We start from the raw sequence: 40,660 nt of genomic DNA on the forward strand, positions 1-40,660 counted from the left end.
ATGGTCGACCTGCCCGAGGTCGACGCGGCCTGGATCGGTCCGTACCGCTTGGACCGGCTTCCGGACAACCCCGTGGCCAACCGCATGATCCAGGTGTTCGACCGGGGAGAAGTTCCTGGAGAGTGCCGCGGGAACGTGGTGTTCACTCCCGCCTTCTACCGCTCCGAGCGCCAGGAACCGCTGGAGGGCCACCGCCTGGCCCTGCTGCTCAAAATCCGCGCCGAGATCCGCGACGACCTGGCGGCCGGACGCGAACCTCGCCAGCGGCTGTGGCCCTCGGAGATGATCACGGCCTCCCGAGGGTGCACCCTCAGCAGGCGTGGGAGGAGTTCCAGCGAGTCCGTGCACGGCTAGCCCCGGACGAGAAGATCACCGACGTCATCCGCCGCAGGGAGGAGCTGCTGCGCGCTGGCCGTGATCCCGACGACCAGTACGCCTGAGCACAGCGTCGGCCTCGCACCAGAACCTCGGTGCGGGGCCGTTGACGTGTCCGGCTGGCTCTCCTGGGAGTTCGGCGGAATCCCTGCCGTTTCAGGTGCGTGCGTGCTTGGGTGGCCTCGAACAGTGCCTTGACGGGCACGGGCAAGGAGCCGAAGGACCCCCTGACGAACGGAGTAACTGTGCCCCTCTTCCGTCGAGACCCGACACCAGAGGAACTCCAAGCTCAGCAGTACCAATATGAGCTGGAAAAGGCTCGCCGTGAACAGCAACTGCAGCAGCAACGAGAGCGGGAAGAGCAAGCCCAAGCTCGTAGGGAACGACAGGTGCGTATCACTGCGGCCGACACCGCAGAAGCCAAGAGCATCTGCCAGTCGGCACTGGAAGCCATCAACACCAGGTACCAGGGTTACATCGGCCAGGTGAAGGTCGCTGTGCGGGAAACCAAGCTCACCCGGGCGGCCTGATCGTGCGCGGCTCCATCCGAGACGACTACGAGGACTACAGCGACAGGGCCTCGAATCCGATGAAGACGGCTCTGACCAACCTCGGATTCGTGGTCAGCGACCACTTCGGTCGGGACGGTGTGATCGTCACCGGGTGGGATCCCCAGCACTACGAGGGGGACCAGCTCACCTCACAGCGAGTCCGCGTTCGCGTCCGCGAGCTCCAAGAGGTCGAACAGGAGTTGCTGGAGTTGGAAGCCTCCGACGTTCAGGTCCGCAACTCCCTAAACCTTGCCTACACGGCCCCGTACCGAGGATTGGTACGGGGCCGCCGTGTTGCGCACAGGAGCGTCGCCGATCGCCTCAGGTATCCAGTGAAAGAACCTCCGATCAGCACCTTCATCGGTTAGCAAGTTATAGACAAGAGTTCCTTTTCGAGGTCTTTCGTTCTTTTTCGCGTGTGGTTGCGGTGTTTGTGCTGGTGGCGAGGCGCGGGTGGCCTGGGTCGGGGCTTCTTGCGGGCGGGGCGCGGCTCCGGCGGGGGCTGGTGTGCGCGCAGGGATCTGGCGATCCGCAGAAAAAGTTCGGACGGGCGGTTTGGCCGCCCCCACAGAAGGGTAAAACATACAGTGAGCGTCAAGGTTCGCCGCATGATCGAGAACATCGCGACCGTGAGCGGCAAGATCGGCGACATCGTCAAGGTCAAGTGCCAGCAGTGCGGCCAGAGCATCAGCGAGTGCCGCTGCCAGACCAAGAAGTAGCCCGCGAGGGCCAGCGCGACCGGGGCACCCGCTACGGCGGGTGCCCCACCCCCCAGCACCGCCAAGGGCCACCGTTCCTTGAGAACTCCACAGAGAGCCCAGGAGGCAGCGCATGAACCCCGTGGTCATCGTCCTTAGCCCCGGGAACGGCCAGCCGGACCCGGTCGGCACGGCCGCTCCCCAGTCGCCGAACCCCTTCCCGTTCGGCTTCACGTCGGGCCGCAAGGTCCCGCTCAAGACGCCGACGTACTGAGCAGGACCGGGCCCACCGGTCGCCGGCGGGCGGCCCCCGCCGGAGCCGCGCCCCGCCCGCAAGAAGGGTGAGTGCGCAGGTATCACAGAGAAGACTCCATGGGCGTGGCGGCCTGGGTGCGGCGAGCCCGGGCCGGGGCGGGTCCTGCCCCGGCTGCGGCCGCAGATCCGGTTCGGGGAGAAGTGCGCCGGTGCTTCCGGCGTGGAGCCACTTCTGGTGGGGAAGGTGGAGAGCAAGTTATAGCTGAGGGTGACCTTTTTGGATCGTCCTCGGTTTTTTGTGTGTGGTTGCGGTGTTTGTGCTGGTGGCGGGGCGCGGGTGGCCTGGGTCGGGGCTTCTTGGGGGGCGGGGGCGCGGGTCCGGCGGTGGGCGGGGTGCGCGCAGGGATCTGGCGATCCGCAGAAAAAGTTCGGACGGGCGGTTTGGCCGCCCCCATAGAAGGGTAAAACATACAGTGAGCGTCAAGGTTCGCCGCATGATCGAGAACATCGCGACCGTGAGCGGCAAGATCGGCGACATCGTCAAGGTCAAGTGCCAGCAGTGCGGCCAGAGCATCAGCGAGTGCCGCTGCCAGACCAAGAAGTAAAGCCCCCGCACCACCGGGGCACCCGCTACGGCGGGTGCCCCACCCCCCAGCACCGCCAAGGACCACCGTTCCTTGACAACTCCACAGAGAGCCGAGAGGAGGTGAGACCCATGGTGACGGACCCGCCCAAGAACCCCCCGAAGCCCCAGGGCCCGCAGGGCCCCCGCCCCGCCGACCGGAGCTAGAGCAGCACCGGCAGGAACCACACGAGGAGGAACCCGCCATGGCCGACAAGGACGCCAAGAAGCTCCGCCGGGAGATCCAGAAGGACACCCAGAAGCTCCGCCGGGGCATCCAGGAGAACTCGCGCAACTTCCGCGAGGACAAGCCGCTGCGCCGCCGCAAGAGCGGGAGCAACTGAGCCCCACCCACCGCCGGACCCGCGCCCCCGCCCCCCAAGAGGGTGAGTGCGCAGGTATCACACGAAATCGGCATCGGTGTGTCGTAGTTGGATGTGCGGCCCCGACGGGCCGGTCGACAGACGAGGAGACAGGTGTAGTGGTCGAGCAGGAGAGTCCCGCGGAGGCGTGGGTGACGCTGAAGGAGTGGGCGGCGCTGGTGGGGTACAGCCACGGCTACGCGGTGCACGTGATGCCGCGGGCCTATGCGGACTTCCCGGTGCCGGAGCAGCCGCGGCGGGGTGTGAGCGCCAAGGGCGGGGGCGGGGGCAGCGCCCTGTACGACCCGGTCAAGCTGGAGCCGTTCCGGCCGCGTCGGCCCGAGCCGGTGGAGCTGGCCGAGGAGGACCTGGACCGCGAGGTGACGCTGGGCGGGTTCGCGAAGCTGATCGGGGTGGACGGGCGCAGCGTGTCGCAGATCAAGGACGACCGGCCGGACACGCTGCCCGACACGGTGGACGGCCGGCGGTGGTATCCGCGGGCGCGGTTCTTCGCGCGGGACCTGCTGTTGATGTGGAACAGCCGCCCCGGGCGGGGGGCGGGCTCGGACAAGCGGCGTCCGCCGCTGCCGTGGAAGCAGGAGGGGCCGGGCTCCTGAGGGCCTGTTGGTTTCTCGCCCGCGCACCCTTGCCTTCGGCTCCTTGCCCCTGCGGGGCCGTCCTGCCCTGCTGTGCTCCTGGCGGGGGTCTTCGCCCAGGCGGGGCGGCCCCGATCTGCGGGGCGCCCCGCCTGGTCCCGAAAAGGCGGGTGTGCGGGCTGTTTTGTGGGTGATTGGTGCGAACCAGGGGGCTTTGGTGTGCGTCCTAGTCGCCGTAGGCGCGCTCCCGCCCCCTCTGGTGATTTGCGGGCGGGTTGAGCGCGCGGAGAACTTGCTGGACCACCAGGGGGTTGCGCGTGGCGTGGGTGACGACGCTGGGCCCGGATGCTTCCCAGGTCGACTACCGGCTGCAGAGCCAGTGCGGTTGCGACCAGGCCGCCCACACCCACGCCGAGGACTCCCCGGAGCACGCCCACGGTGAGGACGCCGCCCGGGCGGCCGAGGACTACCGGCTGTACGGGGCCGCGCGCGCGGTGGAGCGGGTCGGGTCGGGGTGGGCGGCGTTCGGTGAGAGGGCCGGCACCCCCCTGGGCGATGAGGCCGCGCTGGAGTCGATGCGCCAGGTGATGGCCGGGCGCGATCCGCGCACCGGCGAGCAGCTGGTCGCTCCGAAGATGGCGGTGGATGCGCGGGCCAAGCTCGAGGCCGCCCCGTTGGTGGAAGCGGTGCGTGCGGTGGCCGAGGCCGCGCACATAGCGCCGGAGGCGCTGTTGGAGTCCCCGCGCCTGGCCGCCCGGTTCGCCCGCCTGGAGAAGGGGCTGGTGCGTGACGGGCAGGGGCACCGGGCGCCGGTGGTGGAGCTGGAGGCGATCGCCGAGGCCGCGGGTGTGGACCCGGGCCGGGTGTGGGACGCGGCGGAGCTGGAGCGGGCCCGCGCCCATGGCGATGATCGTGTGCGGGTGGGCAACCGGGGCTATGACCTGGTGCTGAACATGCCCAAGAGCGTGTCGTTGGCCTTCGGCCTGGCCGATGAGAAGACGGCTGCGCAGATCGAGGAGATCTACCTGGAGTCGGTGCGCGAGACCGTGGCCGACGTGGAGGGGTGGGTCGCCTACGGGTTGAGCGGGCATCACGGTGACGGCGAGCGGGCCCAGCGGGTTCAGGCCAGCGGGTTCGCGGCCTCGATTACGCTGCACCGCTCGGCCCGGCCGGTACAGGGGCAGATGGGTGATCCGCACATCCACGCGCACGTGATGATCCCGAACATGGTCCAGTGCGCGGACGGCAAGTGGCGGACCTTGGCTGCGGGCGGGCGTGACCTGCACCGGCATGTGGCGGTCGCGGGGGAGCTGGCCAAAGCGCGGATGCGCGAGAAGCTCACTCGCCGCCTGGGGGCGGTGTGGGAGCAGGACGAGCGCACGGGCGAGTGGGAGATCGCCGGGTTCGATGCGGCGCTGCGCGGGGTGTTCAGCTCCCGGTCCCGGCAGATCAACGCGCTGGTGGGCGAGGACGCCTCCCGGGAGCACAAGCAGGCCGCAGGGCGGGTGCTGGCCGAGGCCAAGAACCCGTTGAGCGAGACCGGCACGGCCCGCCAGGCCTGGCGGGCGCGGGCCGAGGCCGCCCGCTTCGACGTGGACGCGGTGGTGGCGGGCGCCCTGCCCGGGGCGGGCACTGGGGTGCCTGAGGCCTCCCGGCCCTCGTTGGAGGAGCTGATCGCCAGGGTCTGGGATCCGCAGACGGGGGTGACCTCCCAGCGCAAGGTGGCCAGCCGGGCGCAGGTGATGGCCGCGGTGGCGGCCGCGCTGCCGAGCGGTGTGGGCCGGCTCTCGGAGCTGGAGGTGCTCACCGACGCGGTGATGGCCTCGGAGGAGGCGGTGGCGATGCCCACCAGCGAGGGGGCGCACCTGTCCAACGCCGACCGAGTGAGCTCGAGGCGGATCGTGGAGGCCGAGCGCACGATCACCGGGTCCGCGGAGCGGCGCCTGGGCCAGGGCGTGGCGGTGGTGGAGCGCAAGCGGGCGGTGGCGGTGCTGCGCGCGTTCGAGGCCGAGCGCGGGTTCTCTTTGTCGGCGGAGCAGCGGCGGGTGGCCGGGCGGCTGATGGGGGCGGGCCACGGCCTGGACATGGTGCGGGGTGTGGCCGGAGCTGGCAAGACGACGCTGATGAGCGCGGTCAACGCCGGTTGGCAGGAGGCTGGGTACCGGGTCGAGGGTGCTGCGGTGGCGGCGGTGGCAGCCTCCAACCTGCAGGCGGAGTCGGGGATCGCCTCGAGCACAGTGGCGACCTGGCTGCAGCGCATCGGGTCCGGTTCGGGCCTTGCGGGTGTGGACGTGCTGGTGGTGGACGAGGCCGCGATGGTCAACGACCTGGACATGGCGGTGCTGGTGGCCGAGGCCGAGCGTACCGGCACCAAGATCGTGGGTATCGGCGACCCCAAGCAGCTTCGGGCGATCGGGGTGGGGGGCACGTTCGCGGCGGTGCACACCCTGGTCAAGGGCGACACGTTGACGCGCAACCGCAGGCAGAGCGACGCGGTGGACCAGCAGGCGCTGGCGGCGTGGCTGGAGGAGGGGCGCGAGGTCGCCCTGTCGGTGTGGGGGCGTGCGGGGCGCGTGCACGCCGCCGAGCGCGCCCACCAGGCGCACGAGGCCATCGCCCAAGCCTGGTGGGGCGACCGCCAGGGGATCGAGGACCGGTTCCAGGGCGTGGAGGACGTGTTGGTGCTGGCGGCCCGCAACGGGGACGTGGACGAGCTCAACCACCGCCTGCGGTCGCTGGCCCGGGCCGGGGGGCACCTGCAAGGCGAGGAGGTCGGTTTCGCGCTGCGGGGTGGGGAGCGGCTGGCCTTGGCGGCCGGGGACGTGGTGCGGGTGCGTCGCAACGACTACCGGTCCCGGCGCGGTGAGGGCGAGGACGTGCTCAACGGGTTCCGCGGGGTGGTGGCCGAGGTGGACGCCCGGCGCGGGGCGCGGGTGGAGTGGCGCCGCCGGGGGCGTGTGCACAGCGCCTGGATCAGTCCTGAGGCGATCGGGCGGGGTGACCTGAGCCATGGGTATGCGATGACGATCGCGGCCGCTCAGGGGCTGACGTGCACGCGCGCGCACGTGTACGGGATCGGGGCGGACGCCCATTCGCTGTATCCGGCGATGACGCGCTCGCGCAAGCGCGCGGATCTGTACCTGGCCTCGGAGGCGTTGCAGGATCCCAGGCTGCGGGAGCGGCTGGCGGGTGCGCGCAACGACAAGGACGTGGTGGAGGCGTGCGTCAGCGCGTACGCGCGCACGCTGGAGGTGCGCGGTGAGGGGCTGGTCATCGACGAGCTGGACGGTGCCCGGCCTGGGTCGGCGCAGAGTGAGCCCCCTCGGCGCCCGAATGTGGGTCCGGGGCGCGGGGGGATCGACGCGCCGGTGGGTGTGGACAAGGCGCTGGGCAAGTTCGCCGCCCGCAAGGGTGCGGTGGGGCCGGTGAACCGGCGCAGGAGCGGTCCGGGGCGCAGGGGCGGACGGGCCACGTAGGGTCCGGCGGCCGGGGTCGGTCGGCTCTTGTGGTTGTCCCGCCAGCTGGCGTACTCGGGTCTTTTTGGGTGTTCATGTGCTTGGACAGGCGGGGCTCGGCCGAGTTTGGGTGTGGGGATCCGAGCTTGAGCTTTACACCGTCAAGGTAAAGGTGTTGTCTTCACCCGCGCCCTCACCCGCTACCTCCACCAGGTGTTTCACGGCCAGTTCAGCGGCCCTTTCCTGGGGGGCCCAGCCCCGGTCCCGATACCAGTGGGCGGCCCGGGCGGCCATCACCGTGATCTGCCGGACCGCTTCCAGACAGGCGTCCTGGTCCTGTAGGTCCTGCGGCTGTGCGGCGGCCAGGGCGCGGCCCGCCTCGCGCAGCCGGGCGGCCGCGACGGTGGCCGAGGCGCGCACCGGCGGGCGTCCCGCGTGATTCCAGTCCCGCTCGGCCGCCTCCAAAGCCCCCACTGCCGGGGCCGGTGCGGCGGCCGAGGCAAGGGTGAGCGCATCGGACAGGGCCGCGACCCCGGCCGCGCGCGCCCCGGCCCCCCAGGGCCCCCACAGCTCCACCTGGGCGCGCACCGCGTGGGCGATGCCTGCCCAGGGCCCGCCCTGGTGCACCGGAGCCGGGGCGGGGGGCGCGTCGGCGAAGCGGGCCCGCACCCGGGGCAGGGACAGGTCCGGGGCCAGGGAGGCACCGGAGAACCACACCGGCTGGCCGTCGGGGGCCACGTCCCCGGGCAGGGCCAGGGCGTAGCCCGACACCTCCCCGGCCGCCGTGGTGCGCTGGCGCAGCAGCCCACCACCCGCGCGTAGGGAGGCGAAGAACTCCTCCTCGGTGCGCGCGGCGGCCGCGGCACGGCGTGCCAGGCGCTCCAACACAGCGCGTGAGGGCTGGGGGCGGCCCTGGCGCCGGGCCTTCTCGGTCTCGCCCCGGGTGGGGGAGGGGGCGGAGGTGTGGTCGGCGGCGCTGGTGGGGCGCAGCCCCAGCTCGGCCTCCAGCAGGCGGCACTCCTCGCGCAGGCGCAAGGCGTCGTTGTGGATGTTGGGGTTGGTGTCGTCCTGGCGGGCCAGGGTCGCGAGCAGGTGGATGTGATGGCTCTCAGTGCCGTCGTGGCGTACGGCCACCCACCGGCAGGCCCGGTCGTCGCCCAGAGGAGCCACACCGCCGGCCGCGGCGATGCGCTGGGCCACCCGCTCCCATTCGGCGTCGGTCAGGGGGCGGTCGGTGGGAGCTACGCGAATCGCGCAGTGCCACACGTGGCGGCGCACCTGGGGGCGCACGAACCGGTCCAGGCGCCGGGCCAGCACGCGCAGGTCGACGTCGGGGTCGGGGGAGCGGCCGGGGTCAGGCACACTCAGGGTGCGCCAGGCGCCCACCTGGTGGGGGTCGGTGTGCTCGTTGGCGCTTCCGGGCCCGTACAGGTACTGGAGCAGGCCGAGGGTGTCCTGGCCGCGCATCACCTTGGCGATCATCGCTGCGCGCCCGCGACGGCGTCCCCGGCGTTCTCGAGGGTGTCCACGGCGGCCGCGGTGCGCTCAAGGAGCCAATGGAGCTGGTCGGAATCGGTGTGGGCCAGCGCGCGCAGGTCGGCGCCCAGGTGTTCCAGGGCGATGACGGCATCGTTGAGGGCCACCAGCGTTTGGCGGGCGTCGGGTGAGGTGGCCAGGGTTTCGCGGGCCACGCCCAGGGCGGCGTGGGCGGCGAAACCGCTCAGGGTCATCTCCTGGTCCTTGGCGGCCTGGAGCAGTAGGGCGTGCTCGTCGTCGCTGAGGCTGAGCTTGACGTAGTTGTCGCGGCGGATGCCGATCCTGCGGTTGCCGCGCCGGTGCTGGGGTGTGTCCTCCATGGCCGGCTCCTTGCTGGGTGGTGTGGCGTTGCCTGGTGATGATGGCCGATGTGGGCGGCGGAGGCGAACGCGGGGCGGAAACTAGGGGCGGGTCGGCGGCTTCTGACACACTCGTCCGGGTTCTTGGTGATTTGGGAGAGACCGATGTCCGATTTGCTGTCCGCCTCGACCTGGTGGTTAGTGTGCGCCGCGGCGCTGGTGGTGACGGGGGTGGCGGTGTGGGCCATGCGCCGTGCGATCTCGCGCAGGCCGGCCCCTCGTGCGGGCCGTGCGGGGGCGGTGCCTTTGCACGGCGGCTACCTGGTGGCCACCGTGGTCATCGCGGTGGTGGCGCTGGCGCTGATCCTGGTGGCGTTCACCATGAGCTATGCGGCCCTGTATGAGTCGGCCACGTGGCTCGAGGACACCCAGCTGCACGCGATCAATGACGGTGACCTGCGGTTTTTGTTCCCCGTGGGGATCGACGCGGTCATCGTCTACTTCCTGGCCATGGATCTGCTCATGGAGTGGCAGGGGCGGCGCCACGCCCTGAACCGGTGGGCGGCCTATGCGCTCTCGGCCATCACGATCATCCTCAACGTCTCCCAAGGGGACGGATCCACAGCCTCCTACCTGGGCCACGCCGGCCCGCCGATCGTGATCATCTTGATCGCCGAGGGGGTGGCGGCGTGGATCCGACACCTGGCGGGGCTCGCGCACGGCCAGGCCGCCGACCGCATCCCCGTGGGGCGGTGGATCGCCCACCCGGTCTCGACGCTGAAGGTGGCCCGGTTGATGTTGGGGTGGGGTATCACCTCCTACCCGCGGGCGCTGGAGCACGAGCAGCGCCGGCAGTTGGCCTATGCGATGCTGCGCGAGCAGCACGGGCTCTCCTGGCGCCGACACACTCCGCGGCACCTGCGGTGGATGCTGGACAACGGCTACGAACTCGACACCGCCTTCGAGCTGACGCGGGCCATGACCGCTGCCACGGTGGCCATGACCGCCGCTGAGGCCACGGCCCTGGCCAGCCCCGATGGCCAGGTTGGCCACAGTGGCCAGCGTGGCCACGACGGTGTCCACCAGGAACCGGCCGCCGCCCTGGAGGAGGGCCTGGATCGGCCCGATCCCGACCCTGCCGAGGGCCGTGGCCAGGACGCGGCGGACACGGTGGCCACTGCCCCAGAGGCGCCCGTGGTCGAGGCGGCCACCGGCACCGAAGAGGACTCCGGACAGGAGGCGCCCGCCCCGGTTCCCGAGAGCGTGCCCGCCCCCTACTGGACCCGGGAAGGACCCGTGGTGCAGAGCCCTATGCCCCAGGAAGAGCTCGCGGCCCCGGCGAGCTCTGAGCCCTTGGCGGCCGCTGAATCCGAGCCCGTGGTGCGGGAGAAGGCCGTGCCGGAGCCGCTCTCACCTGAGCAAAAGCGCGAACGTGTGCGGGAGTTGCTGCGGAGCCGTCCCGAGATCACCGACGCCGAGATCGCCGAGCACATCCACGCATCCCCGCGTACCGCGCGCCGCTACCGCAGCGAGTTGACCCAGCAGAGCTCGCTGGTGGACACCTCGCGCTAGCGGCCCCGGACAGGGTCGGGCGCCCCTCGCCTGGGACAGGCCCGAAGCCGAGGTCGGCAACGTCCCGGGCGGGGTGGTATGGCATGTGTCCACAAGACGCCGGCCACGCCGCGGACACGATGTCCACGGCCCTGGCCACCATGGCCACATGCTCGGGGGCGCGCCGGGTTTTACCGCGTAAAACCCTCCGGTGCCGGTCGGTGTAGCGCGCCCCCGGGAGCGGGCGCGGTCCGTGCCGAAGGCGTTGTCCACCACCCTGGCCACCGTGGCCACCCGATCTGGCCACGGTGGCCAGGGCCCGCAGAGCGCGAAGCGCACCCCACCGGTGGAGGACACAGCGTTTTACGCGGTAAAACCCCGAGCCCTGCACGCCCTAGACGCTGACCTGGGAAACCGAGTCCGGGCGCGCGCCGCGAGGCCTCCCCGAGGACGAGGGACCCCGCGCCCGGGCTCCGGTTTCGGCAGCGGCAGCGCACCGCCGCTGCCCTGTCCACGCGTCCTGGACCGGGACACGGTCACTGAAGAGCACCCGCGAGCACTGGCGCATGTGGTGGGTCCAACGCCTCCGTGGCCACGCCCCCGGACAGGCTGCCCTGGGGCGTGGCCACGCGTGGACAGCTCTGGCCATGCGTGGCCACGGGGGGCGTGCACGCCGGGGGGCGCAGCAACGAGGCGGGCGCCCGCGCCCATGATGGCCAGGGTCCGGAGAACGTGCCCGGGGCGGCGGCCAAGGAAGACGGCCGCCCATGGCCAGGGGGCGCGCAGCGGTTCACAAAACCTCAGGTTCAGGCTGCGGTCGGTCTCCAGGTCCATGGCGGGGACGGAGTCATCGAGATCGCGCCGAGCACAGCCCGGCTTGGCTGGCGCTAGAACTGGTCTCCCGGGGCCGGTCGGTGTTCGCGGTGCTGGGAGGGGTACCGCGCCCTGCCACCCCGGCGTGGCCACTCAGGAATAGGCGCGTGAGCTGCCGGTTCTTAGTCAAAGGGTCCTAGATGAAGAGCGCCTGCGCCTGTGGTCGCTCAAAGGACGGAGCTAGCAGGTCCCCTTACCCCTGAGGGTCTACGGGCCGGGGGCGGCCACGACGCAGGACCCGTCGTAGGCCCACCCCGGGTGAAGGAACTCACGGGTTTTACCGCGTAAAACCCTGCGGTCTCAACTCGTGCCCCCGCATCTGGGGACACGGCTCCGGCCACCGCTGGCCATCGTGTCCCGGGCCTTGGCCAAGCCTGGGCAACGGTGGCCACGCTTGGCCAAGACCGGGACACGGTGATCGCGAGGATCGGACAACGGTGGCCATCAGAACGTGCGAGGCGAAGAGCCGCGCCCGGAGCGCGGCCATCCCTGGCCACGATGGCCAGACCCCGCCAGCGGCGCCGACCATGGTGGCCACACCCCTTGGCCACTGTGGCCGGGCGACCGGTTCATGGCACGCGCTGGCCCCTTGAAGGCGGGCTCGGCGGTCACCGGGAGGCGTCCGCAGGTTTTACGCGGTAAACCCCGAGCCCTTGCCCGGCCCGCGAAAGTGCGTGTGGGCGCGCCCGTAGCTCGGCGGGTTTTACCGCGTAAAACGAGGGCGGCAAGAGAACGCTTTGGGGGTGGGCGGTCCGTGAGGCGCTGCGCCGCCCCTACCGTCCCTGCGACAACGAAACATCGCAGGTGACATGGGAGGCGCCAGCGCGCGTGCTAGGTCTCTCGTGTGGCCTCGTGCAGGCGCACCCGCAGCCGGTCCGCCAGGGTTGAGATCCGCTCTGCGGTGGGTGTGTGGGGGGCGGCGGCCGCTGCGGCCTCCAGGACCACCAGCACATCGTGGGCCTCTTCCAGGGTCAGCAGCGGCGGCACCGAGCCCGGTGCGAGCAGGTCGTCAACCAGATCCACCTTGGTGGGTAGGCTCTGCCGGATCCGGGTGCGTGCCGCCCCCAGCCCGCTTGGTCCCAGGCCTGCGCGCCGCTGCCCCATCGTGTCGCCCCTCGTGCTGGTGGTTCCTTGTCCGAACCTAGCGCGACCATCCTCCCCCGGAGGGTTCTCCGGTCTCACGCGGTTCGGGTCCGCAGGAGTCCGGTGGGTTAGAGCCGGTCCAGGAACGCCTGCGCGAACCGCTGGAGTTCGTCGGGCCCCAGCCCCGAGGCCAGCTCCTTGTAGACCTGTTCGGCCAGGGCCTCGGGCTCGTCCCAGGACAGGTCCAGCGTCAGTTGCTCACCGGTACGCGGTGTGCCCTGGGGCTGGGTGGCGCCTCGCGGGGGGCTCTTGGCCACCGCCGCGGCTTTGGTTGATGCGGAGGAGGTCGGCGCTGGGACGGTGGGGTCGGCGGTTTTTACCGCGTAAAACTCCTCCTGTTGTCGGTGGGCGGCCAGCTGCTCCTGGGGTGGGAGTTTGCCCAGTTCCCGGGCCTGGGCCAGCTTCAGTTCCCCCTCTTTGAGGGCCTGCTGCAGATCCGGGTGCAGGTTGAGGAGGATGAGGCGTTGGGTGATCCACCCGTTGGACTTGCCCAGCAGCGTGGCCGCCTGGGACCGGTTCAATCCGTGGTCGAGGAGCTTGCCGATCTCGCGGGCCTCCTCCAGGGGATGCAGGTCCTGGCGGTGGATGTTCTCGGCCAGCACTGCGGCCCGCAGGGTGACTTGGTCATCGTCCTGTGGGCCGCGGGGGGTGCGCACGTGCACCGCCACGGTTTCCAGGCCGGCCTGGCGTGCGGCGGCCAGGCGGCGGTTGCCGTTGATGACGACGAAGGCGGCCTCGGACACCGCCGCCTCGTGCTCGGGGTGGGCCTGTACGTAGGCGCGCCGGGGCATGACGTGCAGCGGCTGCAGCAGCCCGTGCTCTTTCAGGCTGCCCGCGAGTTCGGACAGCTCACCCAGGCTCTCGCGTGGGTTCTCGGGGTTGCCGACCAGGTGTGCCAGGGGCACCCGGGCCGGGTCGGTGGGGGCCTCGCCCGCGGCCTGGGAGATGAGCTGGCGGCGGGCGCTGGTGGCGCGGCCCGCGGCGCCGAAGGAGGCCGAGCGGCCCAGTTTGTCGGCCTTGCTCATGAGAGGATCCCCGCGATCTTGCGCATGGCGGCGGCCTGGTCGGACTTGGGGTCGTAGACGAGTAGGCCCTGCTTGCTGCGCACCGCCTCGCGCTGCTCCTTGCGGTCGGGCACCACGGCGATCACCGCCGGGTCGCCGATCTCCTCCCATGCCTGCAGGGAGGAGGTGGCGATGTATCCGCGGCGGCTGTCGTACATGTTGACCACCAGCCCCAGGTAGTCCACGTCCAGGCGCATGTCTTGGCGCAGGTCCTCGATCTGGCCGGTCAGCAGGGTGTAGGCGTCGGCGCTGGAGTCCTCGGCCTGGACCGGGATCACCACCCCCGAAGCGCCGGGTTTCTCCTCGGGGCGGCGGCGACCGTAGTAGATGGCGCTGTCCATGGCCAGGCCGAGGCTGGGCGGGCAGTCGACCACGATGACGTCGAAGTGGGTCTCGAGCGGCTCCAGGGCCCGCTCCAGTGCGGCCTCGCGGGCGCGGATGGTGGACAGCTTCACGTCCAGGACGAACCCGTCGGCGCACGCTGGCAGCAGGTGGAGGCGGTCCCCGAAGCGCTCGTCCTCGATGGGTACGACGAGGTCGGCCAGGTCCCCTTGGGCCTCGCCGGTCATGTGCTTGACCAGACTGTCGCTGCCCAGCGCCAGGTTGGCCACCCCGAACTGGGCGGTCAGGTGGCCTTGGGGATCGAAGTCCACCAGGAGCACGCGTTGGGCGGGGCCGCCGTATTCGGTGCCTTCGGCGTAGGCCTGGCCCACCCCAGCGGACAGGGCGGTCTTGCCCACACCGCCCTTCTGGTTGGCCATGATCCTGCGGCGGGGATGCGGTGTTGCCACGTGCTCCTCCTGTGGGGAAGGGTGGTCGGCGAGCCAGAGCTCCAGGGCCTGCGCCAAGCCCTGGATGTAGGAGACCCCGCGGTCGGTGCAGCGGGCCTTGAAGTCGTCGTAGGCACCGGGCGGAAGCCAAGTGCTGAACGGTGGGGCCCCGGAGGTGTCCACCACAGGCTGAGGCCCGACTTGCTGCCAGGCCTGGAGCGCTTGGGTGACCACGTCCTGCATGTCGAGTCGGCGCTCCGCAGCGCGGACCTTGACTCGTGCCCGGAGCTGTCCGGGCAGCTTGGAGGTGACCTTCTCCCTCTCGCCGGAAGTTGGTGATGCCATGGGCGTTACCTTACTAACGCGCCAGGTGAGTGGTAGCTCCTCGCCTAGCGCGCCGCGTTCTTTTACCCCGTAAAACGGCCGGACCCGGGACTGGCTCAGCAAGGACGCTTCCCCTAGGCATGGTGCGGGGCTTGGGGGGCTGACGAAAACTAACGGCCAGAGCCCCGTAAAGGGTCAGGGACGACGTTGTGCAGGTTGGCCAGCTGTCGTGCGTGATGTCACGCCGTTCCTTCCCTGTTCTGGGCACCACCGTGCTTGAGTGGCATCGCCCCGAAGCGAAGGAGTCTCCGTGAGCATCCAGGGCCGAGCCCGCCCTCGCCCAGCCACCGGCCACGACGTCCAGGCCCTCGTCGAGTTGCGCCTCGCCGCGGCCTCGCCCCAGGCGGCGGTGAACACCGCGGCGGTCTGTTCGGCGGTCACCTGGCCGAGCGGGACGTTGTCGCCGAGCTCGCGGCGCAGCCGCCGCAGCATCTGGCTGCAGGAGCGGACCGTATCGGCGTCTAGGTCCCGGCGGGCTAGGAACTCCTGCCAGGACCCCGCCCGGCCTCCCGCGACGTCCCGGATCTACTCATCGCGGACATCCGGCGGTTCTTCGGCCGGATGCGTTGATGATCGGCGCGGCCGGATCTGGAAGAATGCCACCTATGGCACGGTTTATCGGTTTCGGCAATGTAGTCCTGCCCGTGCGGGATATGCCCGCCAGCATCACGGCCTGGACCGCGCTGCTGGGCGGACCACCCGCGTTCCAGAGCGACGATTTCGCGGCGTTCTCCAATGATGGCGTGGAGATCGGGCTCACCGCGGCGCCCTGGGTGGATCATCCGCTGGTCTTTTGGGCGGTCGAGGATATCGAACAGGAGCATCGCGCACTGGTCGCCGCCGGGGCGACGGCGATGACCGAGACCTCCGACGGATCGCTCGCCGAAGTCGGTACCGCCGAGGCCGCCGCGGGGGACAACATCGATCCGGCAACCGGCATCGTGGACATGCCCGGAGCCCGGCTGGCCGTCCTGAAGGCGGCCGACGGCAACCTGATCGCCATCACTCAAGAGGTACCGATGGACTGGTCGGCCGACCAATCGTGAGATCGGGCGTACCCGAGCTGTCCCGGCGGGTACTGAACCGGACACTCCTGGAGCGGCAACTGCTGGCCCGGCGCGTTCCTCGTACTCCGCTGGAGGCGATCGAGCACCTCGTGGCGATGCAGGCACAAATGCCCAACGGGCCTTATGTGGGGCTGTGGGCGCGGTTGGAGAACTTCCGGCACGATGACCTGACGGCCCTGCTCGAGAGCCGCGACGTGGTGCACGCCACTATGTTGCGCTGTACCCAACACCTGGCCTGCGGCGAGGACTTCCGTTGGTTGTGGCCGACGGTCGCGCCCGCTGTGCGGAAAGCCTTGACCGACGCGTATTACGCCACGCAGATCGAGGGGATGGATCTCGACGAGCTCGCCCGCGTCAGCCGACAGCTACTGACCGAAAAGACGCTCACCCGCCGGGATCTCGGCCAGTTGCTCACCGACCGATTCCCCGGCCGCGCCCCTGGCCGGCTGGCCGAGGCCATCGAGCTGCTGGAGGCGTTGGTGCATCCACCACCCCACTCCACCTGGGGCAGGTGGGGGCACCGGCGTGGGACACCGGTCACCCTGGCTGACGAATGGCTCGGCCGCCCGCTGGCCGACGCGCCACAACCGGAGACGATGGTCCTGCGCTACCTCGCCGCGTTCGGTCCAGCCGGTGTCATGGACATCCAGGCCTGGTCGGGATCGACCCGGCTCCGCAAGGTCGTCGAAGGGTTGCGGCCGAAACTGCGCGTCTACCGGGACGAGCAGGGAGGCGAACTGCTCGACCTGCCCGACGCACCGCTGGGCGAACCGGACCGACCAGCGCCGGTCCGGTTCCTGCCCGCCTTCGACAACGCCGTCCTCGGGTACCGGGACCGGGCCCGCGTGATCAGCGAGGAGAATCGTCGGCGGATCGCGCCCAGGGCCTCCGGAGGCGTGCCATTGTTCCTCGTCGACGGCTTTGTGGAAGGCAGCTGGACGCTCACGAACGGCCACCTGCACATCGCACCGTTCCGGTCACTGTCGGGATCCGAGAAAGCAGCGGTACGAGACGAGGCCGCCCGCCTGCTCGCGTTCGTCGCCCCGGACAACACCGAACCGTCGTTCACACTGGAGTAAGTCCGATCGGGACTCGGGCCAGGGCGAACCGGTCGAGGTGGTGCTTCCCAGCCCGCCCCTTCGCCGTGGTCCTTTCCCGGCGTAGGCGAATTCCCTATTCAGCTCAACCCCGCATGCGCTTCCGGCCTCATCTTGTCTGCCCGGTCATTGCTGTTCGCGGCGAGCCATTGCACTTTTCCGGCGTACTTGGTGAGCGGCCGCTATTGCATCTGATGAAGTCTGCGACTGGTCAGCACACCCGATCGAAAGGCCCACCAGGCAAGAGATCCCGTGACGACCGCAGTCGGGAATCGTGAGCCTATCGCGCATGGAGTTCTCGAAAACCCCCTTCTCACGTCTGTTGGTTCCGTAGTCGCGCGATCTCGGACCTCCATGTCCTGATGTGGGCGACGATCGCGTCACGGTCGTCGGGATTGATGGCTTCCTTTCGGTCCTCGATCTCGTACATGCGTTGGCGCCAACGCCGGCGTTCGGAGCCGGTGGCGGCACGGGACAGCGCGACGAGTTTGCCTCCCAGGCGGGTAGCGGTGTCGGCGAGCAGGTCGTTGAGGACGGTGGTGGAGGAGGTGGCGTAGAAGTGTTCTTCATCGGGGTTCAGATCGGTCATGGGGCTCCTTGTCAGGGTTGCCAAAGGGGTGTGCCGTCTTCGTCCAGGCGGACGGTACCGGTGACGGTGATGCCGATGGTGGTTTCTTTGAGGGTCTCGTCGTCGATGGAGGCGTAGGTCCAGGTGACGTCGGCGGTGCCAGGGGTGGTGGTCTGCACTTCCAGGGGCGCGCCATGTAGGCCCGCCACTCCTGGAGCTACGGTGAGCCGCCAAGTAGCTGCCAGCAGTCGGCAGGGGTCTGAGCGGGCTCCTCGGTGGCCAGGGGGCTAGGGGTGCTGGCGAGGAGCGTGTCTCCTTGGGTGCGTCGGTTGCTGCTCTCGGTGGCGGCGCGCACCCGCTTGCGCGGGCAGGCGGGCGGTGTCCGGCGTGCCGGTAGGGGAAGAGGCGAATACCCACTACTCGATCACCGGCCTCCACCAGAACAGTCCTCCAAGTGGGCGTTCGCCGTCCCTGATGAGGCGTCCGGGGCGCGGGCAGGGTGGCGAGGTTGGCCGTGACCGGCCATGGCCACCCCCGGACACCTTCCGGGACTTGGCGGCTCCCACCATGGCGCACATGATGTTCCTGCCCCTATTTACCTTTGACGCAAGGAGTTTTCTCCATGCTTAGGAAGACAACTTCAGCGATCGCCGCCAGTGCGATGGCAGCGGCCGGGCTTCTGTCCTGGTCCACCCCCGCCGTCGCTGAGACAGCTCCGCAGGCCGCCGCGGCGGTCCCCAACTGCGTTGAGACCAGCCTCAACGACAGCGGGTGGACGGACTACCTGACCGTGCGCAACACCTGCAGCTACAGCGTGCGCGTCAAGGTCGTGCTCGCCAACGCGACCGATTTTTCCTGCCGCACGATTTCCTCTGGTGGCTCCCGCAGCTACAGCTGGGGCTACCCCGGCAGGTTCGACGGCCTCGTCGACTGCTAACCCAAGATCACGGAAAGATCACGAAAGCCCCCGTACGACGCGACGTTGCGCGGGGGCTTCTCCGCGCACACAGCCGTCAACCTCGGTTTTCTGACCGTCGATAAGTGAACCTTATCGGTAGCGAGACGTGACGTCTCGCCGTGTGGGCACGGAAAAAGCCCCCGCGCAACGAGACGTTGCGCGGGGGCCGTCGTGATCTTCCTGTGACTTTCGGCGGGGTCTACCGCCAACGACTGTACTTTTCCTCCTCGCCCCCGCTACGCCGTGACTTCGGGAGCACCGGGCCTACAACCAGGGGCAGCCCTTCGACACGCTGCTGATGGAAGTGGCGTTGTAGCGGACGCTGGACTTGGTCCTCTCCTGCGTCACCAGACACACCCGGGAGAACGGAGCGTTCCTCAAGTTGACGGTGACCTCCTGGTCGTGGTTGCAGTGGTTGTTGTAGTAGAGCGTGGTGGTGACCACGCCGCCGTTGTCCCAGGAGAAGTTCACCTTGTTCCCGGACGGGGTGGAGCAGCTCACGCTCGTGCGGGTCACTTGCGCCTCGACCTCGGCGCTGGCGGCGGGTGCCGAGCTCAGGACGATACCGGCGGACAGCAGCAGTGCCGAAGCGGCACCGCCCACACGGCGGACCATGGTGTTCATGTGAACCAACCTTCGTCTTATTCGTGAACGACGTAGGAAAGTTTTGCTGATGTGGTTGCTCAAAGCGAGCAGATGTCCGGTTTCGGTCACTTCCTGTTATGCCTGTAAACGGCTTGCTAATCCTGAGGCTGCGGCGAGCCGCCAAGTAGAGGGCTGGACAAGGTAAGACCGGAAGGGGCAACGGACCTTCATCAGATGAAGGATTCCTGCGCCCGATGAAGTCGGGCACTTTGAGGAGTGCCTCTGACCGCAGTGGTAAGAGCAGTTACCGGAGCCCAGAACCAGGCGATACCGGGACGAACAACACCAGATCACTAGACCACTCCGCGCGGCCGGATTGGTCTACCTCCTGGCCTGCGAAAACGCTCGGGCATTGCCGCTTTCCGACGTACTTGGTTCGCCCCCGTGTTGGGCCCTTCGAAACTGTCCCCTGTCCCAGGGAAGCTGGAGGGCATGGAGCCAGAAAACCTTTCCGCTCTCTCGGGCCTCGCGGCGGCGATCGCAGCGATCGCCGCCGCAGGCATCGCCTTGATCGCGCTCTTGTACACCGCGCGGGCGGCGAACGCCGCCAAAGAGCAGACCACGATCCAACGCGAGATGCGCAAGGATGCGGCCCAGCCCTACATCTGGGCGGATGTACGCGCCGATGAACACCAGGGAACACTTCTCAGTCTGATGCTCGGAAACTCGGGTCCGACCTTCGCTCACAACATCCGCGTCACCTTCGAGCCGAGCCTGCCGGGCGAGAGCAGCTTCGATGGTGTCAGGGCGCAGGAGCGGCTCCGGAACGGCATCGCATCGCTTGGGCCTGGGCATCGGCTGGTGTGGCCGTTGGGACGGGGCTTTGAGCTCCTCAACGAGGACGTTCCGCAGATCCACACAGTCACGATCGACGCTGAGGGCCCTTTTGGCCCGATGCCCACGATGGTCTACGAGCTGAACCTGGCCGATCTGCGCGAAACCGACGACGATCCTGCAGGCAGCCTGCATCTCGTCCGCCAGGCCATCCAGGATGTGGCCAAGGTTCTGAAGAGTAGGAAGCAGTAGTCCCCATGGGTTCCAGGATTACCTCGGCCGCACTCCCAGGATGAGCATGCCCAGCTCACCGGACAGGGCGACGAAGACCCGTCCGCACCGCGAACGTCGTACCGAACATCTACCGTTGCCGAGGAAGACCGCGGATTCCTTTCGCGCGGCTCGGAGGTAACGGAGGTTGCCTTGGCCAGAGGGTTCGAACCAAACCGGCGCGGGATCGAGCAGATACGCCGCGAGATCGGCAAAGAGCTGAACAGGGCGGGCCCGCTCCCGGTGGACCTCACAACGAACAGCGCAGGGACTGGGATGGCAGGCGAGCTCGATCCGAACGGACGCCTATATCTGACCTCACACCGGGTGCTGCTCTACGCCGACGAAGCTGGCCACAACGGTCGCTTCGAAGCCGCCGTGCAGGCTGCACACGTGGACGGGCTGGAACTGGAGGCGGCGGCCCTAACCTCCCTGGTGCATCGAACCCTCGGGCTACTCACGGATCAGGGGTTGATCGCCTCGCACAAAGCCATGGGTGGGGTGTACACCCGGTTCTCTATCACCGGTGCCGGTGCTGTGCGAGCCGAGGAGATCCGCGAACGCCAGGCCCGGGCGAGTTTCCGGAGCCGGGTGCTGCGCACCGGCGTATTGCGGTGGCTGCACGACAACGACGGCGTCTCCTCCTTGAAGGAGGTCGCGATCACCCACCGCCACGTCGAGGGTGACCCGGCCACTGACGAAGAACTGGCTCTAGTGACTTCTGATCTGCGGGAGCACGGCTTCCTCGGCCCTGACACTGGACAGGGTCGACTGGTGCTCACCGACCGCGGCCGGCACTGTGCGGATCATCATGGAGGCGATGTGAGCAGTTACGAAGCGGCCCAGGCCTCGGCTGGGCAGACCTACAACGTTCACTTCAACGGCACCACCCAGGGTGTCCAGGTGGTGCAGGGCAACCACAACACCGTGCACCAGGACAACCAGTCCCAGGTTGCCGGAGAAGTTCGAGGGTTTTTGGACTCCTTGACCACGGCACGGCCAGCCCTGGCTGAACTGGACGCCGACCGCGGCGCCGAGCTGGATACGGCGATCGCCGAATTGCATCAAGAGGTGGAGGCGCCCGCACCTGCTCCCTCGCGGATGGGCGCCCTGCTGCGCAAGATCGGTGAGGTGCTGGCCAACACCACCACTCAGGTAGTTACCGGTTCACTCACTCCGCTGGTCTTGGCAGGACTCAACGACCTGCTCGCCAAGTTCCCTGAGCTGACCAGCTGACACCGGCCTGGAGGCCCTATGGGGTGGCCTCAGGTGAAGTGTGGGAGCCGGCTTGAAGCCCAACGTGACCCGAGTGCACATCGGTGCGGAGTCCAAGGGTCGGCACACTTCTCCATGAGCCACCCCGGCGGGCCACCGTCGTCGGTCGCGGCCAGGAGCACGCCCCCGTCCGGCACGCCATGGGGCCCTGCACGACAGTCATGTCGTGCAGGGCCCCATGCGGCCGATGCTTCTAAGCTCCGACCGGCTGGCTCAGGACCGGTCCCGCCTGGAGGCGCCAGGCGGTGATCCACGTCTGGACCGCCTGGTCATCACCCCCGCAACCACGGATGAAGGCTCGGATCAGGTGCTGGGAAGGCAGCTCTGCGGTCTTCTTGAGCATCTTGCAGAAGGTCGAGGCCGCGGCCTTCCGGTGGCAGCGGCGCTCCATCTCCCGGAAGCTCGGCGACCCGGCCCAGAGGCGGTACTGGGCCAGGAGACTGACGAACTCCTCCACGTCCTGGGCCTTGAGGGGGTCCGGGCAGAGGTCGTAGCCCTCCAGGTCCGCCTCGATGACGAACGGCTCCGGTTCCGGGGTCGGCACGGGCGCGGGGTAGTAGTGGACACCGCCGCTGATGTCTCCCCTGATCTCCCCCGTGAGTGCGGGCGAGATAGAGGCCTCGCCCGCGTACTTCAGATTGCGCCGGTAAACGGCGTCGGGTGAGCGGTAGTGCTTGACCTGGTGGACGTGGGTATTCCTCGCGTTCGCCTCGTCCACGGTCACGACGCGGTTCACAGCTGCTCCTGTCCGGCCGGGGTGTCGCCGGTGCGCCCGTTGGAGGCGGCGATACCACCGGCGATGACGGCCAACGGCGTGGCCAGGATGCTCACGAGCATGGGGTCGACGTCCTTGAGCAGCAGGACGCAGACGAAGGCCCCCAAAAGGGCGAGCGCGATGAGGGGGACGGCCCACTTCTCGGCCGAGATGTGAATCTTCAAACGGTTCTCCTGAAATTTGGCAGGCGAAAGTGCCTTGGCTGGGCGGACAGTTCAAGCCCGAGGGCGGCGAGTGGTGGTGCCGACCTCTCGGGCTTGCGTGTGGGAATAGCTTAGGGGTGGTTTCGACAATTCGTCAAGCATGCAGGTGAACGCGAGAAAGGCACACGAAAGGTTCTCATGTTCGTGAATAGTCGACCAATGATGGGATGTCTGGCGTCAGTACTCCGGGCGCTACACCAGGACGAACACTGAACCCGGAGGGCCTGCCCTGCGGAGCCCTTCGTCCCACCCAGGGGCTTCAGGGAAGACGAGTTGCCAGGCGTTGACAGGTGTTTCCCATCGTTTCTTATCGTTGATCGGCGTTTCTGATCGTTGGCAATTGATTCCAGCCCCCTAATTTAGGGTGACTTCACCTAGCATCTAACTTGTTCCTGCACACCGGATGATTGCCGGAGTGGAGGGCTTCTGACTGTTCTCCTATGGCTGGGCGGACAGTGTGATTACGACCAGTGAAGGTCCAGCCTGTGGTGGGGTAGGGCCGGTTGCCGCGACGCGGACACTGGTAGAGCTTGACGGACGGTGCTCGGATCACGGGCACCGTCCGTTTCATGCGTTCATGCGCGCGAGGGGCCCTCGCGCACGCAGGCTCCGCTCGCCACCCAAGGGTGGCGAGCGGAGCCTGCGTGGCTTCAGGTGAGGTCAGGGCCGCTTCTGCTCGGCGACCGCCATCGTCGCGGCTGCCAAAGCCAGGGTGGCGTGGACCTGGGCGGCCGCGGCCAGCGTGGAGGCCACCTCCGGATGGTCCGCTGCGTAGCCCTCAGCTTGGAGGGACAGATTCCCTGCCGCCCGGTGCGCCAGGTCGTACTCGTGCTGGTGGCTCATGCTGTTCCCCTTGTCAGCGGTCGGATCGGACCCAGCTCGCGACGGCCTCGTGGACGCGCTCCTCGGGGAAGGTCTCCTCCATCACGGCGAAAGCCGTGGTGCGCAGCTCCTGCACCCAGAGCCGTCCCGCCGTGTCGTCGGGTGCGCCCATGTTGACCTCGGTGGCGATGCTGCGCACCAGCTTGTCGCTGGCCTTGCCGAAGAAGGCCAGGGAGTAGGACGCCAGCTTCCTGCGGTGCAAGTTCGGGTTCTCGGTCCCCAGCAGGAGCTTGAGGTGTATAGCGATCTTGCCGGTGACGTAGCTGGTTCCAGTTCCGAGGTCCTCGGCGACCCTCTCCCAGAAGGGGCCGTAGGTGTCTTCGGTGTAGGGGGAGGGGAGCATCATGAGGAGTCTGATCAGGCGGTTGGTGTGCGCGGAGTCGGTGAGCTCGGCCATGATCGCCTTTCGACGCGGGCAGCAGGGCGCCGTCACGCTACAGCCGACCAGCGGTGTGTGAGGGGCAAAGGCCAGGTCCGGTCCCTGTCCCTGTCACCGGCCGGGCTCGTGCCACCGGCCCATGACCGGCCACAGCTTCCCCGGGTCAGCCACGGGGGTGAACCCGGACGCGGCCAACCAGCCGACCCGGCCTGCGCCCCCGGGCGCTTCGTCGGGGACGGCGAAAACCCACTTCAGGCCGGCTTCGTCGGCGGGGCGGATGCGCATGCTCTCCAGGATGGCCCCGGCGGCGCGGTGCGAGGGGTACGAGTCCTCGCACGCGTGCTACGTCTCGCACGGATAGCACGCGTATCACTCCAGTTCAGAGTCCTGAAACGCGAAAAGCCCCGCCCGGAAAACCGGGCGGGGCAGGGCCCGCGCTCGGGTGAGCGCGGGCCGTAGAACGTGGTGATGTACGGGTTGGTCAGAGGCGTGCGCGGCGCCGCTTCTCGACTGCGGCCCACGACCACTGCGGCGGGTCGGGCACCCGGGTCACGGCGGTGACCGCGGACAGGCGGGCCCGCCACGGCTTCGCGTGGTGGGTGCCGTCGTAGTCGTCGTGGTCGTACAGCCACAGGTGGTGGTCGCTGTAGTCCAGGAGGCGGCCGCGCACCACGGCGCCGTCCTGGTCGACGTCGACTTCGGTGTCCAGGATCGGGCTCACGGGGTTCTCCGTTCAGTAGCTAGCGGGCCTGGGTGGTCCACGGCAGTGCGAGCCCGTCCCCGAGGTAGCGGGGCAGAACGTGCCAGTGCAGATGCCACTGGGTCTGGGTCGCGGCTGGTCCCACGCTGGTGATGAGGTTGGCCTGCCACCGGGCCTCGGCGACCAGCGCGGCCGCGTAGGAGGCGGTCCGCCCGGCCAGGTCCGGCTCGTGCGCCGCGCTGGCCACGTGCCGCACCGGGATGACCAGCAAGTGCCCGTCGTTGACGGGGTTGAGCGGGCGGATAGCCAGGGCGTCGGGCCAGCGCCGCACGATCTCGGCCGGGGCCTGGTCGGCGGCGATCTGGCAGAACGCGCACGTGGCGCTCACCGGGAGATCACCTCCCGGTCCAGGTGCAGGTCCACCAGGCCGACCTCGACCCCGCGCTCGCGCAACCGCCTGCACAGCTCGCGAGCCGTTGAGGGTGCGCGGTGCCTGCCCCCGGTGCACCCCAGGGCCAGGTGGACCGGGGCGGTCACGGGGCCGGCGGCGTAGGCGAGGGCGACGTCGACCAGGGCGTCGATCAGCTGGGGGATGCCGGGGGTGGCGAGCACGGCCTGGACGACGCGGGGGTCATCGGCGGTCAAGTCGCGGATCTCGGGGCTCACGTGCGGGTCACGGAAGTGGACCCGCAGGTCCACGACCACGTGCGCGGCCAGCGAGTCGGCGGCGAGGCCCTCCTGGTTCAGGTGGCCGAATCCGAAGCTGGTGATGAGGACGCGGGTCACGGGCGGCCTCCCAGCCAGTAGGTGTCCGGGGCGGTGGTGTAGAGCCGGGCCACGGCGGCCCGGGCGGCGTCGGTGGCCACGATGTCGCCGGTGCGGGCCAGGAGTTCGACCCAGACGGCCTCCAGGGACATCCGGTGCTGTTCGCGGGCGGGGCGACCGGAGTGGGCGAAGCGAATGGTGACGTCGGCCAGGCGCTGAAGCTCTTCGCGGGTGACCCACTCGGCGCCGGTGGTCTCCCCCGGGGCCGGGGTCAGCGTGGTGGTCGGGGTCTGGACGTCGTACACGGTCCACAGGTGCCCCGCGACCGGTTGCGCGGGCAGGGACGCGCAGAGGTTGGGCAGGTGGACGGTGAACAGCTCGGTCAGGCCGGTGACGCGGATGCCCAGTTCCTCGGAGCCCTCGGCCGCGGCCGCCGCCTGGAAGTCCGGCTGGCCGTGGTCGCGGGCGTGCCCGGCGAACAGCCCCCAGGCCGGGGGCCACCAGCCGCGGCCCAGGATCGCGAACTCGGTCTCGCCGGTGACGGGGCTGGTGCGGGTCAGCCTCCCGCCCACGGAGGTGCCGCAGCACCGCTTGAGCGTGGTGCGGGTAGTGGTGTGCTGGGTGGACATACTGGACGTGCTCCTTCGGGAGTGGCGCGGCCCGCCCCCTGGTCTCCTTCGGCAAAGGAGGGGGCGGGCCGCTGCTTTTCCGTCACACGAAGTGCGTGTGACGGTCGACCGGTCGGTCTCCCCACCGGCCCCGCGGGGCGGGGCCAGCAGAGGCACCGGCCGGTCAGCTCTTCTGCGGCTGTTCCTGGGCGTCGATGTGGGGCTTGAGGTCGCGGCCGATCCGGGAGGCGAACGCGCACGCCACCAGCACGGCGGCGGCGAGTCCAGTGGATCCGATCAGGGCCGTGGTGGTGGGGGCACCGATGATCACCGCCGACAGCAGGATGAAGAGCATGTGGAACGCCTGATCGAGCTGAGCGGATCCGACTCGGTAGTAGTCGTGCTTGCCGGTCCGGTGCAGGGCGTAGGCCAAGCCCTCCAGGGTGCTGCGGCGGTCGCACCAGTAGTGGCTGAGCGCGTTGACGGCCAGGCCGACTACGAGGTTGACCACGCCGAAGGCGGCGTCGGCGTAGAGGACGACCACGGCCAGGGCCAGCGCCTGGCACAGGGTGAGGGTGCCCACGTGGCCCGCGCACGCCCGCCGTCCGGCGGCGTCGCACCGGCCCTTGGTCTGGGCCTGGTGGTTGGACTGGGCCCAGTGGTCGCCGATCCAGTGGCCAGCGAGCAGGGCAGCGAAAGCAGAGGTCATCATGGGTGGTGCTCCTTCTTCGTTGTTGGGAGTGGTCGGGGCCGCCCGTGCTGTGGAAGGTGAGGGCGGCCCCGGCGTGTGTGCTTGGGCGGGTCAGAGGTGCAGGTTGCCGTGGTAGTCGCCGCCGACCTGCATCAGCGAGCCGCCGTGGATCTCGCCGACGAACACGTTCTTCGCGCTCTGGCGGCGCGGCCGGGCGGCGAACAGCAGCGCCACCTGTCCGGGGAAGTCGGTGTCGACGTCGTCCAGGGCGCGGCCGGTGGCGGCGTCGATCACCACCTGGTCGCCGGGCAGGTCGGCCAGAATCTGGCGCAGGGCGGCGACGGTCATGGGCTCCATCGGGTCTCTCCCTCGTTGTGCAGATCAGGCGGGCGGTGCCCGGGACGGTCAGGCGGTGACGGTGAGCGGGGTGGTCTGCCCCCGGTGGCCGTACAGGCCGGTCCCGGTCTCCTGCCAGGTGCCGGTGGGCTCCTGGTAGCCGGGCAGCGTGGTGGGGGCCGCCAGGTCCAGGCCCGCGCCCAGCGCGGCGTACTGGCCGCTGCCCAGCAGCAGGCTGCGCACCAGGGAGCCGCCGCAGTGGATCTGAGCGAGGCTGTGCAGGCGGGCAACGACGGCCACGCCCAGGGCGCGCGAGGCGATGAGCAGGCGCTCCCACGCCTCGCGCTGGACGTTCAGGGCCTGGTGGCCGTCGACCAGGAGCAGGACCGGGGCGTCGGTGTCGTAGTCCTGGGTGAGCGCGTCGCCGAGTTCGGTCTCCAGCTGCGCGGAGGTGTTGATGTGGTGGGCGGCCGCCTCCGGTCCCCAGGCGGGTCCGCCGTCCAGGTCGATCTGGACGGTGTGGATCTCGGCCGCGCGGGCCTGGGTGGCCAGGCGCCTGAGCGCGGTGGTGCCGCCGCAGCCGCGGGGCCCCGTGATGATGCCGTGCTCGGTCTGGCCGTGCTCGTCCAGCAGCTGCCAGGTGACGGGGGCGCCCTCGGGAGTGGTGCCCAGGGTCAGGGAGAGCGGGGCGGCGGTCTGCTGGGTGGTGGTCGTGAGGGTCACGGCGGTCCTTTCGGGGTGCGGTGCTCGGGTGTGGACCGGGCGGTCCTCTGGCCTGCCGGACCCCCGCTGAGGGGGTTCGGCAGGCCAGACCAACGCCCGGGAATGGTGACTTTCGGTGACGCTTGGCGGGGTGGTGGTGTGTTCGTGGGTGGGTGGCCCGTGGGGGGGTTGGGTGCCCCCACACCCCTGGGGGGTCACCCCCTCCAGCCCCCCGAAACGGGGGGTGTCCAGCACTCCCCCAACCCCCCCAAAGACTCCCCCAAAGCCCAGGTCAGAGGGGTTGGGGGGGTCTTTGGGCTCCCCCAACCCCCAGCCGTGGGGGTCGGGGGAGTCTTTGGGGGAGTCAGCGCGCCCTCTCAGGCGGGCCGCGTAGCCGCCTCGCGGCTACGTTGAGCGACCGTTTCGAAAGCCTCGCGTCCGTACCCGCGCCGGGAGACCCCGCGTCGCGAGAACTTGTTCGCCAGCGGGCTGACCCCGGCCGGGCGCAGCGCCTCGGCCAACGCCAACCCGTTGGCGAACCCCAACTCGGCCGCCAGGTCCTCCGAGTGGATCCGGTCGTCGGCCAGGCGGTCGAAGACCTCCAGCGCCCGGCTGATGATGTCGGGCACCCCGTCCCACGCCGCCCGGCCCGCTCCGGCCGGGGCGGACTGGGTCCGCTCGGTCGGGGTCAGCCACGCCGACAGGTCCGACCCGACCGGCTCCGGCTCAGCCGTCGCCGGGGCGGGTTCGGGTTCGTTGCGTAGCCAGGCGGCGGCGTCGGGCACCGCCCGCAGCCGCCGCTCCCCCTGGACCGCGACCTCGCTGCCGGTCTCGTTCACCTCTCCGGACTCGGTCAGGGTCTGGGCGCCGCCCGGCACCCCGAACGTGGCCCGCATCCGCTCGTACCTGTTCAGGTAGGCAGCCCCGGCGGCGGGGAGGGACTCCTCCTCCAGCTCCGGGCGCCGCGCCGAGATCGTGCGGGAGATCTCCGCGATCCGGCGGGGGGTGAGGTTGTAGCCGCGCATGGGCCGGATGGGCCCGCCATCGGTCAGGTAGGCCGTGCCCGGCCCGGCCAGGTCGTCCACGCTCAGGTTGCGCTTCCACCCCAGCAGGTAGGCCAGCTCCTCATCATCAGACCCGGCCATGGCCACGCGGGTGACCGCGCCCTTCTTCAACCCTGCGTTGAGCGTGTCGGTCGTGGCCCGCAGCGTGCTCAGCACGGTGTTGACCGCCGAGTCGCGCGCGATGTCCTGCAACTCCTCCAGGCCGTCGCGGATCTTGGCGACCAGGCCCTTGGTGGTCGGGTTGAGCAGGGTCTTGCCTTCGTCGGCGACCAGGACGATCTCGGGCAGGTTAGGGCCGATGGGCAGCAGGCTGACGTCGGCGGCCATCTTCTTCTCGAAGGCGGTGGCCTTGCGGCCCTTGGCGATGCCCAGGGCCGCCTTGACCATCGCGTAGGCGTCCTCGGGGGTGCACGCCGCCCAGTCCAGGGCGGGCCGGTCCACCTCCCCGCGCAGCCAGGGGTCCAGCCACGCCCGGGACAGGCCGCCGCCGGTCAGGTCGATGTGCCAGATCAGCGCGTCGACGCACCGGCCGACCCCGGCCGTGGCGACGTTGAGGATCGTCGTTTTGCCCGACCCGCGCTGCCCGGCGAACAGCGCGGAGTGCTCGCGCCAGCGCACCTCGGCGGGTGTGGAGTCGCGGTGCTCGCCCAGCACGATCGGGTCCAGGATCGAGCGGGGGGAGTAGTCCTCGGGGTAGTCGATGGACTCGCGCATCCGGTCCACGGTGGACACGTGCAGCAGCACGCTGCCGCGCGTGGCGGCCGCGTCCAGCTCGACCCCGCACCCCTCGGGCAGGCGGGCGGCCCCGGCAAGGGCGTCGGTGTAGGTCTCCAGGTTCTTGCGGGTGATCCCGGAGGGCAGGTCCACGTGCAGCGTGTACCCGGCCCCGGTCTCCCACGGCTCGGTCTTGGTGACGCGAAAGCCGCTCCGGCGCACGATGGTGGCCAGGCGCTGTTCCCACTCGCGCTCAACCCGGGAGGTGGCGTTCAGGACCAGGGCGCCGCCCTGGGCGGTGTGCGCGGGGCGCCCGCCCCGGGTCAGCGGGGCCAGCCCCGCCGAGATCGCCGACCCGACCACCAGGGTGAGCAGGGTGTTCAGGTCCCAGGGGGTGGTGGCCAGGCACCAGGTCAGCCACCCGCCCGCCCCCACCCACCGGGTCAGGTTGATGACCTGCCCGGTGGGGGAGGCCTCCGCGGCCGCCCCGAGCATGACGTTGGTGGCGGCTCCGGCGACCCCGGCGGCCGCTCCCCACAGCGGGGAGACGGCCAGGCCGTGACCGCAGGCCGCGGCGGCGGTCAGGCCCAGCGCGGCCACCGCCGTGTTCGCTACCGGCCCGCCACCGGTCACTGACCAGTCCACGCCGCGCTCGGAGCGGCGACCGCGCTTGCCCATGGGTTTCTCCTTCCAGATCGGTGTTCGGGGTGTGTCAGACGTTCCAGGCGCGCTCGTTGGGGCGGGGCGCGTCGCGGCGGCGGATCTCGTCGGCGTGCACGCGCTCGAAGAGCGGGCTGACCTCCTGGGCGTGGACGGCGGCGTCGCTGATCGTCTTGAAGACGTCGTAGAGCCCGGCCAGCACCGCGTCGTCGATGGGGTAGTTGTCGTTGAGGCGGGTGACGTAGGTGCGCAGCGCGAACGCGACGTTTTCGCACATCTGCGGGAGCTGGCGGATCTCCTGGCGCACCGCCCACATGTCCTCGGGCACGTACGAGGAGACGGCGACGTTCATCTGGGCGGAGGAGCTGGTCAGCGGGTTGATCGACACTTCGGCTCTCGATTCCTTCTCGGCGATACGGATGGTGGGCTCAGGGCCCGCAGGCGGGGGCCCCAGGTCGGGGTCGGGCCCCTCGGGGTCGGGCATGCCGCCCCCGGGGACGTGGATTTCCTCGTCGGCGCCCGGGGCGTGGGCCCCGGACACGCTCTCCTCCTCCGTGCCGGGCGCTTCGGCCCCGGCCGCGGAGGCCTCGGCGGTCTCCTCCTTCGTCTTCGTGGTGGTGTCGTCGGTGGTCTTCTTGGGCGGGCGGATCTTGTGCCACAGCGCCACGGCCGGGATGGCCATGACCCCCCACACCGCCAGGGCCATCCGCCCCGTGCGGGACTTCTTCGCCTTGGCCAGGGCCTTGCGCAGGCGCTTGACGGGCCCGGAGGAGGCCACCCGGCCCGTGGCCGCGCGGGAGCGCTCGCGGGCGGTCTTGGCCGCCTTGGACAGGCGCCCGCCGGTCGCGGCGTCCACCCGCCCAGCCGCGCCCCGGATGCGGCCGCCAGCAGCACGGGCCGCCCGTGCGGCCCGGCCCAGGCCACCTCCCGCCCCGCCCGTGCGGGTGCGGGCGGTGTGCCCGCCATCAGCGGTGGCGTGCACCCGACCCCGCGCGGAGCGAGCTGAGCGTCCAGAGGCCCCGCCCAGCAGGCCCTTGAGGCGTCCCATGCGCCCGCCCGATCCGGAGCGGCCACCAGCCGTGCGAGCGCCCGTCCCCGTGCTGGAGCCGCGGCCCGCGCGACCTGCCAGGCCGGACAGGCTCCCGGCCGCGCCGCGCCCGGACCGGCCTGCCTTGAACAGCGAGCCCCGGCCGCCACCGCGGCCGCGTGTGCCGGTGGAGGAAGCGCCCGTGCCGGACCCAGCGCGGGCGCTCTTGCCCAGCCCCGCCGACCCCATCGAGGCGGCCCGGCCCCGGCCCGCGCCAGCACCGCCAGCGGCGGCGCCCATGCGACCCAGACGGCCGCCCAGGCCGCCGGAGAGGCCACCGGCCCGCCGCCCACCGCCGCCCAGGCGCTCGCCCAGGGGCCGAAACCCCCGACGCCCGCCCCGGCCGCCGCGTTCGCGGGGCTCGCGGCCCCTGCGCAGGCGGTGGATCCCGTAGGCGGTCCCGGCCACGGCTGTGGCCGCGCACCCGGCGGCCAGTCCCCAGGGGCCAGCCAGCTGGTAGAGCCCGGCAGCGCCGACAGCGGCGGTGGACAGGCCTCCGGCCGCCCACTGCCCGGCCCGCACCGGGGACTTCGTCTCCTCCTTCTCCTTGGTGTTCTGCTCCTGGTCGAGGTCGTCGGGGGAGGTGGAGCTGGGGCGCACCCGCAGCTCGTATTCCTCCCCGTCGGGGCCGCTCACCCTGGGCGGCGGCCCCGTCTCGGTGTCGGTGCTCATCTGGTCCTCCGGCTCAGAGCAGGTTGTCGATGCCCGGGGTGAGCGCGGTGACCAGACGGCCGATGGCGTCGCCGCCCTCACCGATCAGGCCGACCACGCTCAGGAAAAGGCCGGCGACCGACTCGGGGCTGTTGAAGACCCACAGGACGAGCGAGCCGATGATGAAGATGCCGAAGGCCTGTGCGAGACAGCCACGGATCACGGGGAACTCCTTTCTCACAGGCCGGGCAGCGCGGGCTGCTCAGCCTCCTGGTGGTGGTGTTCGGTCAGGTGCTCGTGCACCTGGTCGTCAGCGAGAGCGCGGGTGCGGACCGTGTCTCCGGTCCACCCGCACGAACAGGTCGGCCGGTGCAGCACCCAGTCGGGCACCGGCACCGGCCGCACGTTGGGGCGGTGGCTCCTCACGCGGCCACCGCCAGGGGCTCGTCCTCGGGCGGCTCCCACGTCGCGCACCCGGTCGGGCACCTGCCTCCGTTGCCGGTGGGCAGGCACACGTCCCAGAGCCGCTCGCAGTCGCGGCAGGTGTGCCGGGCCAGCAGCGCGCGGCACAGCGCACGCTGCTGGCCGGGGGACAGGGGGCGCACCGGCCGCGCCAGCGAGCGCCGGTACAGGGCCGCGGTCCGCGTCCCCGACCGGTTCCCGGAGCGGCGCGAGCGCCACATGATCTGCGCGGCCACCTCCAGCCCCGCGATGCTGAGCCCTTCGGCCCGCAGCTGGGCCTTGGTGCGCAGGTCGGGGTCAAGGGCCCACCCCCACGGGTAAGTCGGCACGCCGTGCCTGCTGCCGGTGGGGTCGTAGTACGGATGGCCGGTGGCCACGCTGGTCTCCTTCCTGGTCGATCGGTGTGGTGGTCGGGCTCGGGCGGGCTCTCACGCGCGGACGTGCGTCTCGCGGTTCTGGCCTCGCCTGCGGCCGGAGTAGTGCGCTGGCCCCCGCCCGCCCGGGGGGGGCGGGAAGGGGGCGGGGACGGTCAGCAGTCGTTGACCTTTTCGGGGTCGAACGCGTCGTAGCCGTCCTTCCAGAGGGCGGTGCGGGCGTCCCGCACCGAGCTGCGCGGGATGCGGGTGGCCCGCACGATCTGGCGGGTGGACACCCCCCGCCCGTAGGCGTGGATGTAGAGCATCACCTCGCGCCGGTAGCCCTCCAGGGACAGGTATGCGTCCAGCTCACCGTGGGTGGGCGGAGCCTGCGCCCCCCGGTCCGCCCCCCGGGCGGGCGGGGCGTCCTGCTGCTGCTGGCCGTGCTCTTCGTCCGCGTCGGACGCACCCTCGACCTCGGGGGCCGCGGGGGTGGTTCCGGGCGGGGTGGGCGGGCCCTCCGCCCGGGGGGCGGACTCCCCGCCGCCCGGGGCGGGCGGGATGCCGTCCAGCAGCGCCTGGAAGACGTCCGTGCCCCGGTCGGCCATGGCGGTGATGCGCTCCTCGGCCAGCACCTCCAGCACCCGGCGGATCCGCTCGACCTCCACCGCGTCCTGGTCCTGCTTCTCGTCCTCGACCGACCCCGGCTCGGGAGCCGGGGAGGCCGGGTCGGCCTCGACCTCGGGGATGAACGCACCGGCGGCGGTGGCCTCCAGGCGCGCCCGTTCGGCCGACCACGTCTCGGTCTTCCACTGGGCGGTGTTGGCGCGGATGACCGACCGGATGACCGTGGTGGTGCCCCAGGACGCCGCCGACGCGCCCAGCGCGATGATGGCTCCCACGATCCCGACCGCGCCCAGCAGCCCGGTGTCCCCCGCCGCGATACCGACCCCGTTGAGGCCGACCGAGACCACCAGCAGGACGCCGATCGCGCCCAGCATGATCGCCAGCACCCGCTTCGCGTCCTCGCCCAGGTCCTGGAGGTTGGCCTTGTTGTGGGTGCGCACCAGCCCCTGGAACGTGAGCAGGAGGATGACCGGGACGGTGAGCAGCGCTTCGGCCAGGACCCCGACCCCGATCGCGACCGGCAGGTCCCAGGACGTGTGCGCCCAGGCGCCGATGCCCAACGCCGAGGCCGCCGACCCGGCCAGCGAGACGCCGATGAGCATCCGCCGGATGCGCGGGTCGGCCTCGTGCAACGCCAGGCTGGACGCGGCGGGGTTGTCGGCCTCCTCGTAGGCGTCGATCGCCTCCAGGGTGGCCGCGGCCCGGTCCGCGCGGGTCTCGGCCATCGTCAGCGCCCGCTCCCCGCGCTGGGCGCGAGAGCGGCGCTGGCGCCGCGCGGCGGCCAGCTGGTCGTCGGCGGTCTCGGCCTGCTCGGCCAGCACCGCCCGGGAGATGGTGTCGGCGGCCGCGATGCGCTGGTCCAGCGTGCGCGGGTTCGCGGCCGGGTCCTTCCGCAACGTGGTGGTGTCGATGCCGTGCAGCTCGTCGGTGGCGGCGTTGAGCTTGCGCCAGGCCTTGACCGCGGCTTCGGGATCGACGCCGATCGGCGTCTGGGGCTCGGACTTCGTCTTCCTCTTCGACATCAGCGGTCCTCCTTCGGGGCGCGACGGGCGTGTCGGGCGGGCTCGGGCAAGGGGTGGTCGGCGTGGACCAGGGCGCGGCCGGTGACGGCCAGAAGCACCGCGATGGCGGTGCACAGCAGGGCCAAAGCGGCCAGGACCAGGACGACAGTCACTTCGTCTTCCCACAGCCCCAGCACACATAGAGGCCGCGGAAGACGTCCCAGTCCATCGGCTGGGCCCCGCAGCAGCGCGGGGCGTGGGAGGGCCGGAACAGGCGGCGGATCACGTGGTTCATGCGGCCGCCCCCCGCTGCGCGTAGTCGGCGGCGGGCCAGGAACCGTCGACGTCGACGGGGGCCAGGGCCAACACCGGCGCGGGCTCCTCCAGGACCTCGCGGACCGCGAGGATCAGCAGCCGGGAGGGCAGCGGACCCAGCACCGCGCGGTAGGACTCGACCAGGGCGCGGATGCGCAGACGCTGGGAGGTGGTGGTGTGGGCCTGGACCCGGTGGGTGGCCGCCTCCAGGTCCGCGAGCAGCGCCGACCCGGCGACGATCTGCCAGGAGCAGCTCGCGCAGTCGCGGGTGGCGACGGTGTCCAGCGGCGGGCGGGTAGGCTCGTTCTTGTACATCGTGTTCCTTCCTTCGCAGGTGGGTGCGTGTACGAGAGCCCCGCCAGGGCGGCTATCCCGGGCGGGGCTCACTGCTGTATGGGGGGTGGACCGGGCGGTCCCCGCGCCCCGCCCGCAGGACGGGCGGGCGGGACACAGGCACCGACCGGACCTAGAACGGCACCCCGGTGAGCTGCTCCAGCAGGTCCGCGCGGCGCTTCTGCAACCGCTCGATCTGCGCCTCCAGCAGCTCCAGCGGCTTCTCGTCCTCGGGCAGGGACACCGTCAGCACGCCCAGGAGCGGGCCGCGCTGGTAGGTGGAGCCGCGCCCGCCCGGGACGCTGGCGTGCACGACGCCCTCAGCGGCGTCGGGGTGCGCGTCCACCTCCACCGTCGTGGTCGACGCGAGGTAGCGCTCGGCGTAGGCGCTGACCCGGGTGAGGAAGTCGATCTGGTTGTCGGCGTGCACGGTCAGCGGCGCGACCTCGGTGTGCAGGCCGATCCGGTCGAAGGACACGATCCGGGTGAAGCCGTCAGGGTTACGCATGTGGAAGTCCTCTTCCTCGTGGTGTGTGTGCTGTTCAGGCGGCGATGTCGTAGGTGGTGAGCAGGTGCTGGGCGCGGGCCCGGCGGCGCTCGGAGCCCCGCTCGGCGGCCCGGCGCAGCAGGCCGGTCAGGCCCCGGCGAAGGGCGTGGGGGGCGGACCACCGCTGCACGAGGCGGTCCACGGTGTCCTTGGTGGCGCCGGTCAGGCCCGCGATGCCTGCCCAGACCAGGACCTGGCGGCGCGCGCGGCGCTCGGCCGGGGTGTCGTCCTCGGGTTCCTCGGAGGGGTGGTCCGGCAGGACCGTGGGCGGGGCGTCGGGGGCGGTGGGCTCGCCGTAGACCCGTACCTGGGGGTCGTGGACCGCTTTGAGGTTGGTGGGGGCGGGCTCCTGCGGGGTCTCGCCGGAGTCGCCCCAGATGGTGGCGATCCTGTGGTCGCGGCCCGCGGTGAACACCAGGTCGCTGGCGCGGCGTCCACCGAGGCGCTCGATGGTGCGGGCGATGTGCCAGTCGGCCTCGGTGGTGCCGCCCTGGGTGAGCACGCGGATGACGTCAGCGCGGGTGACCCCAGCCTCCGTGGCGACCTGGGCGATCGACAGCTGCGACGGCATCCTCGTACTCCTCTCATGTGGCGACGACAAGGGGTTGACCACTTGCCAACTCTGCTCGCACTTCCTAGGATGAGCAAGCAGAGTAAAAATGTCAAGCGAGGTGGGCAACTGATCCTGAACAAGGTGGATGGGTATGGTCAGAGCATGAGTGGAACCCCCGAGCAGCCCTACATGAAGGTGCTCCAAGCGCTCCGGTCAGACATCGACTCTGGCGACCTTTCCCCTGGTGAGAAGTACCCGAGTATCAGCGAACTGGTGAAGACACACGGCGTGGCGCCCACCACCGCACGCCGAGCCCTCACAAAGCTGAAGGAGCAGGGGAGGGCGGAGTCTCGCCACGGGGTGGGGTGGTTCGTCACGACGCCGCCTCCAGAAGGTCCGAGCTTGGAAGACCGGGTGGCGGCTCTGGAGGACCAAGTCCGTGAGCTCACTGCCCGGCTGAACTCCTCCACCGTCCCGTAGCCACAGCGCACTCACGAGAGGCACCAAGGGGGCAGGGAGATGCCCCCCAGATGCCACCTAGACGAAGCCGCGCGGAGTCGGGAGCGTGAAGGCATGACCGGAATGGCGCCATGGGCGCGAAGGATCAAGAAGGAACGCGAGCTCCGCGGGTGGACGCAGCGTGACTGCGTCGAGCGGCTGCGGTACGAGACCACTCGCGAGCTGCCCTCACTGACCACCATGCTCGATCAGTGGAAGCGCTGGGAAGGCGGCCGCGTACTCCCGTCCGGCGACTACCAGAAGATGATCGCCTCCCTGTTCGGCAGCGTCTCGGGTGCCTTCTTCGCCGCCCCGCGTAGCCCTCAAGAGGTCCTGGAAGCCGCCGTGCCCGGATCGGACACTCCGGAGCTGCTCGCGCGTCTTCGGAAGTCCGCCGTGGACCAGGCCACCTTGGAGTCCTTGCGACTCACCGTGGACCGGCTCTGCTCGGACTACCCCGTCGTTAACGCGTACCAGCTCCTCACCGAGGGGCGGGCCTGGCTGGCGCGTCTGGCGGACCTGCTGGACCTACGGGTCAGCTTGACGCAGCACCGGGAAATCCTGTCCCTGGCCGGGATGCTCGCGCTCCTGGTCGGCTGTCTGGAACAGGACATCGGCCGTAGCCCTGCGGCGGAGAGCACGCGCCGATCCGCCCTGACGCTGGGCACGGAGGCCGGCGACACGAACATCGTCGGCTGGGCACACGAGATGAGCTGCTGGTTCGGCTTGACCCGGGGGGACTACCGCTCGGTCCTAACCGCAGCGGAGGCTGGCATCGACGCGGCCGGTGACCAATCAGTCAGCGTGCAGCTCTACGCCCAGCAGGCCAAGGCCTGGGCGCGCATCGGCAACCAGGGACGGGTGGAACTCGCTCTCGAACGCGGGCGCGAACTGCTGGAGACGCTGCCGCCGCCCATGGACCCCAGCCACCACTTCGTTGTGGACCCGGCGAAGTTCGACTTCTACGCAATGGACGTGCTCAGGAAGTCCGGCAGCGACCGGCTCGCTGACGGCCTGGCCGACGAAGTCCTGGCCACGTCCACGGACTGGTCGGGGCGTCTGGTGGCCCCCATGCGAGCGGCGGAGGCCTACGTGACCAAGGGTGTGGTCGCCGCCCGCTCTGGGGACTTGGAGGGCGCCATCGGTTACGGCCGCCAGGCGCTGGAGGGCACACGGCAGTCCGTGCCATCACTGGTGATGGTTGGTCAGGAGCTAGGCCAGGTCCTCACCGAGAGGTACAAGGGTGAGCAAGAAGCCCAAGAGTACGTGGAAGAGCTGCGGTCCCTCGCGGACCGCGCTGCGTAGAACACGATGAAGGCCCGGACGATTCGTCCGGGCCTTCTTTGGCGTCTCCGTGTGACTGGAGCGTCCACAGAGCTCGCGAGGACCGCTACGCGGTTGCTAGTGACCTAGTAGGGTCTTCTGCGACTCACGGGGACTCACCATCCCCACCCCGAACATGACGAAGGCCCGGGTACCAGCCGGGCCTCGTCCTAAGTCAGATGAGCTGGCTGCCACCACAGCTAGCTGCGCTCACCCCTGAATTAACCAACGGCCACTGTAGCTGACTAGGGGCAAAGTGCGTACCTTTCGGGTGCCACAGAGCGCCGCTAACTGTGTGGGCTGCCTAGAAAGCGACCCGCGTGAGCATTCAGCACATGCAGATGGTCTTCGACGCTGAAGGCCTCTCCCCCCGCGAGAAGTGCATCCTCCTCGCCTACTGCAACTACACCGATGCCCACGGTTATGTCTGGGCAGGTGTCCCCCGCGTCAGCGACGACAGCGGAGCTTCCGAGAGCACCGTCAAGCGCGTGCGTAAAGAGCTCCAGGAGCGCGGCCTCCTCGCAACCAAGCGCCGCGTTGACCCCCGCACCGGCCGGTCCACCTCGAACATCACCCGCATCAACCTCGACCGCCTCGCGGCCATGAAGCGTGCCCCCCGCGAGTACGACGACAACGTCATCGAGGAGCTACTGTTCGACGCCGAAGCGGCTGAGTCCAAGAACCCTGCTGACCTGCGGATAGTTCAATCTGACCTGGGGCCTGACCTGCGGATAGGTCAATCTGACCCCGGGTCTGGGGTCAATTTGACCCCACCAAAGGGCGGGGTCAATCTGACCCCTAATCCATCAGATGAACCGTCAGGTTCATCCTCCTCAGGGTCTGCTGACGCCACACAGGCCTCAAACACCTCTGTGGATGAGGAGGATGAGACACCTTCGGCTGGAACGCAGCGGGGCGTACTCCCGATGGACCTGATCGTGGAAGCCACTGACGCTACCCGCGAGGAAGCCAGGAACTCGTGGAGGTCCTGCGACCGAGGCCAAGAAGTCCCTGGGGGGCTTGATCCGCCGCATGGCAGAGAAGGGCGACCTCGACCATCGCCTGTGGCTGCTGCGTCGCCAGCGTGCGGCTCAGGCCCGCACAGGGGCATCTGGAAACGGTCGGGCCGCCCGCTGCGCCGTGCATGACCCGAACCCTGTTCCCTGCGGGTCCTGCCGGGCCGATCTCGCGGTCGGCGGGAACACGGGGAACGCGGTCGTAGAGCTGTACCTCTCGCTCGGAGCGGACGCGGCGACCCTGCGCCCGGACCTGGCCCGCCACCCTAAGATCGCGGCGCTGACCGCCGTCTAGCTGCGCAGCGTGGCCCCTGCCGATCAGGGCTCGGGGTGCGTTTGCATCAACCCTACCCCGGCAGGGATGACGTTCGCTACGTCCTGCACCACGAGATCGGGGCCGAACCCCACGGCTACCAACCCGGGTTCGGCCCACGTTCCACCCTCAAAGATGGAGATTCCAGTATGACCGACCAGCTCAACCACTCCCAGAACGGGCACCGGCCGGACCCGTTCATGTTTGACAACGTGGACACCGACCCGGCCTTCGCCGATATCGATAGCGAGCAGTCCCTGATCGGGTGCGTACTCACCCCGGCCGGGGCTGGCGCCAACGCCGCCGCGTTCACGAGGCCGCCGAGATCATCATGTCCACGGACTTCTACCGTCCCGCGCACAGCATCATCTGGGAGCGTCTGGCGGCCATGGCCGACCGCGGCCTGCCCATGACCGTGCAGACCCTGAGCGCGGAGCTGCGCACCGCCGGGGACCTGGACCGGGTCCAAGGCACCTGTACCTGCTCCACCTCCAGGAACGGGGCCTGTCGACGGCGAACGCGACCTACTTCGCCAAGCAGATCGCGGCCGTGTCCCTGCGCCGCCGGATGCACCAGGCCACCCTCACCATGGGCCAGATCGCGCGGACCGGTACCGGCGACATGATGGCCCTGGTCGAACAGGCCGACGAGGAATGGGGAGCCGTCCACCAGGTCGGGGCGGTCGGCACGGTCGACGGGGTGGAAGAGCTCGGCGACATGCTCCCCAGCGCCTACGACGACCTGGCTCGGACGAGGACGCCATGGGCGTGCCCAGCGGGTTCGCCGACATGGACGCGCTGCTGACCGGTTCCACGCCGGTGAGCTGATCGTGGTCGCGGCCCGTCCCGGAGCGGGCAAGACCGTGCTGGGCCTCAACCTCGCGACCCACGGCCGCCAAAGCCGGGCACCGCGCGATGTTCGTGTCCTTGGAGATGAACCGCAAGGAGCTGCTGCACCGCATCCTGTCGGCGGAGGCCGACATCCCGCTGCACTGCCTGCGCTCCAAGAACATGACGAGGAGCTGTGGAGCGCAATGCGCGCCAAGCACCAGGACTGACCGAGCTGCCGCTGGTGCTCTCCCACAACCCGGCCATCACCTTCGCTCAGCTCAAGGCCGAGATCCGCCGCCAGGTTCGGCGCAAGGCCTGGGCCTGGTGGTGCTCGACTACCTCCAGCTCCTCCAGGACCCCGAGTCCAAATCGGCCGACACCCGCGAACGCGGAGGTCGCGCTGATGACCCGGGGCCTCAAGGTCCTGGCCCAGCAGATGGAGATCCCCATCGTGGTGCTGTGCCAGCTCAACCGCGACTCCGCCAAGCGTGAGGACACCCGGCCCAAGGTCCACGAGCTGAGGAGAGCGGCGCCGTGGAACAGGACGCGAACGTGGTGATCCTCATCCACCGCGAGGACCTGCACGACAAGGACTCCCCTCGCTCGGGGAGGCGGACCTGATCATCGGCAAGAACCGCAACGGCCCCACCTCGACGTGACCGTGGCCTTCCAGGGGCACTACGCCCGGTTCCGGGAGATGGGGCCGGATAACCACGCGTCGAACCACACGGCCCTGCACCCCGCCGGTACGGGGCCGCCGTCATGTCCGCGAACCGCCTGCCCCACCGGCCTTCCACGTGCTTGAGTGGTGCTCCGCCCCCTGCGAGCCCAGGAGCCGTCCGTGAGCGACGAAGAACCCGAACTGGAGCACATCCTCGATGACCCCCTGTGGGCGGCGGGTCCTGGCCAAGAACTCCCACAGCCTGGAGAACCTTCCGGTGAGAGATGAGCCAACGTGGGGTACGTCGTCGTCCATCCGGATGGCGCCCTGGAACACCGCACGGAGGACGCCGCGGGATCATCGACTACCTCAACTACTCCCAGGACCAGGTGCACGGCGAGGAGAACTCGGCGCCGAGCC

Annotated in this window: 48 protein-coding genes and 1 pseudogene; 19 read left to right on the plus strand and 30 right to left on the minus strand. The window is 70.1% G+C overall.

The genetic code is table 11. The features are described 5' to 3' along the window. The 7 genes from UIS43_RS27855 to mobF all read left to right on the plus strand — a co-directional run. A partial coding sequence (locus tag UIS43_RS27855) for a hypothetical protein (protein ID WP_370013287.1) occupies positions 1–354 on the plus strand: 354 nt, incomplete at its 5' end. A 266-nt stretch (positions 355–620) separates the two neighbouring features. Continuing rightward, positions 621–905: a hypothetical protein gene (locus tag UIS43_RS27860; RefSeq protein ID WP_370013288.1), complete on the plus strand. Its 285-nt coding sequence runs from the start codon at positions 621–623 to the stop codon at positions 903–905. 2 nt (positions 906–907) lie between these two features. Further along, positions 908–1,294 (plus strand): hypothetical protein, encoded by a 387-nt coding sequence (locus UIS43_RS27865; protein ID WP_370013289.1) that lies wholly within the window; start codon positions 908–910, stop codon positions 1,292–1,294. Between the two features lie 463 nt (positions 1,295–1,757). Next, entirely contained in the window at positions 1,758–1,898 is a 141-nt protein-coding gene (locus tag UIS43_RS27870; protein ID WP_358171856.1) for a hypothetical protein, read from the plus strand. 809 nt (positions 1,899–2,707) lie between these two features. After that, entirely contained in the window at positions 2,708–2,845 is a 138-nt protein-coding gene (locus tag UIS43_RS27875) for a hypothetical protein (RefSeq protein WP_358171732.1), read from the plus strand. 137 nt (positions 2,846–2,982) lie between these two features. After that, entirely contained in the window at positions 2,983–3,480 is a 498-nt protein-coding gene (locus UIS43_RS27880) for a hypothetical protein (RefSeq protein WP_358171735.1), read from the plus strand. 296 nt (positions 3,481–3,776) lie between these two features. Beyond that, positions 3,777–6,935: a MobF family relaxase gene (gene mobF, locus UIS43_RS27885; protein ID WP_358171737.1), complete on the plus strand. Its 3,159-nt coding sequence runs from the start codon at positions 3,777–3,779 to the stop codon at positions 6,933–6,935. Between the two features lie 132 nt (positions 6,936–7,067). Here the strand turns inward: mobF and UIS43_RS27890 are convergent, their stop codons facing one another. Continuing rightward, complete coding sequence (locus UIS43_RS27890; RefSeq protein WP_358171740.1) at positions 7,068–8,396, minus strand: hypothetical protein; 1,329 nt, start codon at positions 8,394–8,396, stop codon at positions 7,068–7,070. After that, positions 8,393–8,770: a hypothetical protein gene (locus UIS43_RS27895; RefSeq protein ID WP_358171743.1), complete on the minus strand. Its 378-nt coding sequence runs from the start codon at positions 8,768–8,770 to the stop codon at positions 8,393–8,395. Before UIS43_RS27895 ends, UIS43_RS27890 begins: the two co-directional genes overlap by 4 nt. Before the next feature lie 144 nt (positions 8,771–8,914). Between UIS43_RS27895 and UIS43_RS27900 the strand changes: the two genes are divergently transcribed. Further along, positions 8,915–10,321, plus strand: a complete 1,407-nt coding sequence (locus tag UIS43_RS27900) for a DUF2637 domain-containing protein (RefSeq protein WP_358171746.1) — start codon at positions 8,915–8,917, stop codon at positions 10,319–10,321. Between the two features lie 1,683 nt (positions 10,322–12,004). On the opposite strand, the gene UIS43_RS27905 is transcribed toward UIS43_RS27900, so the two are convergent. From UIS43_RS27905 to UIS43_RS27915, 3 genes are all read right to left on the minus strand, one after another. Next, positions 12,005–12,196, minus strand: coding sequence for a hypothetical protein (locus UIS43_RS27905; RefSeq protein WP_238346956.1), 192 nt, complete (start codon positions 12,194–12,196; stop codon positions 12,005–12,007). Between the two features lie 188 nt (positions 12,197–12,384). Next, positions 12,385–13,341, minus strand: a complete 957-nt coding sequence (locus UIS43_RS27910) for a ParB/RepB/Spo0J family partition protein (protein ID WP_370013290.1) — start codon at positions 13,339–13,341, stop codon at positions 12,385–12,387. Beyond that, positions 13,338–14,495: a ParA family protein gene (locus UIS43_RS27915; protein ID WP_370013291.1), complete on the minus strand. Its 1,158-nt coding sequence runs from the start codon at positions 14,493–14,495 to the stop codon at positions 13,338–13,340. Before UIS43_RS27915 ends, UIS43_RS27910 begins: the two co-directional genes overlap by 4 nt. Positions 14,496–15,139: 644 nt before the next feature. Between UIS43_RS27915 and UIS43_RS27920 the strand changes: the two genes are divergently transcribed. Both UIS43_RS27920 and UIS43_RS27925 read left to right on the plus strand, forming a co-directional pair. After that, positions 15,140–15,580, plus strand: coding sequence for a VOC family protein (locus UIS43_RS27920; protein ID WP_370013292.1), 441 nt, complete (start codon positions 15,140–15,142; stop codon positions 15,578–15,580). A 110-nt stretch (positions 15,581–15,690) separates the two neighbouring features. After that, positions 15,691–16,680 (plus strand): winged helix DNA-binding domain-containing protein, encoded by a 990-nt coding sequence (locus UIS43_RS27925; RefSeq protein WP_370013293.1) that lies wholly within the window; start codon positions 15,691–15,693, stop codon positions 16,678–16,680. A 331-nt stretch (positions 16,681–17,011) separates the two neighbouring features. On the opposite strand, the gene UIS43_RS27930 is transcribed toward UIS43_RS27925, so the two are convergent. Next, positions 17,012–17,287: a hypothetical protein gene (locus tag UIS43_RS27930; protein WP_370013294.1), complete on the minus strand. Its 276-nt coding sequence runs from the start codon at positions 17,285–17,287 to the stop codon at positions 17,012–17,014. An 11-nt stretch (positions 17,288–17,298) separates the two neighbouring features. Then, positions 17,299–17,475, minus strand: a complete 177-nt coding sequence (locus UIS43_RS27935; RefSeq protein WP_370013295.1) for a hypothetical protein — start codon at positions 17,473–17,475, stop codon at positions 17,299–17,301. Positions 17,476–17,888: 413 nt separating this feature from the next. On the opposite strand from UIS43_RS27935, the gene UIS43_RS27940 reads away from it, so the two are divergent. After that, the gene (locus UIS43_RS27940) at positions 17,889–18,203 is read left to right on the plus strand and encodes a hypothetical protein (RefSeq protein ID WP_370013296.1); all 315 of its coding nucleotides are present in this window, start codon (positions 17,889–17,891) and stop codon (positions 18,201–18,203) included. Between the two features lie 285 nt (positions 18,204–18,488). On the opposite strand, the gene UIS43_RS27945 is transcribed toward UIS43_RS27940, so the two are convergent. After that, on the minus strand, positions 18,489–18,848 hold the full coding sequence (locus tag UIS43_RS27945; RefSeq protein WP_370013297.1) for a hypothetical protein: 360 nt from the start codon (positions 18,846–18,848) through the stop codon (positions 18,489–18,491). Positions 18,849–19,301: 453 nt separating this feature from the next. Between UIS43_RS27945 and UIS43_RS27950 the strand changes: the two genes are divergently transcribed. Then, the gene (locus UIS43_RS27950; RefSeq protein WP_117198864.1) at positions 19,302–19,895 is read left to right on the plus strand and encodes a hypothetical protein; all 594 of its coding nucleotides are present in this window, start codon (positions 19,302–19,304) and stop codon (positions 19,893–19,895) included. 294 nt (positions 19,896–20,189) lie between these two features. Continuing rightward, positions 20,190–21,149, plus strand: coding sequence for a hypothetical protein (locus UIS43_RS27955; protein WP_157983461.1), 960 nt, complete (start codon positions 20,190–20,192; stop codon positions 21,147–21,149). A 232-nt stretch (positions 21,150–21,381) separates the two neighbouring features. On the opposite strand, the gene UIS43_RS27960 is transcribed toward UIS43_RS27955, so the two are convergent. The 22 genes from UIS43_RS27960 to UIS43_RS28065 form a co-directional block, all read right to left on the minus strand. Then, on the minus strand, positions 21,382–21,924 hold the full coding sequence (locus tag UIS43_RS27960) for a hypothetical protein (RefSeq protein WP_117198886.1): 543 nt from the start codon (positions 21,922–21,924) through the stop codon (positions 21,382–21,384). Next, positions 21,921–22,127 (minus strand): hypothetical protein, encoded by a 207-nt coding sequence (locus UIS43_RS27965; RefSeq protein ID WP_117198885.1) that lies wholly within the window; start codon positions 22,125–22,127, stop codon positions 21,921–21,923. Before UIS43_RS27965 ends, UIS43_RS27960 begins: the two co-directional genes overlap by 4 nt. Before the next feature lie 699 nt (positions 22,128–22,826). After that, positions 22,827–23,009, minus strand: a complete 183-nt coding sequence (locus UIS43_RS27970) for a hypothetical protein (protein WP_117198524.1) — start codon at positions 23,007–23,009, stop codon at positions 22,827–22,829. A gap of 13 nt (positions 23,010–23,022) precedes the next feature. Beyond that, entirely contained in the window at positions 23,023–23,445 is a 423-nt protein-coding gene (locus tag UIS43_RS27975) for a hypothetical protein (protein WP_117198523.1), read from the minus strand. A 463-nt stretch (positions 23,446–23,908) separates the two neighbouring features. Continuing rightward, complete coding sequence (locus UIS43_RS27980) at positions 23,909–24,148, minus strand: hypothetical protein (RefSeq protein ID WP_370013298.1); 240 nt, start codon at positions 24,146–24,148, stop codon at positions 23,909–23,911. A 19-nt stretch (positions 24,149–24,167) separates the two neighbouring features. Continuing rightward, the gene (locus tag UIS43_RS27985; RefSeq protein ID WP_370013299.1) at positions 24,168–24,515 is read right to left on the minus strand and encodes an HIT family protein; all 348 of its coding nucleotides are present in this window, start codon (positions 24,513–24,515) and stop codon (positions 24,168–24,170) included. After that, the gene (locus tag UIS43_RS27990) at positions 24,512–24,913 is read right to left on the minus strand and encodes an RNase adapter RapZ (protein WP_370013300.1); all 402 of its coding nucleotides are present in this window, start codon (positions 24,911–24,913) and stop codon (positions 24,512–24,514) included. The genes UIS43_RS27985 and UIS43_RS27990 overlap by 4 nt, the downstream gene beginning before the upstream one ends. Next, the gene (locus UIS43_RS27995) at positions 24,910–25,521 is read right to left on the minus strand and encodes an NUDIX domain-containing protein (RefSeq protein WP_370013301.1); all 612 of its coding nucleotides are present in this window, start codon (positions 25,519–25,521) and stop codon (positions 24,910–24,912) included. The genes UIS43_RS27990 and UIS43_RS27995 overlap by 4 nt, the downstream gene beginning before the upstream one ends. 163 nt (positions 25,522–25,684) lie before the next feature. Further along, positions 25,685–26,212: a DUF3307 domain-containing protein gene (locus UIS43_RS28000; protein ID WP_370013302.1), complete on the minus strand. Its 528-nt coding sequence runs from the start codon at positions 26,210–26,212 to the stop codon at positions 25,685–25,687. Between the two features lie 90 nt (positions 26,213–26,302). Continuing rightward, positions 26,303–26,548 carry a hypothetical protein gene (locus tag UIS43_RS28005; RefSeq protein ID WP_370013303.1) on the minus strand — a complete coding sequence of 82 codons (246 nt, stop codon included), beginning with the start codon at positions 26,546–26,548 and terminating at the stop codon, positions 26,303–26,305. A 48-nt stretch (positions 26,549–26,596) separates the two neighbouring features. Next, on the minus strand, positions 26,597–27,250 hold the full coding sequence (locus UIS43_RS28010; RefSeq protein WP_370013304.1) for an AAA family ATPase: 654 nt from the start codon (positions 27,248–27,250) through the stop codon (positions 26,597–26,599). 356 nt (positions 27,251–27,606) lie between these two features. After that, positions 27,607–29,685, minus strand: coding sequence for a hypothetical protein (locus UIS43_RS28015; protein ID WP_370013305.1), 2,079 nt, complete (start codon positions 29,683–29,685; stop codon positions 27,607–27,609). A gap of 34 nt (positions 29,686–29,719) precedes the next feature. Then, on the minus strand, positions 29,720–31,426 hold the full coding sequence (locus tag UIS43_RS28020) for a hypothetical protein (RefSeq protein WP_370013306.1): 1,707 nt from the start codon (positions 31,424–31,426) through the stop codon (positions 29,720–29,722). A gap of 13 nt (positions 31,427–31,439) precedes the next feature. Continuing rightward, a complete protein-coding gene (locus UIS43_RS28025; RefSeq protein ID WP_117199382.1) occupies positions 31,440–31,628 on the minus strand; it encodes a hypothetical protein in 189 nt (62 codons plus the stop codon). A gap of 14 nt (positions 31,629–31,642) precedes the next feature. Beyond that, the gene (locus tag UIS43_RS28030; RefSeq protein ID WP_157983590.1) at positions 31,643–31,831 is read right to left on the minus strand and encodes a hypothetical protein; all 189 of its coding nucleotides are present in this window, start codon (positions 31,829–31,831) and stop codon (positions 31,643–31,645) included. Next, positions 31,828–32,244, minus strand: coding sequence for an RRQRL motif-containing zinc-binding protein (locus UIS43_RS28035; protein WP_370013307.1), 417 nt, complete (start codon positions 32,242–32,244; stop codon positions 31,828–31,830). Before UIS43_RS28035 ends, UIS43_RS28030 begins: the two co-directional genes overlap by 4 nt. A 152-nt stretch (positions 32,245–32,396) precedes the next feature. Next, a complete protein-coding gene (locus UIS43_RS28040; protein WP_370013308.1) occupies positions 32,397–33,872 on the minus strand; it encodes a hypothetical protein in 1,476 nt (491 codons plus the stop codon). Next, positions 33,872–34,024, minus strand: a complete 153-nt coding sequence (locus UIS43_RS28045) for a hypothetical protein (protein ID WP_370013309.1) — start codon at positions 34,022–34,024, stop codon at positions 33,872–33,874. The genes UIS43_RS28040 and UIS43_RS28045 overlap by 1 nt, the downstream gene beginning before the upstream one ends. Then, a complete protein-coding gene (locus UIS43_RS28050; RefSeq protein ID WP_370013310.1) occupies positions 34,021–34,146 on the minus strand; it encodes a hypothetical protein in 126 nt (41 codons plus the stop codon). Before UIS43_RS28050 ends, UIS43_RS28045 begins: the two co-directional genes overlap by 4 nt. After that, on the minus strand, positions 34,143–34,481 hold the full coding sequence (locus tag UIS43_RS28055; protein ID WP_370013311.1) for a hypothetical protein: 339 nt from the start codon (positions 34,479–34,481) through the stop codon (positions 34,143–34,145). Before UIS43_RS28055 ends, UIS43_RS28050 begins: the two co-directional genes overlap by 4 nt. 151 nt (positions 34,482–34,632) lie before the next feature. Beyond that, a complete protein-coding gene (locus UIS43_RS28060; RefSeq protein ID WP_370013312.1) occupies positions 34,633–35,007 on the minus strand; it encodes a hypothetical protein in 375 nt (124 codons plus the stop codon). A gap of 34 nt (positions 35,008–35,041) precedes the next feature. Next, the gene (locus tag UIS43_RS28065; protein WP_358171841.1) at positions 35,042–35,617 is read right to left on the minus strand and encodes a hypothetical protein; all 576 of its coding nucleotides are present in this window, start codon (positions 35,615–35,617) and stop codon (positions 35,042–35,044) included. Between the two features lie 69 nt (positions 35,618–35,686). On the opposite strand from UIS43_RS28065, the gene UIS43_RS28070 reads away from it, so the two are divergent. The 6 genes and pseudogenes from UIS43_RS28070 (at position 35,687) to UIS43_RS28095 (ending at position 40,138) form a co-directional block, all read left to right on the plus strand. After that, positions 35,687–36,079, plus strand: coding sequence for a winged helix-turn-helix domain-containing protein (locus tag UIS43_RS28070; RefSeq protein ID WP_174546545.1), 393 nt, complete (start codon positions 35,687–35,689; stop codon positions 36,077–36,079). A 93-nt stretch (positions 36,080–36,172) separates the two neighbouring features. After that, positions 36,173–37,402 carry an XRE family transcriptional regulator gene (locus UIS43_RS28075; RefSeq protein ID WP_232833017.1) on the plus strand — a complete coding sequence of 410 codons (1,230 nt, stop codon included), beginning with the start codon at positions 36,173–36,175 and terminating at the stop codon, positions 37,400–37,402. Positions 37,403–37,740: 338 nt separating this feature from the next. Beyond that, positions 37,741–38,568, plus strand: coding sequence for a helix-turn-helix domain-containing protein (locus UIS43_RS28080; RefSeq protein ID WP_370013313.1), 828 nt, complete (start codon positions 37,741–37,743; stop codon positions 38,566–38,568). A 446-nt stretch (positions 38,569–39,014) separates the two neighbouring features. After that, positions 39,015–39,374: a DnaB-like helicase N-terminal domain-containing protein gene (locus tag UIS43_RS28085; RefSeq protein WP_370013314.1), complete on the plus strand. Its 360-nt coding sequence runs from the start codon at positions 39,015–39,017 to the stop codon at positions 39,372–39,374. After that, entirely contained in the window at positions 39,299–39,553 is a 255-nt protein-coding gene (locus tag UIS43_RS28090) for a hypothetical protein (RefSeq protein WP_370013315.1), read from the plus strand. The genes UIS43_RS28085 and UIS43_RS28090 overlap by 76 nt, the downstream gene beginning before the upstream one ends. A gap of 128 nt (positions 39,554–39,681) precedes the next feature. Next, positions 39,682–40,138 (plus strand): annotated as a pseudogene (locus UIS43_RS28095) (DnaB-like helicase C-terminal domain-containing protein). Positions 40,139–40,660 lie beyond the last annotated feature (522 nt).

Source organism: Nocardiopsis sp. LDBS0036 (assembly GCF_041228755.1).
In the GTDB taxonomy this organism is placed as follows: Bacteria; Actinomycetota; Actinomycetes; order Streptosporangiales; family Streptosporangiaceae; genus Nocardiopsis; species Nocardiopsis dassonvillei.

Excerpts from the sequence above, each read along its gene's own strand:
- UIS43_RS27870 (WP_358171856.1), top strand. The coding sequence starts at position 1,758 with ATGAACCCCGTGGTCATCGTCCTTAGCCCCGGGAACGGCCAGCCGGAC.
- UIS43_RS27875 (WP_358171732.1), top strand. The coding sequence starts at position 2,708 with ATGGCCGACAAGGACGCCAAGAAGCTCCGCCGGGAGATCCAGAAGGAC.
- UIS43_RS27890 (WP_358171740.1), bottom strand. The coding sequence starts at position 8,396 with ATGATCGCCAAGGTGATGCGCGGCCAGGACACCCTCGGCCTGCTCCAG.
- UIS43_RS27895 (WP_358171743.1), bottom strand. The coding sequence starts at position 8,770 with ATGGAGGACACACCCCAGCACCGGCGCGGCAACCGCAGGATCGGCATC.
- UIS43_RS27900 (WP_358171746.1), top strand. The coding sequence starts at position 8,915 with ATGTCCGATTTGCTGTCCGCCTCGACCTGGTGGTTAGTGTGCGCCGCG.
- UIS43_RS27910 (WP_370013290.1), bottom strand. The coding sequence starts at position 13,341 with ATGAGCAAGGCCGACAAACTGGGCCGCTCGGCCTCCTTCGGCGCCGCG.
- UIS43_RS27915 (WP_370013291.1), bottom strand. The coding sequence starts at position 14,495 with ATGGCATCACCAACTTCCGGCGAGAGGGAGAAGGTCACCTCCAAGCTG.
- UIS43_RS27920 (WP_370013292.1), top strand. The coding sequence starts at position 15,140 with ATGGCACGGTTTATCGGTTTCGGCAATGTAGTCCTGCCCGTGCGGGAT.
- UIS43_RS27930 (WP_370013294.1), bottom strand. The coding sequence starts at position 17,287 with ATGACCGATCTGAACCCCGATGAAGAACACTTCTACGCCACCTCCTCC.
- UIS43_RS27940 (WP_370013296.1), top strand. The coding sequence starts at position 17,889 with ATGCTTAGGAAGACAACTTCAGCGATCGCCGCCAGTGCGATGGCAGCG.
- UIS43_RS27945 (WP_370013297.1), bottom strand. The coding sequence starts at position 18,848 with ATGAACACCATGGTCCGCCGTGTGGGCGGTGCCGCTTCGGCACTGCTG.
- UIS43_RS27950 (WP_117198864.1), top strand. The coding sequence starts at position 19,302 with ATGGAGCCAGAAAACCTTTCCGCTCTCTCGGGCCTCGCGGCGGCGATC.
- UIS43_RS27955 (WP_157983461.1), top strand. The coding sequence starts at position 20,190 with ATGGCAGGCGAGCTCGATCCGAACGGACGCCTATATCTGACCTCACAC.
- UIS43_RS27970 (WP_117198524.1), bottom strand. The coding sequence starts at position 23,009 with ATGAGCCACCAGCACGAGTACGACCTGGCGCACCGGGCGGCAGGGAAT.
- UIS43_RS27975 (WP_117198523.1), bottom strand. The coding sequence starts at position 23,445 with ATGGCCGAGCTCACCGACTCCGCGCACACCAACCGCCTGATCAGACTC.
- UIS43_RS27995 (WP_370013301.1), bottom strand. The coding sequence starts at position 25,521 with ATGTCCACCCAGCACACCACTACCCGCACCACGCTCAAGCGGTGCTGC.
- UIS43_RS28000 (WP_370013302.1), bottom strand. The coding sequence starts at position 26,212 with ATGATGACCTCTGCTTTCGCTGCCCTGCTCGCTGGCCACTGGATCGGC.
- UIS43_RS28005 (WP_370013303.1), bottom strand. The coding sequence starts at position 26,548 with ATGGAGCCCATGACCGTCGCCGCCCTGCGCCAGATTCTGGCCGACCTG.
- UIS43_RS28015 (WP_370013305.1), bottom strand. The coding sequence starts at position 29,685 with ATGGGCAAGCGCGGTCGCCGCTCCGAGCGCGGCGTGGACTGGTCAGTG.
- UIS43_RS28020 (WP_370013306.1), bottom strand. The coding sequence starts at position 31,426 with ATGAGCACCGACACCGAGACGGGGCCGCCGCCCAGGGTGAGCGGCCCC.
- UIS43_RS28040 (WP_370013308.1), bottom strand. The coding sequence starts at position 33,872 with ATGTCGAAGAGGAAGACGAAGTCCGAGCCCCAGACGCCGATCGGCGTC.
- UIS43_RS28050 (WP_370013310.1), bottom strand. The coding sequence starts at position 34,146 with ATGAACCACGTGATCCGCCGCCTGTTCCGGCCCTCCCACGCCCCGCGC.
- UIS43_RS28055 (WP_370013311.1), bottom strand. The coding sequence starts at position 34,481 with ATGTACAAGAACGAGCCTACCCGCCCGCCGCTGGACACCGTCGCCACC.
- UIS43_RS28060 (WP_370013312.1), bottom strand. The coding sequence starts at position 35,007 with ATGCGTAACCCTGACGGCTTCACCCGGATCGTGTCCTTCGACCGGATC.
- UIS43_RS28065 (WP_358171841.1), bottom strand. The coding sequence starts at position 35,617 with ATGCCGTCGCAGCTGTCGATCGCCCAGGTCGCCACGGAGGCTGGGGTC.
- UIS43_RS28070 (WP_174546545.1), top strand. The coding sequence starts at position 35,687 with ATGAGCAAGCAGAGTAAAAATGTCAAGCGAGGTGGGCAACTGATCCTG.
- UIS43_RS28075 (WP_232833017.1), top strand. The coding sequence starts at position 36,173 with ATGACCGGAATGGCGCCATGGGCGCGAAGGATCAAGAAGGAACGCGAG.